Here is a 55514-nt window from a genome sequence, read left to right on the forward strand (position 1 = left end):
TCTCCGCCCCCGTCATTGGTGACCGCGCCACCCGCGATCACACACACCACGTCGTCCCCGTCCGCGACCGCGTCCACCAGCCGCTTCAGCACGACAAGACCGCCGCCCTCACCCCGCACATAACCATTCGCCCGCTCGTCGAACACATACGCCCGACCATCCGGCGACAGCCCACCGAACTTCGACACCGCCACCGACGACTCCGGCGCCAGCATCAGGTTCACACCACCCGCCAACGCGAGCGACACCTCACCCCTGCGCAGCGCCTGGCACGCCTGGTGGACCGCCACCAGCGAGGACGACTGACCCGAGTCCACCACCCATGACGGGCCGCGCAGGCCCAATGCGTACGACACCCGGTTGGCGATCACGCTCCGCGCCAGACCCGTCGAGGTGAACGCCCCGATCCCCTCCACACCGGCCCGCCGCGACAACGCCGCGTAGTCATCGGCCATCGCCCCCACGAACACACCGGCCGGGGTGCCGGAAAGCTTTCCCGGTACCAGCCCGGCGTTCTCGCACGCCTCCCAGGCCAGTTCGAGCACCAGCCGTTGCTGCGGATCCATCGCCGCCGCCTCGCGCGGCGAGATCCCGAAGAAACGCGCGTCGAACCCGTCAACCCGCGACAGGAACCCGGCACGCCGCGCCACCGCCTTCCCGACCGCCGCCGGATCCGTGTCGTGGAACGCCTCCACGTCCCAACGGTCGGCGGGCACCTCACCGATCGCGTCACCGCCCGCGACCAGGAGGTCCCAGAAGGCTTCCGGGCTTTCCCCGCCCGGAAAACGGCACGCCAGACCCACCACTGCGATCGGTTCGTTCTGCGGCATGTCAGATTCAGAAAGCACGATGCCCGGTCTCCGTTTCATCAACACGCAGAAATCACACGCTGGGTGGAGTTCCCGCGCCTACGCCCACCATCCGGTCGGCCACCCTCACAAGCAGGGCTAAAGCCCTTCTTGCGGGCTGCTGAGCCGGGTTCCGGTCACGACCGGAGGGGGGCGGATTCACAGGGGTCGAATTCGAGGTCCAACGGCAGGTCCCGCCGCCGGGTTATGTGCAACTTGCGGTAGATCCTGGTGAGATGTTGTTCGACGGTGCTGGTGGATATGAAGAGTTCGGCCGCGATCTCGCGGTTCGTGTATCCGGCCGAGGCCAGCGCGGCGACCTTCCGTTCCGATTCGCTCAGCCGGTCGGCCTTCTCCGCACCGACCGCGCCGACCGTGCCGCGTGCGGGGCCCGGTGCGCCGGGATCCTGGCCCGGCAGGATCTCCTCGCACAGCGGCGCCGCCCCGCAGTCGGCGGCCAGCCCCCAGGCGCGTCGCACCACGGAGCCGGCGCGCGTTCCCTCGCCCAGCGTCTGAAAGCCCCGGCCCAGGTCCGCCAGGGCCCGTGCCAGTTCCAACCGGTCGCCGCTGCCCCGGAGTTCGGCGACCGCACGGGTCAGCAGCCGGGTTCGTTCACGGGGCGCCTCGGTGGCCGCCCTGAGGCGCAGTGCGACACCACGCAGCCGTGGTCCCGTCGCGTCGGGCAGGGCCAGGTGCTCGGCGATCAGTTCCGCGGCCTCCTGGTGTCTGCCCAGTCGCAGCAGCGCCTCGGCGGCATCGGTGCGCCAGGGGTGTTGGCGCGGCCGGTCCAGGCCCCATCGCCGGGCGAGCCGGCCCAGGTCGAGGAATTCGCCCAGCGCCGCCTCCGTCCGCCGGGTGGCCAGGAAGTACTGTCCGCGGGCGCGCAGCAGGGGCAGTGCGTGGACCGTCGCCAGGGTCCGTTCCGGTATCAACGGTTCGAGGTGCCGTGCCGCTTCGTCGTACCGGCCCATGTCGGTGAGCGCCATGACGAGAACGGCGACCGGCGCGGACCGGAAGTGGCCGCCTCGGCCGGTGATCGCCCGAATCGCCGCGGTCGCCTCCCGTTCGGCGCCCGCGAGGTCGCCCAGGCGCAGCAGTGCCTCGCCGTGCAGGGTGCCGTACATGGCCTGGAGTCCGGGTGCCCGGTGCCGGGTGGTCCGTTCCTGGAGGCGTCGGCACCAGTCGGCGGCCCTGCGCGGCTGGTCGGCGTGGATGAGTGTCCGTACGGCCTGGGCCAGGGCTTCGTGGGTGCCCTGGGCGGCCGGGGCGCCTTCGAGGAAGTGCCCGGCGTCCTGCGCGTCGTCCTGGTGGCCGGGGTGGGTCCACAGCGCCGCGCAGGCGTTCAGGTGTTCTCCGCCGGGCGGAGCGGGGGAACTCCCGTCCGGCGGAAGCGCGAAGAGTTCCCGCAGCACATCGGCCCCTGTGGCGCGGCCCGTGGCGTCGATCCCTGCGGCACGGGCCGGGCCATCGGCGCCCGTCCTCGTACTGCTCGCAGCACTGCTCGGGGCATCGGCACCCGTCGCGCGGCGCAGGGCCTCGGCGCCCTCCTCGATGCGTCCCTGGGCGACGAGGAGTCTCGCGAGGTGCCCGGCGGTGGCGGTGCCGAGCCGTCCGGCGCGCAGCGCGGCGAGCGGTGCCGCCAGGTGCTGTTCCGCTGCTGCGGGGCTCAACCTCCATGTGATGGCAGCGAGTTGGAGCATGATCTCGCTGCGGGTGTGTTCGTCCGGGTCGGTCGCACAGGATGCGTGGGCGAGTTGCAGACAGGCGGCGGCCCGCTCGGGTTCGTCGACCGCCATGGCTTGTTGTGCCGCCTCGCGGAGTACGGGTACGACCCAGCCGCGGTCGGAACCGTCGAGGTCGTCGCAGCCTCCGGAACCATCTGAAGCCCCGGGCTCTCCTGAACCTCCGGACCCTCCTGTTCTCCCGGAGCCCCGGGAGCCGTCGATGCCGCCGCAGGCCCGCAGGCTGTCGGCGATGACGGCTGCTTCGGCCCGGGACTCGTGGAGGACGCGGGCCACCCGACGGTGCAGTGCTTCGCGTTCCCCCGGGTCCATGGCGTCCAGCACCGCCGCCGCTGTCGCGGCGTGCCGCAGCCGGTCGCCGAGGACGAGGCCCGCGGCCCGGAGCGCGGTCAGGGTGCGGTCGGTCTCGGTCGGTGTCGTGCGGAGCACGCGCGCGACGCGTGCCGTGGTCGCGCCGTCCCCGAGGGCCGCGAGCGCCCGGGCCAGGTGCGGGGCGGTCGCGCCGCAGCGTTCCAGGCAGGTGAGGACGGCGCGCGAGAAGGGGCCGCCCGGCTCGGGGACGTGTCCGGGCTCGGCGAGCAGGGCGCGCAGCAGCAGCGGGTTCCCGCCGCCGGCGAGGTACAGGCCGTCGGTCACGGCGGGGGCGGTCGGCTCGCCGGTGTGCCGACGTACCAGTGCCGCGGTCGCGGCACGGTCCAGGGGGCCGACGCGCATCCTCGTGCACGCGGGGTGTTTCAGCAGTTCGGTGGCGAGTCCGGCGTCGTGGTACGGCGCGTCGGTCGCGGCGAGCACGAGCAGCAGGCCGCCGTCCCGGGCCGTGTGGGAGGTGGTGCGCACCCATGCGGTCAGCCGGCCGAGGGACGCGGCGTCCGCGTGGTGGATGTCGTCGAGGCAGACGACCACGGGGGTCCGCTCGGGAACGTCGTCGAGCGCGGTGGTGAGGTCCGTGGGGCAGTCCGGGTACGCGGCGTGCACGGTCGTGACGCCGTGGCGGTGCGCGGTGTCGGCGCAGTACCGCAACAGGGCGGACTTGCCGCAGCCCACGGCGCCCTCCACCAGCACGATGCCGGTGCCGCCCCGCCCGCAGGCGGTCAGCGCGTCGTCGAGCTGCGTCCGTTCGGCGTCTCGGCTCAGCAGCGTCATGAGCAGCAGGCTATGTACGTTCCGGGCGGGTGGGGGCCGGGGAGCGGTGGCCACAACCTGCGGGGCAGCAAGTTCGCCCCGCGCCCCTCGCGGCCGGGAAAGGGTGCCCCTCGCGGCCGGGAAGGGCCGCCCCCTCAGCCGGGGAGGACGACGCGCGGGACGGTACGGGGGTGGCCCGGCGTGCGCCACTCCCGGGGGTAGCCGACCGACACCTCCTCGAAGCGCACGCCGTCGTACCAGCTGGTGCGGGGGATGTGCAGATGGCCGTAGACGACGGTCCGGGAGCGGAAGCGCAGGTGCCAGTCGGCGGTGCGCGCGGTGCCGCACCACTGGGCGAATTCGGGGTGGCGCAGGATCCTGGTCGGCTCGCGCACCAGCGGGAAGTGGTTGACCAGTACGGTCGGCAGCTCGGGGTCGACGGCCAGGAGCCGTTGCTCGGTGGCGGCGACCCGCTCGCGGCACCACGCCTCGCGGCTCGGGTGCGGGTCGGGGTGCAGGAGGAATTCGTCCGAGCAGACGACGCCGCTCCGGTACGCCTGGGCCAGCGACTCCTCCTTGTTCCGGGCCGTTCCGGTGCGGAAGGTGTAGTCGTACAGCAGGAACAGCGGGGCGACGAGCACGGGTCCGCCGGGGCCGTGCCACACGGGGTAGGGGTCCTCCGGGGTGACGACGCCCGCGGCCCGGCAGAGCGACACCAGGTGCCGGTACCGCTCCTCGCCCCGCAGCTGCACCGGGTCGTCGGGCGGGGTCCACAGTTCGTGGTTCCCCGGGGTCCAGAGCACTTTGGCGAAGCGTTCGCTCAGCAGCCGCACCGCCCATTCGATGTCCGCCACCAGCTCGCCGATGTCACCGGCGACGATCAGCCAGTCCTGATCGGTGGTGCTCCGCAGCCCTTCGACGAGAAGGCGGTTCTCGGGGTAACCGACGTGCAGGTCACTGATGGCCAACAGCTTCCCGTGCGCCACGGGTTCAGTGGGCGGCGGGCTGGACGAGCGGGGCCAGGTCCTGGGCGATCGCCGCGGTGACGGCATCCTGTTGCGGGGTCAGGAAGAAGTGGCCGCCCGGGAAGCTGCGGAAGGTGAAGGGGCCGTTGGTGAACTTCCGCCAGGCCCTGGCCTGTTCCAGGGTGACGCGCGGGTCGGAGACTCCGGTGAGCACGCTCAGCGGGCAGTCGAGGGCGGGACCCTCCCCGTCCGGCCGGTAGCGGTAGGTCTCGATCGCCTCGAAGTCGGCGCGCATGGCGGGCAGGACCATGCGCAGGATCTCCTCGTCGGCGAGGACCCCGGGGTCGGTGCCCGAGAGGGTGCTCATCTCCGCGATCAGCGCCTCGTCCCCGCGGGTGTGCACGTTGTCCGCGGCGTAGCTGTCGGGGGCGCGCCGCCCCGAGACGATGAGGCCGCTGGGCGGCCGGCCCTCGCGCTCCATCCTGCGGGCCAGTTCGAAGCCGAGGATGCCGCCCATGCTGTGGCCGAAGAGGACCAGCGGGCGGTCGTCGCGGTGGAGGGCGAGCACCCGGTGGATCCGGTCGACCAGGGCGCTCACCGTCGTCAGCGGCGGTTCGTGCCGTCGGTCCTGGCGCCCCGGGTACTGGATCGTGAGCACGTCCGCGGTCGCCGCGAGGATCTGCGAGTAGCGGAAGAAGTAGGAGGCGGTACCACCGGCGTGCGGCAGACAGACGAGCCTGATCGGCTTCTCGGGAGCCGGGTGGAAGCGCCGGATCCACAGCTCTGCTTCGGTTTCGTGGATGCTCATGTACCGGGAAGTTAGCCCCGGCCGGTTAAGCGGAGCTTGTGCGCGCGACCGGGGCGTCGGTTGTCGTCGCCGGAGTCACCGGAGTCGGCGGAGCCGACCGCCGCCGCCCCTTCGGTCAGCCCTGCTTGCGGGACCGGGCCTGCGGGGACAGATGGCGGGCCAGCACGTCCAGGGCCTCGGTGACTTCCTTGAGCCCCTCGGCGTCGTCGCCGAGCGCGTCGGCCAGCGCGCCCTCGATGGAAGTCGCCCTGACCTGGGCCATCCGGTCGGAGGGGCGGGAGGACTGCCGGACCAAGAGGCGGCGGCGGTCGGCGGGGTCGGGGTTGGTGACCACGGCGCCGGCCTCCTTCAGCCGGGCCACCGCAGTGGAGACCTGGCTCTGCGGAAGGCCGGTACGGGCCGCGATCTCGCCGACCGCGCTGTCGGGGTGGGTGGCCAGATCGCTCACCACGATGAGGACCGAACGCACACCGCCTCCGTAGCGGGCGGCACCGCCCTCGGGCTCGGGCATCGCGCCCTCCCCGATCTTCATGAGAGTGCGTCCCAGCAAGAACAGCTCGACTCCGTCCATGCCACCACGTTACATCGCGTTCGATGCATCTTCCAGAGATGCATCTGCCAAAGATGCATCCCCCGAAGATGCATCTTCTTCAATACATCTATCTTGATGCATCGAAGAAGATGGGTTACCTTCGGAGCAGACGCCGGGACACCGGCCATCGACGGACGAAGGAGACGGTCGTGCTCAAGTGGCGCGGGAACCCCTGGGCAGTCCTGGTGACGCTCTCGCTCGGGTTCTTCATGACCCTGCTGGACCTGACGATCGTGAACATCGCGATCCCCGACATGATCAACGGCCTGGGAGCCTCGCTCGACCAGACCCTGTGGGTGGTGAGCGCCTACGCGCTGGCGCTCTCCGTACTGCTGATCACCGCGAGCCGGCTCGGCGACATGCGCGGCCCGCGCAACCTGTTCGCCGCGGGCCTGGTCGTCTTCACCCTGGCCAGCATCGCCTGCGGATTCGCCCCGAACGCGGCGGCCCTGATCGCCGCCCGCGGAGTGCAGGGGCTGGGCGCCGCCCTCCTCGTACCCCAGACAATGACCCTGATCATTTCCGTCTTCCCGGCTTCACGACGCGGCTCCGCACTGGGCATCTGGGGCACGGTCGCGGGCCTGGCCACCCTGTCCGGGCCGACCCTCGGGGGCATGCTGGTCTCGGCCGTGGGCTGGCGCTGGATCTTCCTGGTGAACGTGCCGATCGGAATCGCCGCGCTCGTCCTCACCTTCCTGATCGTCCCCGACATCCGCCCCGCCCGTACCCACCGCTTCGACCTGATGGGCGTCCTCCTCGCCACCGCCACCCTGTTCTGCCTGGCGTTCGGTCTCCAGGAGGGCGAGCGCTACCACTGGGGTCCGGGCATCTGGGCGCTGCTCGCCGCGGCCGCGGCCCTGGCCGTCGGGTTCCTGCTGCACCAGCGCGGCCGGCAGGACCGTGAGCCGCTCGTGCCCTTCGCGCTCTTCAAGGACCGCAACTTCACCGTGATGACCGTGCTGGTCGGTCTCGTCTCGATCGCCATGCTGGGGCTGGTGCTGCCCTTCAACCTCTACCTCCAGTCCGTCCTGCACATGAGCGCGATGAAGGCGGGCCTGGTGCTGGCCCCCTCCTCCCTGGTGTCGATGGCCCTCGGCCCGTTCGCCGGGCGCATGTCCGACCGGATCGGCGGCAAGTACCTGCTGATCACCGGCCTGGCCCTGTACGCGTCCGGCATCCTCGCCATCGCCCTGATCGCGGGCCCCGCGACCTCCTGGTACGCCTTCGTCCCCGCCACCCTGCTCACCGGGCTCGGCGTCGGATGCATCGTCGCCCCGATGTCCACCGAGGCCATGCGCAACGTGCCGCCCCGGCTCGCCGGGGCCGCCTCCGGCGTCAACAACACCGTCCGCCAGATCGGTTCGGTCATCGGCGCCGCCGCGGTCGGCGCCCTCGTGCAGGGGCAGCTCTCCGCCGGGCTCTCGGCCGGCCAGAGCTACTCCACCGCCTTCCTCGCCACATTGCACAGCACGGTGGCCCTGCCCCTCGCGGTCCTGGTGGCCGGTCTGCTCGCCTGCCTCCTGATCCGCAACCACACCAAGTCCCGCACCCCCGCCACCGACACCGCCCCGACAACCGCCTCCGTCCCGGCCACGCCCGCCGCCACCGCCCCTCCGGTCGCCCCCGCCACCGCCCCTCCGGCCGGAGCCGATCTCCGCAGCGGCCAGACCGTCGGCGCCGCGGCGGCAGCGGGCCCGGCCGACCGGAAAACGCTCCGAACGTCCTGAACACTTTGAACGCTTTGAGCTCTTTAGACGGGCTTTAGAGCGACCACCGATCCTGCGCGCAGCGAAGCATCCCCTACTGCCAAGCCGAAGCACCGAGGACTTCCGAACAATCCGCACCTGCGCCGAAGGAGACGGCAGTCATGGAGAATCCCAACGTCATTCTCACCGGTGGCCCTACCTTCCTCATCCACGAGAAGGACCGCGTGCGCTACGTCGCGGACAGGGACTCCAAGGTGAAGGTACTTTCGGGCAACCGGTACGAGCACTTCGAGCCGACCGACGAGACCGTCGTCGAGGACGACCGGGAACTCCAGGTGTTCGCCTGGAGCGGCTGCACCTACGTCGCCGAGTAGACCGACGGAGAACGACCCACGAGGCAGGGGCCCGGCATCACGCCGGGCCGCTGCCTTTTCCGTCCTCGGCCCTTGCCTTTGGAGACCGCGCCCATCAACGGAACGGGGCCGCGGTGAAGTACTCCGGTCCAAGGGCGGGGAAGGCTAGCAAGGTCCATCGTCCCTCCGTAGCCCGTAGCCCGTAGCCCGTAGCCCGTAGCCCGTAGCCCGTAGGAGGCTCAACCGAGCGGACTGACAGATCGGACGTGCACCGAACGGCTCCCTGGAAGCTCCTCGATCGGAAGCCCGTCCGGTCGAACGAGCGCTCAGGGCCGACGGCTGAGGGCCGCGCCGAGTACAGCGATCCAGATCAGCAGCAAGGGCAGCGAAATGAATGCCACCGGGGTCAAGGCGGTGGACAGGAACAGGTAACCGATGCCGGAAACGGCGATCGTGACGGCGAGGGCCCAGCCGATGACGGCCTCCCCACGCCGCAACAGCGCGCTGTGCCCATGCCGCGAGGCCACGCAGGTGGCAGCGGCGAGCACCGCGAGGGCGAACATCTTGACACCGTCCGTCCGTTGGACCGCCTCGAAGAGTGCGCCGGTCCTGCCCGGTGATGCCGGATCGGCTCCCGATATCGCGATCAGTTCCAGGACGAGTTGCACACCTGCGAGCGCCCCCGCGCCCCATCCGGCCCATCCGGCCGCACGGGCTGTGGTGTCACCGGTGCGGCGGGCCCGGTCGCCCAGTCCCGATCCGACAACCAGCAGGCCGACGGCTGCCACGCCGTGGACGAGCAGCGCCTGGGCCATCGTCTGGACCGGTCGCTCGGCGTACATGGCCGTGATCCCGGCATCTGTGTCACCGACTTCGGGTGCGGCTCCCCACGCGACGGCGAGCCCGAGGACCCATGCGGCGGCGTGTACGTATCCGGCGGTGCGGGCGGCAGAACCGGGAACGGGTCCCTCGGCAATGGTGGTCATGCTGTGTCTCCTCGGGTCTTGTTCCGGATCGCCTGGGCGAACGCCTCGCAACCGGTGCGCCATGCGGAGTCCAGATCCGCCCCGGGCGGGAAACGGCCGTCGAGTTCGAGCACGACCATGCCGTGGGCGAAGGCCCAGAACGAGCGCGCGATGTCGATGTCGCCGTGCATCGCACGGGCCAGCGGCATTGCCGCGCGGTCCTCAAGTCCTTCGGGGAGCGCGGTGCGGGCGAGCGGCCGGCTGTGGGTGATGCGGTAGAGGTGCGGACCGGTGAGAGCGTGACGCCGGTAGGCGAGGGCGAGCACGAGCAGGGGCGGGTCGACGCCGATCCCGGCTTCGGCCGCCTCCAGGTCCTCCGCCAGGCGGATCATCCCCTGCGCCTGGAGCCCGGCCTCGACAGCGGCCTTGTCCGGGAAGTGCTTGTACAAGGAAGGCGCCCGGATGCCGACGCGCTCGGCGATGCGCCGCATCGACAACGCGTCCGGCCCCTCCGCGTCGAGCAGTTCCCGGGCGGCGACCATGATCTGCTGCGCGCGGTCAGCCACGGCGGGCCGTTCGCGCGATCGCGATGCGGCCGATCCGTCCGGCGCCGGAAGCCGCCGACGTCCCCGAGGAGATCACTGGTGCGCCCCACGCTCTTCGGAGGCACCGGGCAGGAGGCTGCCACGCGGGGTACTGGCTGCGGCAATGCTCACTGTGACCCTCTCGTATGACGACCGATCAACCCGGCTAACACCGTTAGCCTCGGACGCCAAATTATGACTGCCCGCGTCAGCCGTCAAGAAGGGGCGCCGGACTCCACCCCGTCGAGCCCGGGCGTTCACACGCCTTTCCGACTTGGCCTCAGCGGCCACGTGCCTTTCCCGCCTGGTCTCAGCGGCCGCAGCTGGACGGTTCGGCGAAGCCGGGGCCGGCCGTGAAGAGCGGTGGCCGCACGATCGGCCCAACGGTGCAGCCGGCCGGCACCACGAGCGGGATCCACCCACGGTTCACAGTCCGGTGGAGCATGCCGGGCGGGCGGATGCCGGCGAGCCGCGCCAGGTCCGGCAGCACGAAGAACACCAGCGCAGCGGCCGTGGTGGGCAAGCCGTACTTCTGGCTCTCGAAAACGGCGAACGCGGCCGGCAGTGACGCGAGAACGCCCCGGGCGATTCGCCGGGGCCGACTTCCGCCTCCCGTGCCGGTGTTGCGCAACGGAATTGCGGCATCCGGCAGTTCAGCGGTCACGCGCGGAGCGCACGCCGGGACGCGAAGCCGCCCGCCTCCCCCTTCCCCGTCACCGCGATCGGCACATCACCGCACGCAGATCCGAGCGGATCAGGACTTCAAGATCATCCCGCTGCCCTTTTGGCGGGTACTGGCGGGCGCCTCGGTCACGGCCCTGCTTCAGCACCGTCGCAGCAACGGCCCCGCTCAAACCCCGCTCAGCCCCTTCTCGAACCCCGGAAAAGGCCGGCAAAGGTCTGCAAGGTTCAGAAAGGGCCCGCTATCGCGTCTCGCGCAGCTTGAGGATGTACGTCGCGGTGAGCGCGACGGCATGGTCCTCGTCGTGCGACAGTTCCACGAGCGCACCTGCCGTCAGGTCCCCCGGGATGTCCGCGAGCGCCTGGGTCAGCCGTCGGCGTGCGGACGATCCCATGGTGTCGTGGGCGAGACGGCCGAGGAGCCCGGTGGCGATCCGGTCCGCCACCGCGGGGTCACCCGCCAGCGCGCCCAGCACGTCGGCCGCGTCGACGTCGTTCCGCTCCTCGACGATCATGTCGATGAGCGTCGGCACCACGTCGACCGCGCCGCGCGCCCCGAGCGCCAGGGCCGCGTACCCGCGGACCACGGCGTCGGAGTCCGTGAGGGCGTCGCGCAGCAGCACGGCCGTCCCCTCGTCCGGGAGTTCGGCGAGGGATTGGACGGCGCGCTTCCGCACCTCGGCCGAGGGTGAGCCGAGGCCCTCCGCCAGCAGCGCCGCCCCGTCCTCGCCCGACTGCGCCAGAGCCCAGCGGAGGGCTCCGGCGACGTTCGGGTCCGACTCGTCGAGCACGGCCTCGACCAGTGCCTCCACCGGTACGGGCACCTCATCGGCCGCGGACAGCGCCGCACGCTGCCGCGCCCCCGCGCTCTTCGACCCCAGCGCCTGGAGGAGGGCCACGGTCTGGAGGACGTCCTCCCAGCCGGCGGGTTCCGCGGCGTCGATCCGGCGCAGCCGCGTGAGCAGTTCCGTCTCCGCCGCGAGCCGTTCCCGCGTCTGCCGGATGAGGCCGTCGACCAGTTCCGCGGGGGCGAATCCGGGGTCGTCGAGCGCACGCCCGACCTCGCGCAGCGACAGCCCCAGCGACCGCAAGCTCTCGATGTGGAAGATCCGCCGGATGTCCTCGCCGGAGTACTCCCGGTAGCCGGAGTCGGTACGGCCCGTCGGCCGCACCAGGCCGAGCGATTCGTAATGCCTGAGCATGCGGGCGCTCACCCCGGCCCGTCGCGCGACGTCACCGATCAACACCGCCTACCGTTCCTCCTCCCGGCCGCCCCCGCCCAGGGCCACGACGCGCTTCGCCTCCTCGATCGCGAACTCGAATCCGGCGTCCGGGTCGCTCCACAGCCGTTCCGTGGCAATCGCGTGCGCGCGCACGCGGGGGCCGGGGTCCTCGGTCGCCGCGCCCAGGACCGGCAGCATCACTTCCCCGAGCGCGATCAGCGCCCGGCTGAGGCTCAGCTGCGTCTCGCGTTCGCCGCGCCCGAGCTGCGTCGCCAACACTACGGCCAGCTCGCGCTCCTCACCTTCGGGTACGAGCACGACCGCCGCCCGCCAGGCGGTCCGGGCCACCTCGTCGTCGGCGTCGGCCAGCAGCTCCGGCGTGATCACCGGCCACGCCTGCCGGTCCCCGATCTTGGACAGCGTGTGCAACGCCTGGCTCCGTGCCTGCGCGCCCCCCGCCCGGACTTCGTCGAGGAGCACCGGGACCGTCATCGACGCCGCGTGACGGGTGAGTGCCCACGTCAGCATCTCGCGTACGTAGAACTCGGGCTCGATCGCGCATCGCTCGACGAGCTTGCCGATGAACCCCGGGTCCGGGTGCGTGCCGACCGCCAGCGCCGCCTTCAGCCGGGTCGACGAGCTGTCGCTCTCCAGTCCCCGGAGCGCTCGCATCGTGTTCGTGTCCTCTTTCGGCATGATCATCGGGACCACCTCCTCGGCCACAGTGAAGACCTTGTCAACGTGTCAAGGTCAAGCCGGACCGGTCCGGAAGAAGACCCCGTACGGAACGAAGCGGACGAAAAATACGGGCTGGAGGCGGGTTCACAGCTCCGGGAGGGTGCGGTGGACGTGGACGACCGTGCGGGCCCGCGGGGATCCGGCCGCGACGGCGGCGGCGTGACCGGGGCCTGCGGGGAGGTCGGTGACGCACCAGCCGGGGAGGTCGCCCCGGACGTCGTCCGCCGCGATGTCACGGCCGAACCCCGTGCCCAGCCCCTTGAGGTACGCCTCCTTGCGGGCCCACAGCCTGGCGAAGGACGCCGGGCGCTCCCCCGGGGGCACGGCCAGGACCTCCGCGGACTCCGCCGGATGCAGCATCCTCGCGAGCCGCTCCGCCGCCCCGGCATCGGGCACGGGCTCCACGTCCACGCCCACCGGCACCGACGCGAGGCCGATCAGGACCAGGGACCTGCCGTAGGACAGCGAGAACTCCGCCGCCGCGGAGGCGAGTACGGGACGCCCGTGCGGCTCGTCGCAGCAGGGGCAGGGGTCACGGGCGAACCGGAGGGCGTCGGGGGCCGTACCGGTCCGCGCGGACAGGATCGTACGGAGCGCCGTACGGGCGAAGCCGTAGCGCACGCGGTCCTCGTCCCGGACGAAAGCGGCCATGCGCCGCCGCTCCTCCTCGTCCAGCACCGCCGCGTCGATCGCGGAGGACGGCCCGGCCACCGCCGGAACCCGCAGCGCCCAGACCCGCACCTCATCCGGGCCCCCCGCGCCGGTGCCCGCTCCCGAAGCCGTCGTCGTCCCCATCGAAGATCCGTGATCCCCCTCGGTGCCCCCGGCCCGACAGCTTCCATTCAACCAGCACGCGATCCGCCGCGACGCCGCCTGCGCCCTCCCCCGGCGTCCACCCGCCCTTCACCAGGACGAAGCAGGTCAGGGCCGGTCTGCGGCCGGACCTCGCCGACGGCGAACGCCGCTACGGCCATTACGAGAAGCAGCTCGCCGCGCGCCCGTTCGCCGAGGCGCCCACCACCACTCCCGACGCCGAGCACGGCCCCTTCACCGCGCCGGACGTCGACGCGGACCGCCTCCGAGACCGCCACCCCACGCGTCACCGGCTTGACAGGTGACGAACGGGGTGCGAGCCTCGTACTCACAAGCAGACGGCACGATCCGCCACCCATGGAGCGGAGGTTGACTGTGAACACCGACAGCACGACGACGGACCAGGCCGCGGCGGCGGCCCGGCACGAGAGGTTCGGCAAGCTGCCCGAGCGCGTCTCCTACGAGGACATGGTCGAGGTGAGGCCCGCTTCCCCGGAAAGGGCCACGAGGGACACGTACGACCCGGAGAGCTCGTGGATGTCCTTCTCCTGCTGGGCCGCGGACCTCGGCCTGTAGCCCCACCCCAAAGACGCCGGCTGTCCGCCCCGTGGCGGGCAGCCGATCGCCGTGTTCAGTCCGAGTTGGCCCACAGCAGCACTCCGGGGCCGTCCGGCGTGATCACCGGTACCCACGCCTCGTCGGCGTCGCGGAACCGGCCGCCGTCCAGTCCCAGGGTGTGCAGGTCCTCCGTGTGGCCGTCGGACGCCCAGTAGGGAATGCTCTCGACGATCCCGCGCAGCCCCATGACAGCCCTCGTCGCAAGCTCCATGACAGACCCCGTCACGGACGTCGTGACAGACCCCCGAATCCACGGGCCCATAAATCAGGAGCTTCTCCGAAGCCCTGCTGTTAGGCTCGACGGGCGTTGGTCGTGCAATGTGCGCAACGCGTACGACGAAGGAGAGCCGGACATGGTGGGTGAAGACGACATCTCGGGGTGATACCCCGACCCGACAGGCCATCGGCAGGTGCCCAGGAGCGCCGCCGTCGTGGCCCGTTTCGTCGTCTCCTCAGTCCGTTTCCGGGTACCGGCCCATGAGCCTGCCCGTTTCTTCACCCGAGGTCTCTCCATGTCCGACGCCTCCGTCATCTGCTCCAACCTCTCCTTCGCATGGCCCGACGACACCCCGGTGTTCGAAGAGCTGTCCTTCACCCTGGGCAGCGGCCGCACCGGCCTGGTGGCGCCCAACGGCTCCGGGAAGAGCACCCTGCTCAAACTGATCGCCGGTGAGCTGCGGCCCGGCACCGGGTCCGTGTCCGTGGACGGCACGCTCGGCTATCTCCCGCAGAACCTCCCCCTGACCGGCGACCTCACGGTGGCCGAGGTCCTGGGCATCGCCTCGGTGATCCGGGCCCTGGACGCCGTGGAGTCCGGGGACGTCTCCGAGGAACACTTCACGACCATCGGCGACGACTGGGACATCGAGGAGCGCACCCGCGCCCAGCTGGACCGGCTCGGTCTCGCCGGCCTCGCTCTCGACCGGAGCCTGAGCACGCTCAGCGGCGGTCAGATCGTCTCGCTCGGTCTGGCGGCCCAGCTGCTGAAGCGGCCCGACGTGCTGCTGCTCGACGAGCCGACGAACAACCTCGACCTCGACGCCCGCCACAAGCTCTACGACGTACTGGAGGACTTCGGCGGCTGTCTCCTGCTGGTCAGCCACGACCGGGCCCTGCTCGACCGGATGGAACGCATCGCGGAACTCGAACGCGGCGAACTCCGCTTCTACGGCGGCAACTTCACCGAGTACGAAGAGGCGGTACGGGCCGAGCAGGAGGTCGCCGAGAAGAACGTCCGCAACGCCGAGCAGGAGCTGAAGCGGGAGAAGCGGGAGATGCAGCAGGCCCGCGAACGCGCCGAGCGCCGGGCGAGCAACGCCGCCCGCAACCTCAAGAGCGCCGGGCTGCCGCGCATCTTCGCCGGAAACATGAAGCGCGGTGCCCAGGAGTCCGCGGGCCGGGCGGGTCAGATGCACGCCTCCCGGGTCGGCGAGGCCAAGGCCCGGCTGGACGAGGCGGGGCGGGCCCTGCGCGACGAACAGCGCATCACCCTGGACCTGCCGGACACCGGGGTGCCCGCCGGACGCACGCTCGTCCTCGGCGAACAGATGCAGGTCTGCCACGACGGACGGACCCTGTTCTCCGAGGCGGGCGTGGACCTCACGATCCGGGGCCCCGAGCGCATCGCGCTGACCGGGCCCAACGGGTCCGGGAAGACCACCCTGCTGCGGCTGCTCAACGGCGACCTCGACTTGGACGGCGGACAGATCAAGCGGGCCGACGGCCGGATCGCCTACCTCTCGCAGCGACTCGACCTGCTGGACCCCGACCGCACCGTCGCCGAGAACTTCACCGCGTTCGCCCCGGACAGGCCGGAGGCGGAGCGGATGAACCTGCTCGCCCGCTTCCTCTTCCGCGGTCCCCGGGCCCACCTCCCGGTGAGCGTGCTGTCCGGCGGCGAGCGGCTGCGCGCCACCCTGGCCTGCGTCCTGTGCGCCGAACCGGCCCCGCAGCTGCTGCTCCTCGACGAGCCGACGAACAACCTCGATCTGGTCAGCGCCGGTCAGCTGGAGGGGGCGCTCGGTTCCTACCGGGGGGCGTTCGTGGTGGTCAGCCACGACGAACGGTTCCTCTCCCGGATCGGGGTGAACCGGTGGCTCCGGCTGGCCGGCGGCGAGCTGACCGAGACGGGGGCGCCCGAGGTGTGACCTCCTGACGTGTCGACCGGGCCCGCGCCGAGGTGTGTCACCCCGCGGGCCGAACACCGCATCACGTCAGGTGGAACCACCATGCCCCGACCCGCCCTGCTCGCCCACGACGTCATCCGCACCCTCGGCACCCGGCGAGTGCTCGACGGCGTCTCCCTCACCGCCTCCCCCGGCCACCGCATCGGACTGATCGGGGAGAACGGCGTCGGCAAGTCGACCCTGCTGCGGCTGCTCGCCGGAGTGGACGAACCCGACGCCGGAAGCATCACGCGCCCGGCCGACCTGGGCTTCCTGCACCAGGAGATGCCGTTCGACGCCACGTCGACGATCGCCGACGTGCTGGACGACGCCCTGCGCGAGGCCCGCGACGACCTGGCCGAGCTCGACCGCCTCACCGGACAACTGGCCCGTGTCCCGCAGGACTCCCCCGACTGTGCCGAACTGCTCGACCTGTACGGCCGTCGGCTCGAACGGGCCCAGGAGCGGGAGTCCTGGGACGCCGACCGGCGTGCCGCGATCGTGCTCGACGGGCTGGGCCTCGGCGCGTTCCGGCACGACCGGGTGCTCGGTTCCCTGTCCGGCGGCCAGCGCGGGCGCCTCGCGCTGGCCGCCCTGCTGGTCCGCCGCCCGTCGGCGCTCCTGCTGGACGAGCCGACCAACCACCTCGACGACGGGGCCGCCGCGTTCCTGGAGGAGCAGGTGCGGGGCCTGCCCGGCGTCGTCGTGGTGGCCGCCCACGACCGGGCCTTCCTCGACGCCGTCTGTACGGATCTGATCGACCTCGATCCGGCCGTGGACGGTCCCGTTCGGTACGGCGGCAATTACAGCGCCTATCAGTCCGAGAAGCGGGCGGAACGGGAGCGCTGGGAACGGCGGTACGCCGAGGAGCAGGAGGAGTTGGCGGCGCTGCGCCGCTCGGTCGGCGTGACCGCGCGCCGGGTCGCTCCGGACCGGGGGCGCACGGACAACGAGAAGATGGGGTACGGCCACCGGGGCGGCCGGGTGCAGAGCCAGATCTCGCGGCGGGTGCGCAACGCCTCCCGCAGGCTGGACGGGCTGGAACGCACGCAGATCGGTGAGCCGCCGCAGCCACTGCGCTTCCACGTCTCCGCGCTCGCCGAGGGGCGGGAGCCGGAGACGTCCGAAGCGTCCGGGGCGCCGGTGGACGGCGCGCTCGTCTCCCTGCGCGGGGTGAGCGTGCCGGGCAGACTGTCCGTCGAGTGCCTGGACGTGCTCACCGCCGAACGCCTCCTCGTCACGGGAGACAACGGGACGGGCAAGTCGACGCTCCTGTCCGTGCTCGCCGGGCGGCTCGCGGCCGAGGGCGACGTACGGCGACGGCGGGGAGTGACGGTGGGGCTGCTGACCCAGGACACCGTGTTCGAGCGGCCCGACCGGACCGTGCGCGACACCTACGAGCTCTCGCTCGGCGCGGAACGGGCGGAGGCGGTTCCGCTGAGAACACTGGGGCTGATGCACCGGGCGGACCTGGACAAGCCGGTCGGCCTGCTGTCGGTGGGCCAGCGCCGCCGGCTCGCGCTGGCGCTCCTGGTGGCGCGCCCGCCGGAACTGCTGCTGCTCGACGAGCCCACGAACCACCTGTCCCCGCGGCTGTGCGACGAACTGGAGGCCGCTCTGGGCCCCGGGCCCGGGGCGATCGTCCTGGCCAGTCACGACCGCTGGCTGCGCAGGCGCTGGCAGGGCCGCGAACTCCGGCTCTCCGCGGCCCGGGGACGTGCGGACGACAACGCCGTGGTGCGGTGATCCGGCACGGGAGGCAACGGCACGGAACGGCCACCGGCCCGGCTGGTGACGAAGCCTTGCAGGCCCATTCGTCACCAGCCAAAATGGTGATGTGAACCTGGACCATGTCTTCGTATGCGGAAATCCGGCCCTCGACTTCGCCGCGACGCTCAGGGCGCGGCGCTCGACGCGGTTCGAGATGTTCGTGACGCCGGACAGGCTGGGGGCGTGGTATCTGGAGTCCGGCATCGTCGACTCGGTCTCCCCCTGCCGGGAGGCCGACGTCGAGCGCGCGAAGGCCGTGCGGGAGGCCCTCTACCAACTGGTCACGGCCCGTCGCCTCGGTGAGGAGTACCCGGACGAGGCGCTGGAGGTGCTGAACGGCGCGGCGCGCAAGCCGACGGCCGCCCCGCAGCTCACCCCGTCGGGACGCCGGACGGAGGCGACGCCGGACGAGGCCCTGGCCGCCGTGGCCCGTCTCGCGGTCGAGGTCCTGAGCGGTCCGGACGTCCCCCTGCTCAAGGAGTGCGGCAACCCCGAGTGCACCCGCATCTACATCGACCGCTCCCGGGGCATGCGGCGGCAGTGGTGCGGGATGGAGTCCTGCGGGAACAAGATCAAGGCCGCCGCCTACCGGGCCCGCAAGAAGACCGCGGCCGCCCACTGACCCGCTCCGGGGCCCGGCACCTCGTCCGCCCCATCTGTTTCGTCGCAGGGTCGCACGGAGCAACCGTCAGGTGCGGAAAGGTCGGCGCCACGGTCCTGAGTAGCATGCGCCGTAGCATTCTTGACGAGGGGGTGAACGGTTGTGACCAGCCGACCAACTGGCACCACACTCCGGTCGCGGTACATCGAGCAAGCCGCGTCGGACCTGCGGGAGAATCGCCGCCGCCAGCAGGAACTGGCAGAGAAGATCAAGGTGTTGCGGCAGGAGGAAGCCCTCCTGATGAACATCCTGAACCTCGCGGAGCGGTTCGAGCCGTCCGCCGGCACCGGGGCCCTGTCGGCGGGGACACAGGACGGGACCGCAGAAAAGGCGCCGCATCGCGCGACGACGGCCGACGCGGAGGGGAAACCGCGTCAGCCGCTGCTCGGGGACGTCCTCATGGACCTGCTGGCCGCGCACGGCGAGCCCCGGCTCGCGAAGGAGCTGCGCGACGAGCTGCTGGAGAAACATCCGCAGCGGATACCGACGCCCCAGGTCGTACGCAACACCCTGGAGTCCCTCGTCGCCAAGGGCCGCATCCAGCGCCACAAGCAGCAGCGCTCGGTGCTGTACTCCCCCACCGGCCCGGAACCGGAAAAGACCGCTCCGGAAAAGGCCACGCCCACGACGTGAACAGAGCCGCGGGCAGAGGCACTTCGCCCTCCCGCGCCGCCGCCCGGCCCTCAGGAACCCCGCGTCACCGCACGGCCCCGGGCGGGCGCCGGGACGCGGACGCCGCTTCCGGGGTCCGGGCAGTGGGTCACGGCGCGGACGTCGCTATGGCCCCGGAGCCGCACTGGGAACGGGGGGTCTTCGCCCCGGGCTTCTTCGGCGCGATGGTGCGGGGGTCCACGGCCTCCCCCGGCGCACCCTCGCGGTAGAGCCCGTCGGGGAGGCTGTCGCGGTCGTGCGGCAGGAGGAAGAAGACCCGGCGCTTGTACAGGCCGCTGTCCGGGTCCGGGGACGCCTGGTCGTCGAGGAGGGCGTAACCCACCATGCGGCCGTCCCTGGCGTAGGGCGGCTTGGTGTTGCGACGCCTGGTCTTGTCCAGTGCCTGGCGCACGTAGTCCAGCTCGTCGAGGTTCTCCAGCCACACCACCTCTGCCTCGTGGATGAGGTCGCTCTCGGTCAACAGCGAGCTCATGGCTGCAGCCCCTCCTTCGTCCGGGTGCCCCCTGGGGTGGGGGATGCGGCCCGGCATTGTGTGCGTGGTGCTCCGGCCCGCGCCTCGGGCAGTGGCGGACCGTCCTGTGGGAGCCACCGTGTACGGGTCCTGGCATGCATCGTAGAACGCTTACCCGGAACGGTGTAGGCCGCGTGGTGAGGACGGCGGCGGACCCGGCGGGGCGTCACGCGTGCTCCAGCAGCGCGATGCCCGGGTAGTACTTCCGCCCGTTGGACTTGATCATGTCGGCCGGCGAGGCCACACCGACCTCCTGACGGACCCGGTTGGCGAAGGCCCGGGGCGTCGCGGGCCTGATCCCCTCGCCCGCGTGGCACCAGGAGCTGTACTCGGTGTACAGCAGTCCCTGCTCCACCCGCAGGTCGCGCGCGCGGTCGCCGTCGCGCGTGCAGCACTCCGCGAGGAAACGCCCGATGTGGTCCTCGGTGGTGGCGTAGGCGGTCGTGGCGATGCGCACCCGGTCGGGGCCTTCGAGGGGGTCCCGGGTGGCGAGGTACCGCTGCGCCCCCTCGATCAGCCACTGGAGGATGCCCGGTCCCTCGTCCCGGACCAGCTCGAAGGCGAGGTTGTCGATCCTGCGTTCGGCGGGCACCGTCCTGGTGAAGGGCAGCAGGCGGATGCGACGCCAGAAGGCGAAGCCGCCCGTGGAGACCTCGGGACGGTGGTTGCCCAGCAGCCACAGGTGGTGGGTGGGCGTGAAGGAGAAGTAGTCCTGCCGCATGCGGCGGGCCTTGATCTTGTCGCCACCGGTCAGGAGGCGGACGCGGGCCTCGTCGAACTTGTCGTTCGGCTTCAGCTCGCTGCACACGATCAGCCGGCGGCCGTGCAGTTCGGTCAGCTCCGTGGAGTGTTCGGAGAAGGCCCCGCGGTCCATGAGGAAGCCCGGAGGGGCGGCGTCCGCGTAGTCGCCGAGGATCTGGATCATGATGTCGAGCAGGACGGACTTGCCGTTCTTGCCCTCGCCGTGGAGGAAGGGCAGCACCTGCGCGCCCACGTCGCCGGTGATGGAGTAGCCGAGCAGCAGGTGCAGGAAGTCGATCATTTCCCGGCCTTCGGCGTCGTCGCCGAAGGTGTCGGTGAGGAAGCGGTGCCAGCGGGGGGTCTCCATGCGCTGCGGGGCGACGCTGGTGGCCCGGGAGTGGAGATCCAGGGTCGGGTCGGCCTTGCGCAGGTGGCCGTTGTTCAGGTCGACCACGCCCGCGGGGGTGCACAGGGCGTAGGGGTCCCCGTCCAGGCAGTCCGGGTCCACGGAGAGGTCCGGCGACGCCTTGGCCTGGGTGAGAAGGGCCTTCATGCCGGTGGTGGACAGGGTGCGGCGCTTGTGCTGGGCGATCTCGCGGTTGCTGAACACGCCGCGCGCGTCGGTGTCGGGCATGTCCTCGGCCATCTCGCCCGCGGCCCACAGCGCGGCCTTCTCCCCTCCACCGCGCTTCCAGCGGTAGCCGTCCCAGACGAACCAGCCCAGTCCCTCCACGTGGCGGAACTGGTCTCGGTGCAGCTGCACGAAGAGCCGTGCGTTGCCCCGGTCCGACAGCGACGGAGGCAACGGGGCCCCGGCGTGGCCGGGAGTCGGCATGAGCTCCGGACCGGCGGCGGGGGCCGCGGTCATGGCCGCGTACTGGGCGGGCAGCAGGGAGGGAGCTGACTGCTCGCTGCCCAGAAGGTCGAGCATCTGCTGAGCTGCGGCCTGCGGGTCGAAGCGCGGCGAGCTCTCGGCGCTGCTCATGAACGTCCCCTGAGGTGGAGCGGGCGGGCGGACCCTACGGCGAGCGCGTCGTCGACGATCGTCTCGTTCCTGGCCTGCTGCCAGGGCCTGGCGTAGTGCGCGACCCGGACGAGCCGGTCCCGGACGTCGGGCAGTTCCAGGTGTCCGGCCGCGGCCAGACCACCGGCCGTGTAGGCGGCCCGGTTGAGCTTCTCGGAGAACGCGGTGCCTTCCGACGCCGCCGCGCATCCGGCGACCTCCGCGATCAACGGATCCAGGACGTGCTCGGCCGAAGCCGCTCGGCGACCGTGTGCGGGCCGCTCTGAGCTTTTCCGGAACGCGGGGGCAGATGACGGGTCCTGAGGCGTCTGAGGGGCCACGACGTGCCCTGTACGGGCGAGTTCGGCCCTGAGCCAGGCGGGGAGGTCCGCAGGGGTCCTGGTGGTCCCTTCGGCCCGGTAGGTGCCCTGGGGGATGCGGGTGCTCGGGGCGACGATGTAACCGCCGTCGGCCCGTACGTCGACCTGCCAGGCGAGCGCGGCGTTCCGGCCCGAGCCCGTCGAGCAACGGAAACGGGTCGAGGGGTCGGGGTTCCGGTACCAGATGTGCAGCCCCCCGGAAGGCGTACGCACCCGGAGCGTGGTGGTGTCCTCGGCCGGGTCGGGGGCGCCTCGGAGGGCGGCCAGCAGCGCCAGCGTGTCGAAGCCGGAGGCCAGCCCGTCGAGGCTCACCTGCCCGGGGATCGGGATGCCCGGCAGCAGCCGTGACCGGTCGGCGACCGGGGCCTGGTGGGCATCGATGTCGATCACGATCAGATCAGCGGGCCCGCAGGCCACGCCAACCCCGGCCGTAGGGGTGTCGATCCACCATCTGTCGATGCGCTCGGAGTCGGTCGTCGCCGCGTGGAAGCCGTGACAGGGCCGGCCTGCGGGCAGGCACGGGCAGGTGGCCGGCTCGTGCCGGTGGGTCCGGCAGTGGGGGCAGTTGCCCGCGGGGGTCTTCCGTCCCGGCGCGAGGGGATGGACCGGCCAGCCCTGCGCAGCGCACCAGCGGGCGACCGCATGCGGGGGCACGAACCTGCCTGGGGCTGCACGCTCCCGGTTTTCGCCTTCGCGCGGCACGCGGACCGTCCTCGTCACATCTCGGTTGCTCGATCGTTCCCGGGCCACCGGCTGTCTGGTGACCCACTGCCAGGGACCGAAGGGACTGTAGTGCAGAAGAGAGTCTAGGGCTCAGCATCCGAAAAACGAGTCCGCCTGGGACCGCGTGCCGTTTCTATCAGTTTCCTTGGTCCCTTGAGTCCCTGGGGGTCGGGACTCGCCCCTTTCGGCCAGCTCCCGGGGAAGCGGGCCAGGAGGGCTCCCCGACCCTGCCGGCCCATGGGGAGAAAACTGCCGGGGAAGACCTGAGGGGCTGGGGCACTCACCGGCTCGGCATCCTCAGCCTAGGGCCGCGGCCCAGGGACCGGCCGCACCAAGCACGCACGACACCAGAAGGTCTGTCCCGGGATCCCCGCGGGGCCGGACAGGGGCCAGGGACCAAACGCCAGGGGCTGACGAAACTGCGTCCCTGAGCTCGGTCCCTGCATGTTTTCGCAGGTCAGAGCCTTTCACCTCACCAGATCAGGGACTCTAGGGACTCAACTCGGCAATTATGAGCTACACCTGATGTATGTCTGACACGCGCCCGCGCGTATGAACCCCTATCTCTTGTCTACGTCATAATTGCGCTTTTTAGTCCCTACGGTCCCTGCCAGAACCAGCTACACCGCTCTGACCTGCGAGAACATGCAGGGACCGAAGGTTTTTCACCGAGGGACTCCAGACACTTCAGTCCCCCATGTTTGGTCCCTGGACCCTTTCGGTCCCTCGACAGAACCTGGCCGGAGGCTCGCGGGACTGCGCGCCGAACAGAGGCACCGAACCTTGCAGGACTTCGGGCCGAGGCCGACCGAACCTTCAGTCCCTGCTCCCCCGGCATGCTCCAGTCCCTGTCCCGGGAGAGGCATGACAGCCGCCACCTACCTCCCGTCAGGCCGCAGAGATCCGTGCCCTCGACCTATTACGCCGTAATAGGTACGACCGAAGTGGAAGCACCTGTCCCCACCCGACTCGACCGTCGCTCCACGTGAGCTTGAGGGAGAACTGGTATCGGGCAATCAAGTGCGTAGCCTCCGCACGTCCGCGCCCGGCATAGTGATCAACATGATCGGACGCCTGTTCTCTCTCGTTATCGACTGCCCGGACCCATCCGGGCTCGCGGACTTCTACGAGAGCTTGTTGTCATTGCCGAGAGTGGTGGAGACGACCGACTACGTCGTGCTCAAGAGCACGACGGGCACGGAGATGGTGGCCTTCCAACGCGTCGGCGATTTCCGACCGCCGCGGTGGCGAGACCCCGACCGTCCGGCACAGGCGCATGTCGATGTGCTGGTCGACGACCTGGACGTCGCCGAACCGAAGGTGCTTGCCCTGGGTGCGACCCTGCTCGAAGGGTCGGACAAGCCGATCGGCTATCGCGTATACGCAGACCCGGTTGGACCCCCCTTCTGTCTCGTCACACGTGAAAGCGTGATGCTCGGCGAGTAGAGGCCCATGGCACGGTCCGCGCTCCGCCCGGGGCAGGTCCTCACCGTACGAAGCCTCTCGGACTCCGGGAGTCCTGGAACAACTGTTTCCTTGTGAGGCTTGGCATACTTCACGGATGGGGACACGGGCCGCGGAAGCAGCGCGGCGTTGGCTGGCTGCTCAGGGGGTCAGCCAGGTACGCGACGGATGGATGAGCGATGCGCGTCCGGGCGAACTGCTGACGGCCAATCAAGTGGCGCATTCCTGGGCCGGTGATGTGTTCGCCGAAGACCTGGACGCAGCCGACCAGGTGCAGTTGGCCTTCGGGCTGTTGGATCTCCTCGACGAGTACTGGGTCACGTGTGAGATCCGTTTCGCGAACGAGAGCGCGGAAGGCCCCTTGCCGGCCGATGTGCTGTGGGACGGCTACCGGCAACGTCTGGAGGCGGACCGGGATGGCGAAGCCATCACGTACTCGCTGTGGGTGGACTGGTTCGAGGACCACACCACTGCCGCGACCGCCTTCGCCGAAGTACTCGGCAACGACATCGACCGAGTGGTTGCCGATCGCTCGGAAGCCCTGCTCCGCCGGGCCCGGCGGGTACTGGAATGCTCGGGCCCGGTTCCCTGGTCGGTGAAGGAACCGACATACCGCACCGCCGTGCGCCTACCCGTCCTGAACCCGGCGCTCTTCCGCGGCCTCCTGACGAGCTTCCACGACGTCTACGGCGACCTGGAGCCAACCGCTGCACTGGCGCTCCTGGACCGACTGGACCTTCCGGCGGACACCCACCACCTTGTGCAACTGCGGCATGTGCTCGGAGCGGGGCACAAGAACCACTACCGCAGTCCCGGTGCCTGGGACGACGCGGTTCGCTCCTGCTCCTGAACGTGTGAGCCCGCCCCGTCGGGTGGGGGCAGTGGCCCGACCACAGATGTGAGTGGTGTGCGAACCGGCTTGCCGGGAGACGGTGTGCCCTTGCCCGGCCGATCTCGGCGGTGCTTTCCAACGGTCGAGGGAACCGACGAAACGGTCCAGACGTGAGACGACTTGCCGCGATGCGTCGACGGACCCAGTGACATCGTCAGTGAGCTCCAGGAAGTGGTCTGCCGAGAAAACTCCCAGGACGTCGTGCTGGAGAGAATCGGCGATCCGCGAATCCCACAGTTTGTCGGCGCTCCCGCCGATGAGAACGAACGGTTCCCCGTGCCGACCGCAGGTCCGGTGGTCGAGCCCGATCCAGTAGTGCCCGTCACCCGAGACCAGCCCCCTGCTGCGGGCAGACCCCGTTCTTCGACCAGGTACGGGCTATCGAGCATGGACAGCATCTGCTCGCGGTGTCCGATGCCCATCACCCTGTCGAACGGGACATGGTCGGCACTCCAGAAGTCGGTCGGCCACAGGGAAGGCATTCCGGCTGTCGCTGACCTGACCGCCCGAACTCAAGCCGTGACCTACCGGGACCGGTCTCTCAGAATCCCGGGACGGGGATGAAGCCCGGCCACCACGGGGGCACGCCGCCGGGGCACGAAGGAGTGGCAGCGCCCTCCCAGAAGATCGAGATGACACACCAGACAACACCGAGGAGCGACACCGCGAGGGCAAAGGCATGGAGGAGGTGACGGTTCCCCAGAAGGGCGCCCACCGCGACCCAGACCAGCAGCAGAACCGTCCAGAGGCCCGGGATGAACAGCCACAGCAGGAAACCGCTGTTGGCCGCGTTGTTCACTCCCACATCGCAGGCGGTCCACGACCTGCCCAGAAGCATGGCAACGGATACCGCGAGAAGGAGAGCCACCGCCGTCCCGAGACACCCATGCAGCCGTCGACTCCCCACAAGCCCCCCGTTTGCCGTCCGCTGCGGGAAGCACCGGATCCGCACCGCTCATGACTGCCGCATCCCCCGGCACTGGCCAACAGGGACCGGATACCCCTGGATCCTAGTAATCACATGATCGGCGGGGCAGTGCCTGGCTGCTCCTGGTGTTCCAGAAAGGAGGCTGAAGATCCTCCAGGTGTGCCATGCCCGGCATGGCTGGAGGCCGGTCCAGGCAGTTCACCGTCCGGCCGAGACCGGACGGTCTCGGCCCGCTCAGCCTCCAGCCGTATCCCGGCCGGCAGTGGACCGAGCGGAGTTGCCAGACAGTTCCCTGCCTGCGTCGAGCTGGAGACCGAGATAGGTCCATGTCACTCCCGGGCGTCCATGCGGGTCCTCACGCCGAGTTTCGTGGATGACGTCCAGGCCGCGGCCCCGGGCGAGGCTGATGGTTTCCTCGGCGGAGACGGGGAACATACGACGCCCTGCCGGGACCGGGCCATGACGCAGAGAGAGGACCACCCGGCCTCCGGATCCGAGCAGACCGACCAGACGGGCCATGGACGAGGTGCGCTGTCGTTCGTCGAGATGCATCCAGACTGCGGTCAGCAGGATCAGATCGAAGCGGCGTGCCTGTGCGGTCAGTCCGGCAAGTTCGGGAAGTGCGTCGTCGACCCACTCGATCTCCTGGTCGGCATGAAGGCGCCGGCCCAGCGTGCGCAGCTCGGCGGTGGGCTCGGCGGCGACGACCCGGTGCCCCCTGGTGGCCAGCGCCGCCGCGTCACGCCCGCTGCCCGCCCCGATGTCCAGCACGGAGCCCGGTCGAGAGGGGAACAGGTGAAGCACCTCGCGGTGTACCTCGTTGAAGGTCACGCTCTCGTACTGCTCGGCAAGAGCCTCCGCTTCCTCACCGTATCCAGCGGTACTGGCCATGGCATGCAACTGGTCGCTGTCTGTCTCGCTGCTCATGGCGAGGCACTTTACGGCTGCTCCGGCGAGGTGACGAGGTGGGTGCGGTAACCGTCCCCCTGCACCTGGGACGAGGTTCTGAGGCGAGGAGCTATTACGGCGTAATAGGTCTGGTGACGTCGACATCGGCACTTTGCGAGCCCGGCCCCACGGACCGGGAGCCGGGCTCGACCTATTACGGCGTAATAGGTCGAGCCCCTCAAGAGACCCGAGTAACGGTCTGCACGCTCACTTGTCCCTGGTCTCGGGGCCCGTGGCGTAGGCCAGCGGTGGCGCGATTGCCCGTACGTCCGCCTGCTCCCCCACCCACAGCCCGATGTACAACGCGGCGGTCGCTTCCAGGAGTCCGGCTCGTTCCAGCCCTCCTCCGGCCACCGGCTCGCAGCCCGCGGCCCGGACCAGTTCGTACACCCGTGCAAGCGCTGCCCCGTCGTCCCCGCACACCGGAACGGCCAGGGGCCGGCCGCCGAAGACCGGCGGGGTCATCCGCCACACATCCTCGTGACAGAGATTGAACGCCTTGACGACATGCGCGTCCGGCACCGTCGAAGCCAGCCGACGAGCCGCCGAAGGACCGTTCTCCGTCAGCAGGCGAAAACCGGGCCCGACCGGATTGGCACAGTCGAGCAGGACTTTCCCCCTCAGCGCCGACCGAAGCTCCTCGACGACAGCCACCCCTGCCTTGTACGGCAACGCGGCCAGCACCACCTCGCCGAATTCGGCCGCCGCCCGCAGACTCCCGTGTCCCGTGCCGTTCCCCATGCGCGTCGCAAGTCGCTGGGCCTTCTGTTCGTCCCTGCCTCCGACAAGCACTTCATGCCCGGCCCTCCCCCAGTGCGTGGCCAGTGCGTCCGCCATGTTTCCGGTACCCAGCACACCGATCCTCATCGGTCCGGCCCTCTCCACAGCTGCCTCAATCGCTTTCGGGACGACACTAGAAATCCCGTCAGGCACCATGTGGTAAGTGACGACCGACGCCTACCTCGCCGACTGCCGCGCCCGCCTAGCCTTCGACCTCCTCGCCAACACCTGGAACGCCGTGCTCATCTGGGTGCTGCGGAACGGCCCCCAACGCCCGGGCGAACTGCGCGAACGCATCGGGGGCATCAGTCCCAAGGTCCTGACCGAGACGCTGCGGCGGCTGGAGTTCAACGGACTGGTCGTACGCCACGCCTACGCCGAGGCGCCGCCCCGTGTCGAGTACGAGCTGACCGCTCTGGGACGGACGTTGCTCGATCCGATCGATGCATTCGGCGCCTGGGCCTTCGAGTACGGCGACGAGGTCATGGCCGCCCAGGAACGCAACGAGCACGCTGCGACTTCGAGCGAGCCACCCCGCACATCCCGTTCGTCCCACCCGCCCCTCGGCTCCTCGGGTGCGGAGTGACGCGGTCCTTCCGAAGACCATTCCGCGAGAAGCTCCGGGCCGGATAAGCGCCGCCCCCTACTCCCCCGTCCCTGTTCTCCCACGGGGTGCTTCCTGTGCAGGCCGGTGTCGTCGAAGAGCTCCCTCCATCGTTCCGGCCAGTCGATGCATCCAGTTCAGGACACGATTCACATTCTGTGAATCCCTCTTCGGCAGGGCAGAATCCTCACATGGCGAAGCGCACACGAAGCTCGGCACAGCCCACAAAGCCCCTGGTCAAAGCGCCTGTGCGGATCGGTCCCCTGGACGCCCCGGCCATCGTCGGCGAGCTCCGCCGGATGCATGAGGAAGCGGAAGATCCGTTGGTGGAACGCATGCCTGCCGATGAGGAACTCTTCGGTGCGCTGCTCTACGCGGAGAAGCAGGCACATGCTCTGCAGGCTCGGCCGCTCGACGTCCGGAAAGCTGCGGCGCTGAAGCGGGTGCAGCTGTGGGAGTTCCTCCGGGAGCAGGCGGAGGTCCATCAGTCACGAGCTGTCGATGACGCGCGGAATGCGGGAGCGGAATGGGCACAGCTCGCCCCGGCTCTGGCAGTGGTGGCTCCCAGCGCCGCGTACAACAAGGCGAAGAGGCTGAAGGCCATCGAGCTCACCGATGAGACTCCTCAGGCCCGGCCGGTACGTCGTACCCCGGAGGCCGTTCTGAGAGCCGAACGCCGACTGATCCTGGAGCAGGCTGCGGAACGCCGTGCTCAGGCAGCGGCACAGAAGCGGCACCAACTGCTGGTGCCCGTCGCCGACCGGCTGCTGAACCAGCGCGACGGGCTGGCGTTGGACGAGGACGCGGAGTACTGGTTCGAGGAGATCGAGGCGGTGCTGCCCAACTGCCGTACGCCGCTCCAGATGGTGAGCCTTCACCGCTACCTCCAGGCAGCCGTACGGGCTCTGAACAAGGTGGAGCAGCGGACGGCGCGCCCCGCCCCACTCACCGAAGAGGCACGTCTCGCGCTGTCCGCCGCTGCGGAGTTCCTGAACGAGGAACAGGGCGACGAGGCCGGCTCCCTGACGGTGGGGCGTTGAGGACGACGGGTGCTGAGGTCCTATTACGGCGTAATAGGTTCCGCCCGTCTATTACGGCGTAATAGGTTCGACTCATCAGAGCGAGGGCCCGTTGGTGCCAGCTCGGAGAAGAACGGCTCCTGTGACAGGCCCCGTCCGCACGGGGGTTCAGGGCCGATCTGCCCGGCGCGCACTTCGGCCTGAGGGCCCGTCGTCGTGAGTGTGAGGGTGAGCCTGCTGGGGGAGCCCTCGTGGCTGGGGCCTTCGCTCCGTTGAAGCACAGCTCCGCGTGACCTTTCCCGCTGCGAAAGGGTCCGATCGATCCGGTTTTCCGTTCGCCGGGAAGGGGCGGTTCGGTGGGGCAGGAGGGGGGAGCTCAGCCCGGTTATTACGCCGTAATAGGGGAGGGCAGCCCGGCCGGGCTATTACGCCGTAATAGGGGAGCGGGCCCTGACGTCCCAACAAGTTGTGCAAACTAACGTGTCGATGCGGCAAACGATCTAGCGCGTTAGTAAGGTAGCGCCATGAGTATGCCATCCACCTCGAGCGACCGAGTGAAAGTCGTCTCCAAGCTGCCGGGATGGCTCCGGCAGAACCTGAAGGTCAGAACCGCGCAGCTCGGGATCGAGATCCAGACTGCGGTCGAGCAGGGAATCGCCGCCTGGCTCGGACTCGCGTCGGCGACGACCACGGTCGACACTGCGGGAGCCGAGTCCTACTCCACCTTCCTTCCCCCGGCGCAGTGGGAGGAGTTCAGGGGCATTGCCGAAGACCGTCGGGTTTCCTTGATTCAGGGGCTCGCCCAGTCCGTTCAGCTCTGGCTCGACACCAACCCGGCTCCCGATGTGAAGCGGCCCGACATCACCCGCCGCATCGTGGTGTGCAACCAGAAGGGTGGCGTCGGCAAGACGGCCATCACGGCAGGGGTGGGGGAGGCCCTGGCCGAGGACTCCAACACCCTGCACCCTGTCCGTGTCGCCAAGGCCCTGGCCACCGCTCTGCGCGCCGGTGAGGCGGACGGTGACACGGCAGGATCCGGCAGTGCCGACCCGCTCGACATCGAGAAGCTTCCCGGCCTCGGACTGCGCGTCCTCCTGGTGGACTTCGACCCCCAGTGCCACCTGACCAACCAGCTGGGGGCCGCGCCCCTGGCCATGCACGGGGACAGCCTCACCAACCACATGGCGGGTGACCCGAAGGGCGATCTGCGGGATCTGATCGTTTCCGTCGACGAGGAGCACTTCGGCGGTCGGCTGCATCTTCTGCCCGCCTGTCACGACGCCTTCCTCCTCGACGTCCGGCTGTCGGCGGTGCGAGCCCGTGAGGCGGCTCTGGAACGTGCCTTGCTTCCCCTGGAGGCCGATTACGACGTAATTCTCGTGGACTGCCCGCCGAGCCTCGGCCTCAGCATGGATGCCGCCGCCTACTACGGACGGCGTCGTGACGGCGAACGGCCCGGCCAGTCCGGGGCCCTCATCGTGGTCCAGGCAGAGGACAGCTCCGCCGACGCCTATGACCTGCTCACCAACCAGATCGAGGACCTTCGTGGAGACCTCGGCCTCGATATCGACTACTTGGGCATCGTGGTCAACCTGTACGACGGCCGCCGCGGATACATCGCGACCTCGTCCCTCCAGGGCTGGATCGACATAAAGGATCCACGGGTCGTCGGTCTCATCAACGACCTCAAGGAACAGAAGGAAGCCGTGCGGATGAAGCAGCCGCTGCTGAGTTACGCGCCGACTTCGCAGCAGGCCGTAGGCATGCGTGCGCTCACCCGGGAGATCTCATGAGCAAGGCGGATCAGCTCGGAGCCGGACGGTTCGGAGGCGGTGCCCGGCCGGTCAGCGCGCGCCGTGCCGCCATCGGTGCCGCCACCGGTGTACCGACCGACCGGGTCGCCCCGCCGACCCGGCTGCCGGTCACCCGCATCAACTCCAACCCCGACAACCCGCGCACCACGCTCGGAGACCTGTCCGAACTTGCGGGCAGCCTCGCGGAGCACGGCCAGAAGCAGGCCATCACGGTCATGAACCGCGATGCCTACATCAGGGCCAACCCCGAGCGCGAGCGCGATCTGGACCCTGACACGACCCATGTCGTGGTGGACGGCAGCAGCCGCCTGGCCGCTGCTCGCGAAGCCGGTCTCACCCATCTGAACGTGATGGTCGACGATGAGCAGGGGAGTGACGGCGACGCCATCCTGGAGTCCGCGCTGGTCGCGAACGTCCACCGCAACGACCTGGACCCGCTGGACGAGGCGCGGGCCCTCCAGCGGCTGCTGGCCATTCACGGATCGCAGGTCAAGCTCGCCAAGCGCCTTCGTAAGTCGCAGGGTTGGGTGTCGCAGCGGCTCGCCCTGCTCAATCTGACGCCCGAACTTCAGGCCGTCGTGGGTGAAGAGCCCGTCGAGTTGCTGCGGAGCGTCGCCAAGCAGCCGCACGACCGCCAGGAAGCCGCGCTTGAGGAGCTGAAGGCGGAACGGGCCCGCAAGGAAGCGGAACGGGCGGCGGCTGCCATGGTCCCGGCCCCCGCACCGGCCCCGGTCCTGCCTCCGGAGGAAGCTCCGGAACCTGTAGCTCAGGAACCCGTAGCTCAGGAAGCTGCTGCTCCGGTATCGGCATCGGTGGCGGCGGTACCGGCATCGGCTTCTGCTCCGTCTCCCGTTCCCGTACCGGCCCCCACGCCGGCAGTCGCCCCGGTCACACCTGCCTCCGCCTCCTCGGCTCCGGTTCCGGTTGCGGCTTCGACCGCGGCCAAGTCCGAAGCGGGGGAGGGGACTCGGGTTTCGCAGCCCGAGAGTGCGCCGGAGCGGGGGGAGTCCTCCGTACCGGAGCCGCGATCCGACAGCGCGTCCGTCGCCGAAGCGGGCTCGGGCGAGTCCACGTCTTCCGCGTCCCGGCCGCTGCCGTATGACGACGGGGCTTTCATCGCCCGGCATTTGATCCACAAGATGGGCGAGGCCGAGTTCGACCGGATGTTGGACATCCTCAACACCCACAGGCGCGAGCGAACGACCTCGTAACGGAAGAAGCATCCGACGGCCCCGGCCGGCTCGGAACGTCCTGCGGGGCGTACCTCGTCGACACGATGTGTGCGAGATACGCCCCGTGGGACGTTTTTCATGCTTTATTCGAACAGTTCGATTCTTCGCTCAGAACGATTCTCCGGAGAAAGGGTGATCGGAGGCGGCGGGCTCTTCCGGGGAAAAAGAGGCTCCTGGAACACCGATCGAGGTGTTCCGATCCCGGTTCCGCTCTCTCGGCCCGATCGGCGCTTCCTGTCGCCGTCACCGATTTGAATGGTGATGGTTCGCGTTATGATGAACGCATCACTGCTTTAAGGGGTGACATGTTGGATGCTCGCGCGGACGGGGACGTGGAGCGCTGCAGTCCGGGCGGGAGCGGCTTTCCTGTCCGCATCGCTCGTGCGAGTCTGTGGGAACGACGATGGAGGGTGATGTGTGATGAGCGGGACCGAGGAAAGGGCGCTGCTGGCCGGCGGCTGCTTCTGGGGCATGCAGGAGCTGATCCGGACGTTCCCGGGCGTCCTGACCACTCGGGTGGGATACAGCGGCGGTGACGTGGAGAATCCGACGTACCGCAACCACGGCAGCCACGCCGAGTCGATAGAGATCACCTTCGACCCGACCCGGACCGACTACCGGACCGTTCTGGAGTACTTCTTCCAGATCCACGACCCCACCACGAAGAACCGGCAGGGCAACGACGTGGGGCTCAGCTACCGATCCGCCATCTTCTACCTCGACGACGAGCAGAAGCGCGTGGCGGAGGAGACCATCGCGGACGTCGACGCGTCCGGGCTGTGGCCGGGCCCCGTGGTGACCGAGGTCGTTCCGGCAGGGGCCTTCTGGGACGCCGAGCCCGAGCACCAGGACTACCTCCAGCGTTACCCGGACGGCTACACCTGCCACTTCGTGCGCCCCGGCTGGCGGCTTCCCAGGCGCGCGCAGTCCTGATCCCCGGCACGGCTCTCCGAAGCAGGGCAGGGCCTCTCGGTAGCGGGAGGCCCTGCCGGGCTTCGGAGAGTCTGCGCGGTGTCCCGGAGTCTCTCCCGGTTCGTCGAGAGCGGCCGACCGGATGCCCTCCGCTGCTGTGCGGCAACTGCTGTACGACGATCTCCCGTCCCATCCTGATGGTCGACGGTGCAAAACGAAGTTTGTCAGGGTCAGTCGCGGAGCGCCCGCCGTGAGGTCAGGCAGAGTCCGACGAGCAGTTGGAAGGCGGCGAGCACGAGCAGCAGGACGAGCGGGACGTCCCAGGCCCCGGTGGCCGAGCGCACCAGTCCGATGCCGAAGGGACCGACCGAGGCCAGCAGGTAACCCGTGCTCTGGGAGAAGGTCGAGAGCGCCGCGGTCTCCTGCGGGCTGCGGCCACTGGTGCCGATGATGGCCAGGACCAGGGGGAAGGCCCCCAGCCCCAGACCGGTCAGCACGGCCCAGAGCGCGGGCAGGGCCAGGGGCGCCCCCAGCAGGCCCAGATATCCCGCCATCAGCGAGACGCCGACCACGCAGAAGGCCAGCCGCAGGCGCGGCGCGGTCCGGGTGAGCGGCATCAGGGCGAACGTGGAGGGCACTCCGACGAGCAGGGCCAGCCCCAGCATCGCCCCGGCCCGGTCGGAGCTCATGCCGTGGTCGGTCAGGACGGTCGGAAGCCATCCCATGACCGCGTAGCTGCTGAGCGACTGCAGGGCGAAGAACGCGGTCACGAGCAACCCGAACCGGGTGCGCCCGACGGCCAGGGCCGAGACCGGGGCGGCGGCGCTGTCGGCGCGCCGCGCCGAGGTCCGCCAGGAACCCGGCCGCAACGCCCATACCGCGAGGGTCAGCAGGGCCGGCAGGGCCCAGGCGGCCAGTCCCAGGGAGGGCCGGCCCGCGAGGTCCGCGACCGGTACCGCCACCGCCGCGGCAAGGGCCGAGCCCAGTGCCATCGCGGTCGTGTAGACCCCGGTCAGCAGTGCGACGCGGCCGGGGAAGTGCGTCTTGACCACGGCGGGCAGCAGGACGTTGCACAGGGCCAGTCCGGCGGAGCCCAGCAACGTGCCGGCCAGGAGCGCCCACGTCTGGGGGACGGCGCGGACGGCGAGTCCGGCACAGAGCGCCGCCAGGGCCAGGAGAACGGCCGGTTCGGTGCCCATCCGGCGGGCCAGCACGGCGCCGGTCGCGCCCACGGCCGCGAAACACAGGGTCGGCAGGGTCGGTACGAGGGACGTGACGAGCGGGCCGAAGCCCAGTTGGTCCCGGAGCTGTTCCAGCAGCGCGGAGGAACTGCTGATGGCCTGCCGCAGGTTGAAGGCGATCAGCATGATCCCGACGGCGGTCAGCCAGGCGGCCCGGGCTCGGGAGGCGGTGGGGTGGACAGGGGCGGTGGGGGAGTGGGGGCGGGAGGGAAGACGAAGGCAGCGAGTCGGCAGCATGCAGAAAACATAAAACGTCTGACCTTTAACGTCCAATCTTTAGCGGTAGGATCGATGGTGAACACCCGCGTTTGTCTCCGTCAGGAAGGACTTCCGTGACTCTCGCCTCAGCCCGTCGCTCGGTACTGGTCGACGACGTCATCCAGCGGCTGCGCGCCGAGATCACCTCCGGGAGGTGGCCGGTGGGGCACCGCATCCCGACCGAGACGGCACTCATCGAGCAGCTCGGCATCGCCCGCGGCACTCTGCGCGAGGCGACCCGCGCCCTCATCCACGCCGGGCTCCTCCAGGCACGACAGGGCGACGGCACCTATGTGCGGGCCACCAACGAGCTGTCCGGTGCCATCCAGCGCCTCGACAGCGAACTGGGCGACGTACTCGAAGTCCGCCAGGCCCTGGACGCACAGGCCGCCCGGCTGGCCGCCGCCCGCATCACCCCCGACGAACTCGCCCACCTCGACGAACTGCTCGCCCGACGGGCCGCCGCCTGGCGGGACCGCGACCGCGACGCCTGGGTCGAGGCCGACTACGCCTTCCACCAGGGCGTCGCCACCGGCAGCGGGAACACCCTGCTGGACAACCTCTACACCGCGCTCGGCCCGGCCCTGCGCCGCTCGACCTCCGCCCACTGGGACTCGGACGGGTTCGACGGCGCGGACCACCGGGGACACGAGGAACTCCTCGCCGCGCTGCGCACGGGCGACGCCACCGTGGCCGCCCGCAGCGCCACCGCCAACATCGACGCCACCGAGGACTGGCGCGGGGCCGCCCCGCCGCCTCCGGTCGAAGACTGAGGCTGCGGTCTGCCGGCGCCACGGCATCACGGATACTCGCCGAGCGGGATGCACCCGCCGTCCGGAAATCCACTGAAGGAGCGAGGGCATGCGCGCACGGGGCATCAACTACGACACCGGGTTCCTCCCGGGCCAGGACCTTTCCCGCAAGGTCTTCGACCCCGAGACGGTCCGGCGCGACATGGCGGTGATCTCCGACGAGCTGCACTGCGATGCCGTACGGGTATCCGGCCGCGACCCCGAACGGCTCGACATCGCCGCCCGCTGCGCGGCGGACCTCGGCCTGGAGGTCTGGTTCGCCCCGTTCCCCGTGGACCTTCCCGCCGACCGGCTGCTGCCGTTCTTCGCCGACTGCGCCCGCCGGGCCGAGGCCGTACGGCTGAGCGGTGCCGAAGTGGTGTTCGTCGCGGGCTGCGAGATGAGCGCGTTCTGCGGCGGTTTCATCCCGGGGGAGACCTACGGTGACCGCCTGCGGGCCATGGCCGAAGCCGACATGGAGTGGTGGAGCGGCCTCGGCCCGGTGCAGGAACGGCTCAGTGCCTTCCTCGTCCAGGTTGCCGGGACGACGCGTGCCCACTTCGGCGGGCGCGTCACGTATGCCGCGGCCCCCTGGGAGTTCGTCGACTGGAGCCCGTTCGACCTCGTCGGCATCGACGCCTACCGCTCCACCCACAACGCCGACACCTTCCGGTCCGAGCTGCGGGGCCACCTCGCCCACGGCAAGCCCGTCGCGGTGACCGAGTACGGAACCTGCGCCTACCGGGGTGCTGGCGAGCGCGGCGGCGCGGCCTGGCAGGTCCCGCAGGACGCGGTACCGGACGAGGACGAGCAGGTACGCCACCTCACCGAGATGCTGGACATCTTCGAGGAGGAGGGCGTGGACACCGCGCTCTGGTTCACCTTCGCCGGTTACAGCAGGCCGGGCGAGGCAGATCTCGGTTCCTACGGCGTGGTCCGCATGCTCGACGGGACCCGCTGGGAGCCGAAGAAGGTGTTCCACACGATGTCGGCCAGGTACCGCCGCGGCTGAGTCCCCCCGACGGAGAGAAACGAACAGCCCCGAGAGACCTATGGGGTCAGTGGGGTTCATCGGCTGATTCCACCGGCACTTCCCCGGGCCTCTCCCACGTCGACCGCCCCAGCGGCATCAGTGAGGCCGCCGCGTCCGCGCGGGCGTCGAACGCGCCCCGGGGACAGGTCGTCGGGCCGGTCGTGCCCGACGATGCCGTCGACCGTGCGGGGGTGTGCCCGGCACGGTCGACGGAGGTGATCGGGCGGAGCGTCAGCAGGGTGCCGACGCCCTCGTCGGCGCGGGCGAGGACGCGCAGGGCGCGCCGATGACGACGGGTGCGGTGCTCCTCGGGTCGGCGCAGGCCCTGAGGGTGCTTTCGGGGCCGATTCCGCGGGGATCGCCCCTGGTGACGGCCGACGGGGTCATGCGTGGTCCCCTCGGGCGAGGGGCTGCCGGACGAGGTCGCACAGGCGCAGGAGCAGGCCGTCGTCGCCGAAGCCGCCCGCCTTGATCAGTACGGGGACGCGGGGGCCTTCGAGCGGGGTGCCGCGGGCGACGCCGGGCTCGGGTTCGTCGAGCAGATCGACGCCGGTCACGCCGAGGGACCGGAGCACGGTCGCGGCCGTCTCTCCTCCGGTGACCACGAGCGCGTCGACGAGGCCCTCCCCGGTCAGGGTCCGTACGACCGCAGCCAGGGAACGGGCGAGCATCCGCGCGGTCGTCGGCGTATGGCGTTCGTCTGGCGTCCGCAGGGTGAGGACCGGGGCCGTCAGGCCACGCAGCGTCTGTGCCGTCGCCTCCGGGTCGTCGCCGACGGGGACCCCTTGGACGTCCGTCCGGTCGTGGAGTGCGGCCAGCTGCCGCCGGGTCGCCGGGTTGGCGCTGCCGACGACGACGAGCGGTCTGCGGACCGGGGCGGGTACGGGAACGGCGGCGCCGGTATCGGGCAGGCGGGCGCACCTGCGGGCCAGGGCCGCCGCCAGCCCGGGGGAGCCGACCCACAGCACGTCGTCGAGGTGCGGCACCGCCGCCACCAGGCGGTCGAGATCGGCGTCCGAGGCGGCGGAACAGACGATCAGGCCGCCGTCACCGACCCGTGCGGGCAGCTCGGCCACCCGGTCCGGGCCGACCTCGACGGCCTCCGGGAAAACCTCCGTCAGGTCCGAACACCGCACCGGGTGCACGGGGTCGCGGGCGAAGTCGCTCTCGTGGACCGGCACTCCCCGCACGTACTGGACGGCATCCACCGTCACCCGGCCCTCTGCGGGGAACGCGGGGGCGATGACGACGGCCCGCCGCCCCGAGCCCACCCACGCGGCCCGGACCTCCGCGGCGAGATGGCCGCGCAGGGTGGAGTCCACCGTCTTGAGGAGCAGGGCGGCATCGGCAGCCAGGCGCGCGGCCCGTTCCGTGCACGTGGCGGCTGCTTTCTCGTCCAGCAGCCGGCTGCCGAGGTCGATCGCCCGCACACCCGGGGCAGGGACTGTTCGCCCGCCCGGGGCGGCCCGGGGAGCCGTCGCCGGGGCGGAGGGGGAGAGCAGGATCCGCGCCTCGTGGCCGGTGCGACGGAACGGCGCAGCACCGTCCCCGGCGCTGGTGAGGTCATCCGCCAGGATGACGATGTCCGGCCCGGTGCCATTGCGGGATGCCATGCCCCACCTCTCCGTCGATCGGCTCTGTCGAATCCGGCCGCTCCGTGGCCCCGGCAGAAAAAGCCTGGGCTGTCGGTCCTGCCAGTCCTGTCAGCTCTGTCCGTGACCGGATCAATGGTCGTGCAGCCGGAAGCGCAGGCCAAACGATTCGTTCTCACATGGCACCTGAGCAGAATTCACCGATGCTGTGGTCGGCCCTCCCTCCTCCCCGCACTCTGCTGCCCTTCGAGGCGACCGTCCGGCATCCGCTTGTTCGCCGAGCGGATGCCGGACCGGGCCGGTCCGCCGGCTGCCGGTTGGTGTGAGGGCAGCCGTTCTCCTGCACACGGGCACACGGACACCCAGCCGCGGGCCCGGGACGACTGGCGCCACATCACCGGCCTGAGGGCGGAGGCGGCCGCGCAGCAGCCCCTGGAGCACTTTTATCTGGCCCTCCGGGTCGTCTCGGCCGGCGTCGGGGGCGCGATCGCCCCGTACGCCGTCGTCCGCGACGACCCGGAGCGGGGGCGGCTCGCCGCCCCCTTCGGGTTCGTCCCCGACGGCACCAGTTACGCCTGCTCAGCCGCCGACCGCCCGAACAGGGCGCCCGTGTTCGCGATCTGACCTCATGGCTGCGGACGCGAACGGCCCGGCTGGAAGCCGGTCCCGATCAGCTGTGACCCCGAAGGTCCCCTGTGTGCCAGGGCCGGAAGGGCCGGAGCCGTTCCCGATGGAAAGCCGCCCTTCGCCTTCTCAGCGGTCCTGGGCCAGGGCGAGGAGCTCCGCGAACAGGCCGCCCGCACCGGCCAGTTCCTCGTACCGGCCCTGTTCGATCACGCGGCCGTCGCGCATGACGACGATCCGGTCGGCCAGCCGCGTGTTCTCCAGCTGGTGCGTGACGACGACGGTCATGCGCTCGGCGGCGATGCGTCTGATCTCCAGGAAGATCTGATGCTCTCCTCGGGGGTCCATCTGCGAGGTCGGTTCGTCGAGGATCAGCAGCGGTGTCCGCCGGTACAGCGCCCGGCCGCACACCAGCCGCTGCCACTGGCCGCCGGACAGCTCGACCCCGCCGAACAGTTCGCGCGCCAGGAGCGTGTCGAGGCGGTGGGGCAGCTTCTCGATCGCGTCGCGCATCCCGACGGCGTCGACGGCCTCCCACACCGGCACGTCGTCGGACGTCCGGGGCTGGCCGAGGGTGATGTTCTCCCTGGCGCGCAGGGGCCAGCAGGCGAAGTTCTGCGGGACGAGCGCGGTGCGCTTCCACACGGATTCGGGATCGGCCCCGGCGAGGTCGGTGCCGTCCCACAGGACGCGTCCCTCGTCGGCGAGCAGAATGCCGGTGAGGAGCCTGGCCAGGGTGGACTTGCCCGAGCCGTTCTCGCCGACGACGGCCAGGATCTCGCCGCGGCGCAGGGTCAGCGAGACCCCGTCGACGGCGGGTTCTTTCTTGCCGGGGTACCGGTACACGACTTCGTCGAACCGGATCTCGTCGACGCGGTCGGGGATGGCGAGTCCGCCGCGTTTCGGGGCGCGTTCGGCGGCCAGGTCGAGGAAGGACCGCATGTCGGCCAGGTACAGCGAGGTGTGGAACATCGCCGCGCCGTGCAGCACGAACTGCGAGAGGGCGGCCAGCGTCGTCTGGACGGCGATCACCGCGGTGGCGGCCACCGGAAGCGCGACGCGGCCGGTGCCGGCCAGCCACGCGAGGGTGGCCCAGGTGCCCAGCAGGAACACGCCGCCCAGGGCGCTGCTCGCCAGGACGATGCGGAGCATCCGGGGCGCGGCGGTGAGGGTCCGCCGGTCGATGCGGTCGGACAGGGAGCGGTACCAGTGGACGAGGTAGCCGGTCATCCCGTTGGCGCGGACCTCGTCGCCGTGCCGGGAGTGGGTGGCCCACCAGCGCATCATGCCGCGGACGCTGCGGTCGCCCACGTTGGCGTAGTGGATCTCGTAGTCGACCCGTGCGCAGAGCACGGCACCGATGCCGGCCGGTACGACGGCGAGCAGGAGCAGCGGCAGCATCGTCCAGTGCAGCGCCGTGACGACTCCACTCGCGGCGATCATGCGGATCAGCGCGGCCATGAACCGCTGGGCGTCCTGCACCATCATCCGGGTGCGGATGACGCCGACTTCAGCGGCCTCCTGACGGTCGGCGAACCCGTCCTCGCCGTACGCGGATGCCTCGACGCGGCAGACCGCGGAGACCAGTGCGACATCCGCCTCGGTCAGCAGCAACGGCGCGATGCGCCCGTCGGCGTACGCGGCCAGGGCGCCGCTGGTACGGCTGACGGCCGCGGCGGCCGTCACCACGATCAGGGCGGGCAGCGCGGCGTGCAGGCGTTCGGACACGGTGCCGGTGCCGAGGACGTGCGTCATGGCCCGCGCGGTGAACGTGAGGACGACGGCGGCGGCGACGCCGGTGAGGAGCTGGCAGGCCAGGAGCAGGACGACGCCGGTCCTGTCGACGGCCCAGGCCATGCGGGCGGTGTGCCCGAGCACGGAGGGCAGCCGACTGCACATGGTCCCGAAACTCACGTCCGCCAGCGGGTTCTCGCCCTGTTTGCCCCCGTAGGTGATGGAGGCGGGCGGCGGTGGGGGAGGGATCTTCACGTTCTCGGTCGAGGTGTCGGTCACGGTCACCCGCATCCCTCCAAAAGGTCGATGCCGCACCTGGGTGGTCCGGCGACGCACGGCTCAACGACGCGAGGGAGGAATCGAACGCGCTCGATTTCGGACGCGTCGGATCCCTTGAATCCCATGGGTTCGAACGTGCAATCGCCGTACTGGAGCCGTCGTACGACACCTCCGGATGGCCGAAACGCCGAACGCGAGACGCATGTGACGTACGGGATTGGGCGTGCCGGGTCGGCCTGCGGCGACGGCGTACGGGGTTCTGGCGGCGGAAGGACCCGAGCGACTGAAGCGACCGAAGCGACTCTGAAACCGGAATACCGGAAGCCGGATCGCGATCGGTGCCGCCGATCGCGATCCGGCTTCCGGGGCCTCTCCTCGGGCCCGGCCGCGGGACTTCGTGGCTCTCAGGTGAAAGCGATGGCCGCCCCGGTCGAGACAGAGAGCTTCGCGGCTTCGAGGAGTCGCAGACAGTCATGGGATTCGACGCCGTAACGCCGCCATCCCTCGGCGGCCGGATCCTCGTCATCGGCGGCGTCGACGACCTCCTCGGAGTCCGGATCGAGGTCCTCGGGAAGGCCCAGGGCTTCCGCGATCCGACGGACTTCCGCCAGCAGCCGCACCGAGGAACCGAGGTGGCCGCCCGGTGCCTTCTCGTCGACGACGACGCGGGCGAAGTCCACGGGGACGTAGTAGCCCTCGCAGTCCGAATGATGGATCAGGTGGTCGAACGGGCCCGGGGGATCACCGGGGAGCGACCGGTAGCCCTCGGTCAGGAGCGGATCGTCGGCCGCACGTCGGCTCCCGTGCAGCGGCTCGGGCAGCCGTCCGTCCGCCGCGAGGTGCACGGCGAGCCGACGCACGGCGTGCAGGCCCGAGTAACCCCACATCTCGAACTCCGCGCCCCGTCCCTCGGCCGGGTCGGGGCCAATCCACTGGTGTGCCCCCGCCCGTTCCAGCAGTTCCCCGATCACGACGAGGTCGGCGTGGGCGGGTACACCGACGATCATGTTCAGTCCCATGCCCCGATCCTGCCAGTACCGGTCGAACGGCCCTCCGGGCGGCCAGGCCGCGGCTCGCTCCGTCCGGATGTCCGTCGGCACGTGCTTGCGCAATTCGGCCGGCATGGCCGCGTCGGGATCCGTGGCGGTGACCACGATGCCCACCGGTCACCTGCTCAAACTCCGCTGCCGGGACGGGGGTGTTGGGAGGAATTCCAGCCGGCCGTGGGGGATGTGCCCGAGGAGTTCGACGCCGGTGGGCCGATTTCCGGTCGTGACATGATCGGCGCCATGGAGCACTTCATACGCCCCAAGGGGGCCCCGCCCGTCAACAACTACAGCCACGCGGTCTCCTTCACCGGACCGATGGTCGTCGTCTCGGGGCAGGTCCCGGTGGACGGTGACGGCAACCTGGTCGGCAAGGAGGACGCCGAGGCCCAGGTCCGGCAGGTCTATGCGAACCTGGCCACCGCGCTGGAGGCGGCGGGCTCCGGCCTGGAACACGTGGTCAAACTGACGGTCTACCTGACCGATCTGGACGACCTGGACTCGTTCCGCAAAGTGCGGGACGAACACCAGGACGCGGAACGTCCGCCCGCCTGCTCCTTGGTGCGGGTCGCGGGCCTGGTTCACCCGGACTTCCGGGTCGAGATCGACGCGCTGGCCGTGGCTCCGAGCGCCGGATAACGGCCGAAGCAGGCCCCGGCGGAACCTGAGGAACATCCCGGGCAGCCGGCGCGGCCTCGCACCGCTGCCCGGGGCCGGCGGCGCACGGTGGTTCGTTGCTCCGGTCACGTCGAAGAGCGAGCCGAAGCCCCGTTCCTGTCACCCCATCCCTGCCGCACCGCGCCGACAGCACGTCGGGACCGCCCGGCCCGCCGACGCGCGGACCGGCCGACGGGCGGGAAGCGACCCGGCGCAGTGGGACTTCCGGGCGGAGCGACTGAAGCTACCGAAGCGACTGAAGCGACTCTGAACCCGGAATGCCAAATTCCTGCGGAGCGGCCCGCGGGCGGCCGGGGTTCGGTCGCTGGGTCGCTGGGGGTCTCCGGGGCAGCGACTGAAAACAAGCGACCGAAGAACTTCTCAGTCGCTTCCTCAGTTTTTTCAAAAGCCCAGGTCAGGGCAGGTTTTCAGGTGGGATAGCGACTGGAGCGACTGAAGTATCGGGTATATGAGGACATTCGCGCGTGCGTGTGTGCGTCATATATAGACGCCTTGAGTCGCTTCAGTCGCTGTTTTGGGTTTCGTAAGTCTCTGACCTGGGCTTTTGTGCAGCTACTGAGAGAGCGACCGAAACATTCCGAGTCGCTGGTGCGTCGATGCTTCAGTCGCTGATGACCGTTTCGTCAGGCTGGAGATGTCTCTCGCCGACACGATGAAGCGGTTTCTCGCCCAGAGCCCCCCTCGGCCACCCGGGCTTCGATAATCTATGTTCGTCGTTGAGTCGCTTTGGTCGCTGATGGGGGGTGCGCATGGCGCATGAGCTGGATGTTTCACCCAGCGACCGGGAGCGACCCGGGTCTCCGCCGGTAGTCGCTCCGCGCAGTGTGGATCTTGCCAGGTGGTGTGCCAGCCGTGGTTGGCCGGTCCATCCCCTGGCTCCGGGACGCAAGACTCCGACGGCGAACTGCGAGAAGTGCCGACAGCCCGGCCACACCCACAAGGGATGCGCCTGCATCCAGGCCGGTCGCTGGTGCCACGGCTTCCACTCCGCCACCCTGGACTTCGCCCGCATCGAGCAGTGGTGGTTCAACCACCCCGGGCTCGGGGTCGGCGTCGCCTGCGGTCCCGCCCACCTGGTGGTCATCGACATCGACGCGCACCGGCAGCAGCCCCCGGACCGGGACCGCCTGCTGCCGGGCATCCCGATCCCCCGCAGCGTGGACCTGGGCGGCCTCGCCAACGGATTCCACACCCTGGGCGTGCTGGCCGCCCTGCGGGGCGCCGTCAGCCCGGCGGACGACGAAACGACCTTGCGTGTACGCACGCCCTCCGGAGGACTTCACGTGTGGTACCGCGCCCATGGCGGCCACCGCTGGCAGTGCTCCGCGGGTTCGAGCGGCACCCGCGCCCTGGCCTGGCAGGTCGACGTCCGGGCCAACGGCGGCTACATCGTCGCGCCCGGCACCACCACCGTCGCGGGCACCTACACGGCCGTCGGCCCGGCCCGTGAACCCGCGGCGCTTCCCGACTGGCTGGCCCGCGAGCTCGCCCGTACCGGGCACCTCCCGCCCGCCCACGTCCCCGCCCCGCGCCCCGTGCCCCCCAGGGCCCGGCAGGCGGTGCTGGCGGCCGGTGGCGGCCGGGACGCGGCGGGCAGAGCCCTGGCGAAGGTCCTCGGGGAGGTCGCGGCCTGTGCGGGCGTCCCCGAGGGGGCGGCCTTCTCCGCGAAGCTGAACCGGGCCGCGTACACCGTCGGGGGACTGGTCGCCGGCGGCCATCTCTCGGCGGACGCCGCTGAGCAGGCCCTGCGGGACGCCGCCGAACAGGCCCGCCCCGGCCAGGAGCGACGCTACGGAGCCATCATCCGCAGCGGCCTGAACGCGGGCCTGTTGCGCCCACTGTCCCCGGGAGGCCGCGCGTGATCTCCCGGGACGACAACGCACTCTTCGACCCGCAGGCCGTCGCCGCACAGATCCTCGCGCAGGTCCCCTCGCCCCTGCCCGCGCAGGGCGGTGACCCCGGCACGGGCCAGTCGCCGGAGGGCGAGGCGACCGCAGCGGGCCTGCTGCCCGACACCCTCACCGACCGGGGCAACGCCAAACTGTTCGTCAAGCTGTACGCCAACGACTACCGGCACGTTCCGGGACTCGGCTGGTACCGCTGGGACAGCACCCGGTGGCAGATCGACGAGGACGACACGGTGATCTGGGCCGCCGGGGACCTGGCCGAGAGCATCGCCTCGGCGGACCCGCGCGGCGTGTTCACCGGCGCGGCGCTCCAGCGGCACCGCAGTCGCGCGCTGAGCACCAGCGGCATGAACGCGATGCTCACCCAGGCCAAGGCCGCCCCCGGCATGGTGCTCAACGCGGCCCGACTGGACGCCGACCCGTACGCGCTGTGCACGCCCTCGGGGATCGTCGACCTGCACACGGGACTCATCAGGAAGCCCGACCCGAACAAGGACTTCCACTCTCGTTCCACCAGCGCGGCACCGCAGCCCGTGGCCACCCCGCGCTGGCACCGGTTCCTCACCGACACGTTCGGCGCGGACGCCGACGGCGAGGAGATGGTCGACTTCCTGCACCTGCTGCTCGGCTACTCCATCACCGGGGACGTGGGCGGGCAGGTCATGCCCTTTCTGTTCGGCTCCGGCAAGAACGGCAAGTCGGTACTGCTGGACGTCCTGATGAAGCTGCTCGGCGACTACGCGGACGCCGCCCCGCCCGGCTTCCTGATGTCCCGCCCCTACGAGGGACACCCCACCGACCTGGCCGAACTGCACGGCCGCAGGGTCATCGTGTGCAGCGAGGTCAAGCCCGGCGACAAGTTCGACGAGGCCCGGGTCAAGCTCCTCACCGGCGGCGACCGCATCAAGGCCCGCCGCATGCGGCAGGACTTCTTCAGCTTCGAGCCGACCCACAAGCTGTGGCTGCTGGGCAACCACCGCCCGGAGGTCGGCACCGGTGGCTTCGCGTTCTGGCGCCGGATGCGGCTCATCCCGTTCGAACGTGTGGTCTCCGACGACCGCAAGATCGACAACCTGGCGGACATCCTGGTCACCGAGGAGGGCCCGGGAATCCTCAACTGGCTCATCGAGGGCGCCCGTCGCTACCTGGCCGGGGAGAAGGTCCTCACCGGCCCCGAACGGGTCCGCATCGCCACGACCGCCTACGCCGAGACCGAGGACCACACCGGCCGCTTCATCAGCGAATCCTGTCGGGTCGACCCCGAGCTGAGGGCGGAACAAGCGGCGCTCTACGCGGCGTACAAGTCCTGGTGTCACAATGAGGGTGCCCCGGCCGTTTCGTCGCGAGCCTTCGCGGCCAGGGTCCGCGAGACGGTTGGACTGGCATCGCCCAAGGAAATGATCCTGTCCAACCAGCGGAAGTACTACCCGGGCATTGGACTGCTCGCTGATCAGGAGACAACATGAGCGCCCTCATCGCAGAGGACGAGATCAATCATGAAGTCGACCTCGTCTGGCTGGAGGACATCGCCGATCTCGACTACGTACGACAGAGCCTCGACCGGCTGCCGACCCGCAGGGGCAAGCCCGCCTACCACCGTGACGGTCGCATGGTCGGGTACACCCTGCTGGGGCCCAAGGCGAAGGCGTCACGCTCGTCCGGTACGTTCCGTCGCCGGGTCTTCTGGCTGCTTCCGCACGACCGCGACAGCGAACCGGAGGGGCTGTACGCCATCGGGGCCCCCGCGGAGGCCGTGGACCCCCGCACGCTGGAGCCGGGCCGCAAGGGCCGCAAGACCGCCCGCTCCGAGGGCGGTCCGCCGTCCCGGGCGATGCAGGAAATGGGCATAACCCTCCCGCTGTAGCTGGCGTGCGGGGACGCACGCCGGCCACGGGCGTTCCACGGACCGTCGGGTGAGGAAACCTCAGCCGGCGTTCAGGGCGCGGTCGAGGAGGGGCAGCAGCCGGTCCCAGTGCCGTTGCAGCGCGGCGGCGTCGAAGGCATCGGTGTCGGACATGGTGAAGCCGTGGACGGTGCCGGGGTAGACCTCGCAGGAGTACTCGACGCCCGTTGCGTCCAGGGCCTGTTCGAGCTCACGGGCGGCCTCGGGCGTCATGTCGTTCTCCGAGAGCCCGAGGTGGACCCGGGCGGTGAGCCCGGCCAGGACCCGGTGCGGGCTGTCGGGTGCGTCGGTCACCAGGAAGCCGGGATGGAACCCGGCGACGGCGGCCACCCGGTCGGGGTGGGCCGCCGCGGTGCGCAGCGCCAGGGCGGCGCCCATGCAGTAGCCGATCGCGGCGACCGGCCCCGGACCGACCTCGGGCCGGGTGGTGAGGAACCGGACGTAGGCGTCGGCGTCGCGCAGGACGCGTTCGGTGGTGTGCTCCTCGATGAGGGGCATCAGTCGTTCGATGACCTCGGGCCGGATCTCTTCCCCGAGGTGCTCGGGAAGCTCGGTCACCGGTGCCGGGCCGTGCCGGTGGTAGACGTTGGGCAGGAGCACGTAGTAGCCGTGCCCGGCCAGTTCTCGGGCCTTCTCCTCCAACTCGGGCCGTACGCCGAAGGCATCGGAGTACAGGAGCACCCCCGGATGCCGCTCGCCGTCGCCGGGAAAGGCGGCGAAGGCGTCGGCCGGGCCGTCCGGGGTGGGAATCTGCAGGGTCGTGGTGGGAATGGCGGGTCTTCCTTCCTGGAGTCCGCTCGATCGGCATCGGCCGCACCGATGCCGTCGGCGGAAGTGAACGTATCCGGACCCGGCCGGACACGACCAGGGCGGCCGGGTGTCCGCACGTGCGCCGACCCGTTCGCCGGGCCGGCGAACGTGAGCCCGCCGCCGTGTGCCGGGGGACCGCGCCCCATCGGCCAGGCCGTGCGGCAGGACGGCGGGTGTTCCCGCCCCGCCCCAGTCGCGACAGGAGACGCGTACGCCCTCGCGCACGAAGGTGCGTTCGGACGCGGCGGGGCGGTGCGGTCAGCGGTGGGCGGCGAGGAAGGCCCGGACGCCGGCGGTGGCGTAGTGCTCCAACTCGGCCTCGGTGTGCTGGGGGCTGCCGTGGAACATGGCCTTGTTCACGGGGATCCACAGCAGCAGGCCGGAGAAGTGGTGGGCGGCCAGGAGCGGTTCACCGATCCGGAGCAGTCCGCGGTCGGCGAGGTGCTGGAGGCTGGAGGCCAGGGTGGCCAGCACCCGTTCGAAGCCCTGCTCGTACCAGTTGGCGCCCAGTTCGGGGAAGGTGTCCGCGTTGGCGATGACCAGGCGCCGCAGCTGGAGGACCTGGGGCTGGGTGAGCGTGGTCAGGAACCGGTGGGCCAGACGGGTCAGATTCTCCTCCAGGGTGTCGGCGTCGGCCGGGATGTCGGCCACCGTGTCGATCATGCCGTCGATGCGGTCGGTGGTGGCCAGGACGATCTCGGAGAACAGCTTCTCCTTGTCGGAGAAGTGCTTGTAGACGGTCTGCTTGGACACCGCGGCCAGCTTCGCGATGTCGTCCATGCTGGTGCCGGAGTAGCCCTTGCTCAGGAACATGCTGGTCGCGGCTTCCATGATCGCCCGGTGCTTGAGCGCCGACCGGCTCTGCTCACTCGTTTCCATGCCGTCTCCCGATTTTTAGTACTGGACAGTCCAGTTCCTGTATGGGTACTGTACCGTCCAGTTCCACCATTGGCTCTTGCGTCGAGGAAGACATCACATGACCCAGACCCTCAGTGCCCCGATCACCGTGTCCGCCCCGGCCCGGCCGACCACGCGGGCCCTGCTGGCCGGCGCCGCCGCGGCGGGCCCGCTGTTCCTGGGCGCGGGGCTGATGCAGGGCCTCACCCGCGAGGGCTTCGACTTCACCCGCAACGCCCTCAGCCAACTGAGCCTCGGCGACCTCGGCTGGATCCAGGTCACCGTTTTCCTGCTCACGGGCGTTCTGGTCATCGCCGGAGCGGTCGGGACGCACCGGGTGCTCCGCGATGCGCCCGGCGGCACCTGGGCGCCGCGACTGATCGGAGTGTTCGGCGTCTCGTTCCTGCTCGCCGGGGTCTTCGCGGCCGACCCGGGTGCCGGATTTCCCGCCGGTACTCCCGAGACCCGTGTCGCCTCCCTGAGCGCACACGGTGCCGTCCACATGTTCAGCGGCACGGTGGGCTACCTGGCGCTCTGCGCCGCGTTCTTCGTCCTGGCCCGCCACTTCGCCGCCCGGAACCGACGCGGGTGGGCCGTCGCCTCTCGCGTCGTGTCCGTCGTGGTGCTCGTCGGCTTCGCCGGCTCGTCCGCCTCCGTCCTGGCGTTCACCGCCGGAGCCGGGCTCGGCCTGCTCTGGCTCACCGCGGTCACCACCCGGCTGCTGACCGCGACGCCCCCGGCGCGGCGATGACCACCCTCTCCCCGCCCGCTGCCCTCCCGGCGGGGTGACGGACAATCCAAGATCACCGAATGCGAACGGATGGGATTTCAGCATGACCGAAGCAGTGAAGGGCCCCGCCAGCTACTTCCCCTCGATCGAGAAGAAGTACGGCCGCCCGATCGCGGAGTGGAAGGACCTGATCCGCTCCTCGCCCCTGGCCAAGCACATGGAGCTCGTCTCCTGGCTCAAGACCGAGCATGGTCTGGGCCACGGCCACGCCAACGCGCTCGTCGCGCACACCCTCGCGGAGGACAGCGGAAAGTGAACCGTGCCCGGCCCCGCCGGAGCAGGGCGGGCCGGATGCCTCCCACGCGATCGTGCGCGGGAGGCCACGGTGTTCTCCGCGTTCCTCCGTCGTCCCCGTGACCGGGCCCGGCCACGGGGACGGGGTTCCTTCCACGCGACATGACGCCGCGTGGGGGCCAAGGGGGGGCAATCACCCCGGAGGCGGCAGGGCGCCCCGACCGCCCGGCGGGTCCATCTCGCGCCACTCCGGCCGCAGCCCCGCCAGGTTCGTGGTGAGGAAGTACGCGATCCCGCAGACGAGCAGCACCGGCGTGAGCCCGGCCGCGGTCACCGCGGCCCCGGCGAGCAGCCCGCCGAGGGGGATCCCGGCCCAGGACAGCGAGTCGCCGAGCGCGTTGACCCGGCCTCGCATCCGGCGCGGCACCCGTTCGAAGAGGACGGCCCCCAGCACCGGGTTGATGAAACCGGCGCCGAACCCGCTGACGGCGAAGACGGCCAGTACCGCCCCCAGCGGGGCATCGAGGGCGAGGACCAGGAATCTCGGGGCCCCGGCCAGCAGGAATCCGACGAGAACGATCATCCTGCGCCGCAGCCGGTGCGCGGCCATCGCGGCGATGAGGCTCCCGGCGACCGCCGCGGCTCCCATCGCACTGCCCAGCAGACCGATCGCGGCCGGCCCGTTGCCGGACTCCTTGGCCCAGACGGGAACGAGGACCGTGGAGATCGCCGCGTCCAGCAGGTTGGTGATCCCCACCATGACGATGACGGCGAGCAGCAACGGCTCGCCCCGCAGGAAGGTGAAGCCCTCGCCGAAGCGGCGCCAGTAGCCCGGTTCCTCCTCGCCGGTCCCCGACGGGTCCTCCGCGGTTCCGTGTCCCATGCCGCGGGGCAGCGCCAGCGCGACGACCACCGAGCCGAGGGCGAAGCAGCCCGCGTTGATGACGAGCCCTGCCATGGGACCGAGCAGCGCCACCAGGGAGCCCCCGGCCGCCGGGCCGATGGTGGAGGCGAGCCGCTCGATCACGCCGGACAGGCCGGTGGCCCGTTCCAGCGGCACCCTGCTGTGCTCCGCGGCCTCCGGAACCATGACCTCCTTGGCCAGGTCGCCCGGCCCACGGGCCGCGCCGATCACCGCGACCAGTGCCAGCAGGAGCGGGAAGGACAGGAGGTGCAGGGTGTGGAGCAGGGGGACGACGGCCGCGGCGACCGCGCTCGCCAGGTCCGTGGTCCAGGAGACGGCCCGCGGGCCGATCCGGTCCACGAGCGGTCCGGTGAACGCCTTGACCAGCACGTAGGGCGTCATCTCGCAGAAGGCGACCAGCCCGGTCATGGTGGCGCTGCCGGTCGTGACGAGCACGAACCAGGGCAGCGCCACCACGGAGATCCGGGTACCGGTCAGCGACACGGCCATGGCCGTCAGCACCCCGCCCAGCGGCCTCAAGGACCGCCTGCCGGATATCTCGTCGACGCCCGGGGCATCCGCCGTCATGGCGTCTCGGTTCCTGTGGCCGCCCCGGGGTCGGAGGTGTCCGGCTCGGGCAGGATGTGCGTGATGACGCCGACGCGCTCGGCCCCCTCGGGGGCGGTCGCCGCCGATTCCGGCGTGTCCCACCGGTAACGGGCGAGCACGCCCCACAACTCCTGGCGCAGGGCGACGGTTTCCTCGGGCGTGAGCCGCAGGGCCCAGTCGCTCATGTCGAAGGTGCCCCGCCACGGCCGGGGCATCGTCTGCAGCTCGTTCAGCGCCTGCTGGGTGCGAAGGGTGTAGGTGGCGGAGACGGACTGCAGATACGCCAGCGTGGCCTCGGGCTCCTGTTCGGTCAGGTTCCGGTCGCTGAGCTCCGTCGTCCGGTGCACCGAACGCCACCAGCGCTCACGCGCGTTGCCGCGTTCCGTGTCCTCCTCGACGAAACCGGCCGCGCCGAGCTGGCGCAGGTGGTAGCTGGCGGTCCCGGAATTCACGCCCAGTCGTTCCGCGAGACGCGTTGCCGTGGACGGCCCGTACTTCCGCAGGTGTCCGACCAGCTGTACGCGTACCGGATGCGCCAGGGCGCGCAGCCCCTTGGCATCCAGAACGACCGAGTTCTCTTCGAAGGCCGGGGTGTCCGGCCCCTTCGCCGCGTCTGTCATACGACTCACCCTAGACCGCAAAGAGTTCTTCGCAAAGAGTTCTTCGCGAAGAACTCTTTGCGGTTTTCTGCGCGGCTGTTCCGGATGGGTGGCTTCCGGTAAGCGAACCGGCTCGGATGTTCCTCATGGGCATGGCAGGATCGCGGCCATGCCCCTCAGCGCCCCCCGCCTCCGGATCGGCTCGACCGAGATCATCGCCCTCGACGACGGCGAGGGCCCGTTCTTCTCCCCGCGCGCCGACGCCTTCCCCGGGGCGACGGCCGTCCAGTGGGCCGAGGCCGACCGTTACGATCCCGGCGCGGTCGACGCCGAGGGACGCTGGTGGCTCCGGTTTCGCGCCTACGCGATCCGCAGCGACAGGGGCCTCACCGTCGTGGACGCCGGGATCGGTCCGGCGGACGGCCCGGCCCGCGAGTGGGCGCCCGTGCCCGGCGTGCTCCCCGAGTCGCTCGCCGCCGCGGGCATCGACCCGGCCGAAGTCGACACCGTGGTGCTCACGCATCTGCACACCGACCACGTCGGATGGGCGGTCGTGACCGAGGAGGCCGTCCCGTCGGCGGGCGGTGGCGCGGCGGACGGCGGCCGTCGCCCTTATTTCCCGAACGCCGAATACCTGCTTCAGCAGGCCGAGTTCGACGCCCTCGACGCGCTCAACCCGGAGCTCCGCGAGACCCTCGTCGACCCGCTCGCGGCCGCCGGCCGGCTCCGGCTCCTCGACGGGGACACGCCGCTGCGCACCGGGCGCGCGGTCGCCACGCCCGGTCATACGCCCGGACACCAGAGCGTGCTGGTCGCCGACGGGCGCGAGCGGGTGCTCGTCACCGGCGACCTTCTGGTGCACGCGCTCCAACTGCTCCACCCCGGGCTCGCCTACGCGCACGAGGTCGACCCCGAGGCGGCCCGGCGATCGAGGCGGCGCATGCTCCACCACGGAACCGACACCACCCTGCACCTGGCGACGTCGCACTTCACGGAACCGTTCCTCCCGGTGTGAGCGCGGCGGCGAGGGCGAGCCGGGGAACCGGGCGGACCTGCCGGACGGACCACGGGCCCCGGACCTGTTCCGGCCCCGTCCTCCGCAGCCCCGACCTGCACATCGCGGCATGGCGCCGCCGGTTGACGCGCCCGGCGGACGCCGATCTGCTGCTCCGATGATCGAGCTCCGGCTCCGAGCGGTGAACGGCGACGCCTCGATGCACGACTGGCGGTACGCCCACAACCTGATCGTCCCCGGCGACGTGCTGTCGCTCGACGACGTCCGTGCCCGCACCGGCCGCAACCTCATGGAGGTTGCCTGCCTCGGGGACGTCCTGATCGGCTGCACCACCGTGCGCCCGCCCACCGAGGACAACGGCGCCACCTCGACGGTCATCGCCCGCGTACTGCCCGAGCACCGCCGCCGCGGACTCGGCACCCGACTCCACGAACGCGCCCTGGACCGGGCCCGCGCGCTGGATGCCCGGACAGGCCCCGGGCGGTCCTGTCCGGATCGCAGTACCGGCCCGGCGGTCTCCCGGGCCCTCAGGTCCCCTTCGGGGCGGCGTCCAGCCGGCTGACGACCCGTCGGAGCTGCCGGGCGTTCCGGGGCGACATGGCCTGCATCACGGTGTCGAGGAGGGCCCGGGCCTCGAAGGGGTCGCCACAGCAGTACCAGTGCGTGTTGCTCTGCTCGTGGTCGTCCCACAGTTGGCGTTCGGGGCGGTGGACATGGTCCTTCCACCGGCGCACGGCCGCGCCGACGTCTCCCGGGCGCAGGTAGTTGCGGGAGTGTTCGAGGCGGAAGATCTCGGACAGCGCGCGTGAGGACAGGCCGTCGATGGCGGGCCCGGGCCCTTCTTCCGCCGTCCGGCGACGAGGAGCCCCCGCCCGGATGTGCCCTGGGCGGTTACGCGGCATGGGCCTTTCGGTTCGTCTGCATGCGCCCCATCGTGTCACGGCCCCGAAGGCAATGACGTTGTAAGGAGAGCCTGATGGTGTCATGACTGTCGTCAGAGTGGTGTCACCATGGCGCCTTCATGGCGTCTCGGTGAGTCATTCCGTCATCGATGTGGTGCTGCGACACGGTAATTCAGGAAAGAAGTACCAGCTCAGCGCCTTGTTCGCCTCCATGATGGCGATATGGCTCGCCATGGCGCCACTGATGTGCCATGATGGCGCCATGGACCTCACGCCCTACGTCGACAACCTTCGGCAAGAACTGGCCGTCGCTGCGGAAGCGGGCGGCGACGACGCCCGCGCCCTCGCCGAGCGGCTCACCGCCCCCCTGGAGTCGGCCGCCCGGCTGACCCTCCTCAACGCACTGTCCGCTGCCATGGGCGAGGTCACCCGGGAGTTGGCGCCGGGCTCCGTCGATGTACGGCTGCGCGGACTCGACCCGGAGTTCGTGGTGACGGCGCCGCCGGCTCCCGAGCCGTTCCGGGAAGCGCGGGAACCGGTCGATCTCCCCGCCACGCCCGTGCCGCCCCCGCCGCCGGCGGACGCCGACGACGGCGCCATGGCGCGGATCAACTTCCGTCTCCCCGCCCACCTCAAGGCCCGTGCCGAGGCCGCCGCGGCGGCGGAGGGGCTGTCGGTCAACGCCTGGCTGGTACGGGCCGTCTCCGTCGCCCTCGACGGAGGGGGACGCACCAGCCCGCCGGGCCGTGGCAAGGAATCGAGCGGCCGGGGCTTCACCGGCTGGGTCCGCTAGAACCCCGTCCTCGAACCGCCGTCCACCGGACGACGGGGACCAGCGGTTCGAGGACACGCCCCTGTTCCACCGGCGGACCGCCGATCCGCCGACGTCATTCATCACCCGCCCCACCGGCGGGATCACCCACGCGAGCCAAGAGGACGGAACAGCCATGCCTTCTTTCGAGACCCCCGAACCGATCTCCGTAGCCCTCGAACTGGAGGTCGGTACCGTCCGCATCACCGCGGGCAAGCGCACCGACACGGTCGTGGAGGTACTGCCGCGCGACGGATCCGACAACAACGACGTACGCGCCGTGCAGCAGACCCAGGTCACCTGCTCGGGCGGCCGGCTCACGATCAGGACCCCCAAGAAGCGGAGTCCGTTCGGCAAGCCCGGCTCCATCGAGGTGAGTATCGAATTGCCCGCGGGGTCGGACCTCCGAGGGAGGTCGAGCATGGGCAACTTCCTCTGCGAGGGCGGCTTCGGGGAGGTCGTGCTCAAGACCTCGCTCGGCGACATCCAGGTCGACGAGGCGGTCGACGCCGACCTCAGGACCGACCACGGCGACATCCACCTGGCCCGCTCGACCGGGGACGCCGAAGTCGTCGGCGGGGGCCGGATCGAGATCGGCACGGTCGCCGGCACGGCGACCGTCAAGAACAGCAACGGCACCACCGAGGTCGGCGAGGTCACCGGCAGCCTGAAGACCAACGCGGCCAACGGCGACATCACCATCGGCGTGGCGCGCGGCACCGTCGACGCCAAGTCCGCCAACGGCCGGATCGAGATTGGCGTCGTCCACGCCGGGGTCGAGGCGGTGTGCTCCAACGGCGGCATCCGCGTCGGCGACGTCATCCGCGGCCGGACCGACCTGCGCACCTCCGTCGGCAACCTCGAAGTGGGCATCCACCGGGGCACCGCCGCCTGGCTCGACCTGAACACCAAGTACGGCATGGTGCGCAACCTGCTCGACTCCTCCGCGGGCCCCGCGGACTCCGACGAGACCGCCGAGGTGTACGCCCGGACCGCGACCGGCGACATCATCGTCCGCCGCGCCTGATCCCGCGCCCCCGACACCCCGTCAATCTGCCAACTCTCCACCTCCGAAGGGAAAGCGGCATGACCACCATCCAGGCATCCGCGCCGACCGCCGCGAGCGCGACGGCACGGGCGATCACCGCCACCGGACTGCGCAAGTCCTACGGCGACAAGCTCGTGCTCGATGGCATCGACCTGAACATCGCCGAAGGCACCGTCTTCGCCCTGCTCGGCCCCAACGGCGCCGGCAAGACCACCACGGTGGAGATCCTCTCCACACTCATCGGCGCCGACGCCGGCGAGGCCCGGGTCGCAGGTCACCACCTGGTCCGGGACGCCGACGCGGTCCGCTCCGTGATCGGCGTCACCGGCCAGTTCTCGGCCGTCGACAACCTGCTGACCGCCGAGGAGAACCTGCTCCTCATGGCGGACCTGCACCACCTCGACCGGCGCGAGGGCAAGCGACGGGCCGAGGACCTGCTGCGCCGCTTCGACCTGTCGGAGGTGGCCGGCAAGACCGCCGTCACCTTCTCCGGCGGCATGCGGCGCAAGCTGGACCTGGCGATGACCCTGGTCGGCGACCCCCGGGTCATCTTCCTCGACGAACCCACCACCGGACTCGACCCGCGCAGCCGGCGCACCATGTGGGAGATCATCCGCGGCCTCGTCGCCGATGACGGCGTGACCATCTTCCTGACCACCCAGTATCTCGAAGAGGCCGACCAACTCGCCGACCGGATAGCCGTGTTGGACCACGGCAGGCTGATCGCCGAGGGCACCGCCGACGAGCTGAAGCAGCGCATCCCCGGCGGCCACGTCCGGGTGCGGTTCGCCGACCCCCGGAGCCTGGACGACGCCGCGGGAATCTTCGGCAT

Annotated in this window: 55 protein-coding genes (1 of these 55 running past the window's edge); 28 read left to right on the forward strand and 27 right to left on the reverse strand. The window is 70.6% G+C overall.

Translation table 11 applies throughout. The features are described from left to right. The 5 genes from ACFYW1_RS35010 to ACFYW1_RS35030 form a co-directional block, all read right to left on the reverse strand. Positions 1-830 (reverse strand): polyketide synthase (locus ACFYW1_RS35010; RefSeq protein ID WP_389002739.1); only part of this gene is annotated, 830 nt, incomplete at its 3' end. A 155-nt stretch (positions 831-985) separates the two neighbouring features. Further along, positions 986-3733, reverse strand: a complete 2748-nt coding sequence (locus tag ACFYW1_RS35015; RefSeq protein ID WP_389002742.1) for a LuxR C-terminal-related transcriptional regulator — start codon at positions 3731-3733, stop codon at positions 986-988. Between the two features lie 134 nt (positions 3734-3867). Further along, a complete protein-coding gene (locus ACFYW1_RS35020) occupies positions 3868-4680 on the reverse strand; it encodes a metallophosphoesterase family protein (RefSeq protein WP_389002906.1) in 813 nt (270 codons plus the stop codon). A 22-nt stretch (positions 4681-4702) separates the two neighbouring features. Next, entirely contained in the window at positions 4703-5485 is a 783-nt protein-coding gene (locus tag ACFYW1_RS35025; protein WP_389002745.1) for a thioesterase II family protein, read from the reverse strand. Positions 5486-5600: 115 nt separating this feature from the next. Further along, positions 5601-6056, reverse strand: coding sequence for a MarR family transcriptional regulator (locus ACFYW1_RS35030; protein WP_283856462.1), 456 nt, complete (start codon positions 6054-6056; stop codon positions 5601-5603). A gap of 170 nt (positions 6057-6226) precedes the next feature. Between ACFYW1_RS35030 and ACFYW1_RS35035 the strand changes: the two genes are divergently transcribed. Both ACFYW1_RS35035 and ACFYW1_RS35040 read left to right on the forward strand, forming a co-directional pair. Then, on the forward strand, positions 6227-7804 hold the full coding sequence (locus ACFYW1_RS35035) for a DHA2 family efflux MFS transporter permease subunit (protein ID WP_389002749.1): 1578 nt from the start codon (positions 6227-6229) through the stop codon (positions 7802-7804). A 140-nt stretch (positions 7805-7944) separates the two neighbouring features. Then, positions 7945-8157, forward strand: coding sequence for a DUF5988 family protein (locus ACFYW1_RS35040; RefSeq protein ID WP_389002753.1), 213 nt, complete (start codon positions 7945-7947; stop codon positions 8155-8157). 305 nt (positions 8158-8462) lie between these two features. Here ACFYW1_RS35040 and ACFYW1_RS35045 read toward each other — a convergent pair whose 3' ends face one another. The 6 genes from ACFYW1_RS35045 to ACFYW1_RS35070 form a co-directional block, all read right to left on the reverse strand. Further along, complete coding sequence (locus tag ACFYW1_RS35045; protein ID WP_389002756.1) at positions 8463-9122, reverse strand: hypothetical protein; 660 nt, start codon at positions 9120-9122, stop codon at positions 8463-8465. Beyond that, on the reverse strand, positions 9119-9643 hold the full coding sequence (locus tag ACFYW1_RS35050) for a TetR/AcrR family transcriptional regulator (RefSeq protein WP_389002909.1): 525 nt from the start codon (positions 9641-9643) through the stop codon (positions 9119-9121). The genes ACFYW1_RS35045 and ACFYW1_RS35050 overlap by 4 nt, the downstream gene beginning before the upstream one ends. A gap of 352 nt (positions 9644-9995) precedes the next feature. Next, entirely contained in the window at positions 9996-10349 is a 354-nt protein-coding gene (locus ACFYW1_RS35055; protein ID WP_389002759.1) for a hypothetical protein, read from the reverse strand. 259 nt (positions 10350-10608) lie between these two features. Continuing rightward, positions 10609-11613 carry a HEAT repeat domain-containing protein gene (locus tag ACFYW1_RS35060; protein ID WP_389002762.1) on the reverse strand — a complete coding sequence of 335 codons (1005 nt, stop codon included), beginning with the start codon at positions 11611-11613 and terminating at the stop codon, positions 10609-10611. 3 nt (positions 11614-11616) lie between these two features. Next, entirely contained in the window at positions 11617-12291 is a 675-nt protein-coding gene (locus ACFYW1_RS35065; RefSeq protein ID WP_389002765.1) for a HEAT repeat domain-containing protein, read from the reverse strand. 120 nt (positions 12292-12411) lie between these two features. Next, positions 12412-13122 carry a 4'-phosphopantetheinyl transferase family protein gene (locus ACFYW1_RS35070; protein WP_389002768.1) on the reverse strand — a complete coding sequence of 237 codons (711 nt, stop codon included), beginning with the start codon at positions 13120-13122 and terminating at the stop codon, positions 12412-12414. 393 nt (positions 13123-13515) lie between these two features. On the opposite strand from ACFYW1_RS35070, the gene ACFYW1_RS35075 reads away from it, so the two are divergent. Continuing rightward, the gene (locus tag ACFYW1_RS35075) at positions 13516-13716 is read left to right on the forward strand and encodes a hypothetical protein (RefSeq protein WP_389002912.1); all 201 of its coding nucleotides are present in this window, start codon (positions 13516-13518) and stop codon (positions 13714-13716) included. Between the two features lie 55 nt (positions 13717-13771). On the opposite strand, the gene ACFYW1_RS35080 is transcribed toward ACFYW1_RS35075, so the two are convergent. Further along, a complete protein-coding gene (locus ACFYW1_RS35080; RefSeq protein ID WP_389002771.1) occupies positions 13772-13969 on the reverse strand; it encodes a DUF6210 family protein in 198 nt (65 codons plus the stop codon). Positions 13970-14270: 301 nt separating this feature from the next. On the opposite strand from ACFYW1_RS35080, the gene abc-f reads away from it, so the two are divergent. The 4 genes from abc-f to ACFYW1_RS35100 all read left to right on the forward strand — a co-directional run bounded on the left by abc-f (position 14271) and on the right by ACFYW1_RS35100 (position 18987). Beyond that, positions 14271-15905: a ribosomal protection-like ABC-F family protein gene (gene abc-f, locus ACFYW1_RS35085; protein ID WP_389002774.1), complete on the forward strand. Its 1635-nt coding sequence runs from the start codon at positions 14271-14273 to the stop codon at positions 15903-15905. A gap of 81 nt (positions 15906-15986) precedes the next feature. Then, positions 15987-17669 (forward strand): ABC-F family ATP-binding cassette domain-containing protein, encoded by a 1683-nt coding sequence (locus ACFYW1_RS35090; RefSeq protein WP_389002777.1) that lies wholly within the window; start codon positions 15987-15989, stop codon positions 17667-17669. A gap of 91 nt (positions 17670-17760) precedes the next feature. Continuing rightward, complete coding sequence (locus ACFYW1_RS35095; RefSeq protein ID WP_389002780.1) at positions 17761-18315, forward strand: CGNR zinc finger domain-containing protein; 555 nt, start codon at positions 17761-17763, stop codon at positions 18313-18315. A gap of 183 nt (positions 18316-18498) precedes the next feature. Then, complete coding sequence (locus ACFYW1_RS35100) at positions 18499-18987, forward strand: BlaI/MecI/CopY family transcriptional regulator (protein ID WP_389002915.1); 489 nt, start codon at positions 18499-18501, stop codon at positions 18985-18987. 127 nt (positions 18988-19114) lie between these two features. Here the strand turns inward: ACFYW1_RS35100 and ACFYW1_RS35105 are convergent, their stop codons facing one another. From ACFYW1_RS35105 to ACFYW1_RS35115, 3 genes are all read right to left on the reverse strand, one after another. Further along, positions 19115-19498 carry a DUF6009 family protein gene (locus tag ACFYW1_RS35105; RefSeq protein ID WP_148841051.1) on the reverse strand — a complete coding sequence of 128 codons (384 nt, stop codon included), beginning with the start codon at positions 19496-19498 and terminating at the stop codon, positions 19115-19117. A 205-nt stretch (positions 19499-19703) separates the two neighbouring features. After that, positions 19704-21263, reverse strand: a complete 1560-nt coding sequence (locus ACFYW1_RS35110) for a phage/plasmid primase, P4 family (RefSeq protein WP_389002783.1) — start codon at positions 21261-21263, stop codon at positions 19704-19706. After that, positions 21260-22315 carry a bifunctional DNA primase/polymerase gene (locus ACFYW1_RS35115; protein ID WP_389002786.1) on the reverse strand — a complete coding sequence of 352 codons (1056 nt, stop codon included), beginning with the start codon at positions 22313-22315 and terminating at the stop codon, positions 21260-21262. The genes ACFYW1_RS35110 and ACFYW1_RS35115 overlap by 4 nt, the downstream gene beginning before the upstream one ends. A 1131-nt stretch (positions 22316-23446) precedes the next feature. Between ACFYW1_RS35115 and ACFYW1_RS35120 the strand changes: the two genes are divergently transcribed. Together ACFYW1_RS35120 and ACFYW1_RS35125 are read left to right on the forward strand one after the other, a co-directional pair. Then, positions 23447-23830 (forward strand): VOC family protein, encoded by a 384-nt coding sequence (locus ACFYW1_RS35120; RefSeq protein WP_389002789.1) that lies wholly within the window; start codon positions 23447-23449, stop codon positions 23828-23830. Positions 23831-24020: 190 nt separating this feature from the next. Further along, a complete protein-coding gene (locus ACFYW1_RS35125) occupies positions 24021-24698 on the forward strand; it encodes a hypothetical protein (protein ID WP_389002792.1) in 678 nt (225 codons plus the stop codon). A 583-nt stretch (positions 24699-25281) separates the two neighbouring features. On the opposite strand, the gene ACFYW1_RS35130 is transcribed toward ACFYW1_RS35125, so the two are convergent. The 3 genes from ACFYW1_RS35130 to ACFYW1_RS35140 all read right to left on the reverse strand — a co-directional run bounded on the left by ACFYW1_RS35130 (position 25282) and on the right by ACFYW1_RS35140 (position 27483). Further along, positions 25282-25539 carry a hypothetical protein gene (locus ACFYW1_RS35130; protein WP_389002794.1) on the reverse strand — a complete coding sequence of 86 codons (258 nt, stop codon included), beginning with the start codon at positions 25537-25539 and terminating at the stop codon, positions 25282-25284. A 363-nt stretch (positions 25540-25902) separates the two neighbouring features. Continuing rightward, the gene (locus ACFYW1_RS35135) at positions 25903-26595 is read right to left on the reverse strand and encodes a class I SAM-dependent methyltransferase (protein ID WP_389002797.1); all 693 of its coding nucleotides are present in this window, start codon (positions 26593-26595) and stop codon (positions 25903-25905) included. A gap of 228 nt (positions 26596-26823) precedes the next feature. Beyond that, complete coding sequence (locus tag ACFYW1_RS35140; RefSeq protein ID WP_389002918.1) at positions 26824-27483, reverse strand: NADPH-dependent F420 reductase; 660 nt, start codon at positions 27481-27483, stop codon at positions 26824-26826. Between the two features lie 76 nt (positions 27484-27559). On the opposite strand from ACFYW1_RS35140, the gene ACFYW1_RS35145 reads away from it, so the two are divergent. From ACFYW1_RS35145 to msrA, 5 genes are all read left to right on the forward strand, one after another. After that, positions 27560-27982, forward strand: a complete 423-nt coding sequence (locus ACFYW1_RS35145) for a winged helix-turn-helix transcriptional regulator (protein WP_389002800.1) — start codon at positions 27560-27562, stop codon at positions 27980-27982. Between the two features lie 353 nt (positions 27983-28335). Then, positions 28336-29040 carry a hypothetical protein gene (locus ACFYW1_RS35150; RefSeq protein WP_389002921.1) on the forward strand — a complete coding sequence of 235 codons (705 nt, stop codon included), beginning with the start codon at positions 28336-28338 and terminating at the stop codon, positions 29038-29040. A 503-nt stretch (positions 29041-29543) separates the two neighbouring features. After that, positions 29544-30812 carry a ParA family protein gene (locus ACFYW1_RS35155; RefSeq protein ID WP_389002803.1) on the forward strand — a complete coding sequence of 423 codons (1269 nt, stop codon included), beginning with the start codon at positions 29544-29546 and terminating at the stop codon, positions 30810-30812. Further along, positions 30809-32044 carry a ParB/RepB/Spo0J family partition protein gene (locus ACFYW1_RS35160; protein ID WP_389002806.1) on the forward strand — a complete coding sequence of 412 codons (1236 nt, stop codon included), beginning with the start codon at positions 30809-30811 and terminating at the stop codon, positions 32042-32044. The genes ACFYW1_RS35155 and ACFYW1_RS35160 overlap by 4 nt, the downstream gene beginning before the upstream one ends. 441 nt (positions 32045-32485) lie before the next feature. Continuing rightward, positions 32486-32998, forward strand: coding sequence for a peptide-methionine (S)-S-oxide reductase MsrA (gene msrA, locus ACFYW1_RS35165; RefSeq protein ID WP_389002809.1), 513 nt, complete (start codon positions 32486-32488; stop codon positions 32996-32998). A 209-nt stretch (positions 32999-33207) separates the two neighbouring features. On the opposite strand, the gene ACFYW1_RS35170 is transcribed toward msrA, so the two are convergent. Then, complete coding sequence (locus ACFYW1_RS35170) at positions 33208-34455, reverse strand: CynX/NimT family MFS transporter (RefSeq protein WP_389002812.1); 1248 nt, start codon at positions 34453-34455, stop codon at positions 33208-33210. A 95-nt stretch (positions 34456-34550) separates the two neighbouring features. Here ACFYW1_RS35170 and ACFYW1_RS35175 point away from each other — a divergent pair, with 95 nt between their 5' ends. Both ACFYW1_RS35175 and ACFYW1_RS35180 read left to right on the forward strand, forming a co-directional pair. Further along, positions 34551-35249 (forward strand): FadR/GntR family transcriptional regulator, encoded by a 699-nt coding sequence (locus tag ACFYW1_RS35175; protein WP_389002815.1) that lies wholly within the window; start codon positions 34551-34553, stop codon positions 35247-35249. Between the two features lie 88 nt (positions 35250-35337). Next, positions 35338-36279: a hypothetical protein gene (locus tag ACFYW1_RS35180; protein ID WP_389002818.1), complete on the forward strand. Its 942-nt coding sequence runs from the start codon at positions 35338-35340 to the stop codon at positions 36277-36279. A 404-nt stretch (positions 36280-36683) separates the two neighbouring features. On the opposite strand, the gene ACFYW1_RS35185 is transcribed toward ACFYW1_RS35180, so the two are convergent. Continuing rightward, positions 36684-37913, reverse strand: a complete 1230-nt coding sequence (locus ACFYW1_RS35185) for a four-carbon acid sugar kinase family protein (RefSeq protein ID WP_389002821.1) — start codon at positions 37911-37913, stop codon at positions 36684-36686. A gap of 249 nt (positions 37914-38162) precedes the next feature. Between ACFYW1_RS35185 and ACFYW1_RS35190 the strand changes: the two genes are divergently transcribed. Next, the gene (locus ACFYW1_RS35190; RefSeq protein ID WP_389002824.1) at positions 38163-38516 is read left to right on the forward strand and encodes a hypothetical protein; all 354 of its coding nucleotides are present in this window, start codon (positions 38163-38165) and stop codon (positions 38514-38516) included. Positions 38517-38645: 129 nt separating this feature from the next. Here ACFYW1_RS35190 and ACFYW1_RS35195 read toward each other — a convergent pair whose 3' ends face one another. Continuing rightward, positions 38646-40541: an ABC transporter ATP-binding protein gene (locus ACFYW1_RS35195; RefSeq protein ID WP_389002827.1), complete on the reverse strand. Its 1896-nt coding sequence runs from the start codon at positions 40539-40541 to the stop codon at positions 38646-38648. Between the two features lie 392 nt (positions 40542-40933). Next, positions 40934-41548 (reverse strand): hypothetical protein, encoded by a 615-nt coding sequence (locus tag ACFYW1_RS35200; protein ID WP_389002830.1) that lies wholly within the window; start codon positions 41546-41548, stop codon positions 40934-40936. A 270-nt stretch (positions 41549-41818) separates the two neighbouring features. Between ACFYW1_RS35200 and ACFYW1_RS35205 the strand changes: the two genes are divergently transcribed. From ACFYW1_RS35205 to ACFYW1_RS35220, 4 genes are all read left to right on the forward strand, one after another. Then, a complete protein-coding gene (locus tag ACFYW1_RS35205; RefSeq protein WP_389002833.1) occupies positions 41819-42214 on the forward strand; it encodes a RidA family protein in 396 nt (131 codons plus the stop codon). Between the two features lie 788 nt (positions 42215-43002). After that, positions 43003-44115 (forward strand): bifunctional DNA primase/polymerase, encoded by a 1113-nt coding sequence (locus ACFYW1_RS35210; RefSeq protein ID WP_389002836.1) that lies wholly within the window; start codon positions 43003-43005, stop codon positions 44113-44115. Next, positions 44112-45626 (forward strand): phage/plasmid primase, P4 family, encoded by a 1515-nt coding sequence (locus tag ACFYW1_RS35215; protein WP_389002839.1) that lies wholly within the window; start codon positions 44112-44114, stop codon positions 45624-45626. Before ACFYW1_RS35210 ends, ACFYW1_RS35215 begins: the two co-directional genes overlap by 4 nt. Beyond that, positions 45623-46024, forward strand: coding sequence for a DUF6009 family protein (locus ACFYW1_RS35220; RefSeq protein ID WP_389002842.1), 402 nt, complete (start codon positions 45623-45625; stop codon positions 46022-46024). Before ACFYW1_RS35215 ends, ACFYW1_RS35220 begins: the two co-directional genes overlap by 4 nt. Positions 46025-46084: 60 nt before the next feature. On the opposite strand, the gene ACFYW1_RS35225 is transcribed toward ACFYW1_RS35220, so the two are convergent. After that, a complete protein-coding gene (locus ACFYW1_RS35225; protein WP_389002924.1) occupies positions 46085-46834 on the reverse strand; it encodes a dienelactone hydrolase family protein in 750 nt (249 codons plus the stop codon). A 297-nt stretch (positions 46835-47131) separates the two neighbouring features. Next, positions 47132-47752, reverse strand: coding sequence for a TetR/AcrR family transcriptional regulator (locus ACFYW1_RS35230; RefSeq protein ID WP_389002845.1), 621 nt, complete (start codon positions 47750-47752; stop codon positions 47132-47134). 97 nt (positions 47753-47849) lie between these two features. On the opposite strand from ACFYW1_RS35230, the gene ACFYW1_RS35235 reads away from it, so the two are divergent. Together ACFYW1_RS35235 and ACFYW1_RS35240 are read left to right on the forward strand one after the other, a co-directional pair. Beyond that, positions 47850-48521 (forward strand): DUF998 domain-containing protein, encoded by a 672-nt coding sequence (locus ACFYW1_RS35235; protein WP_389002848.1) that lies wholly within the window; start codon positions 47850-47852, stop codon positions 48519-48521. 82 nt (positions 48522-48603) lie between these two features. Continuing rightward, complete coding sequence (locus tag ACFYW1_RS35240; protein ID WP_283856511.1) at positions 48604-48816, forward strand: DUF4287 domain-containing protein; 213 nt, start codon at positions 48604-48606, stop codon at positions 48814-48816. 171 nt (positions 48817-48987) lie between these two features. On the opposite strand, the gene ACFYW1_RS35245 is transcribed toward ACFYW1_RS35240, so the two are convergent. Then, positions 48988-50286 carry an MFS transporter gene (locus ACFYW1_RS35245; protein WP_389002852.1) on the reverse strand — a complete coding sequence of 433 codons (1299 nt, stop codon included), beginning with the start codon at positions 50284-50286 and terminating at the stop codon, positions 48988-48990. Then, positions 50283-50927, reverse strand: a complete 645-nt coding sequence (locus ACFYW1_RS35250; RefSeq protein WP_389002855.1) for an ArsR/SmtB family transcription factor — start codon at positions 50925-50927, stop codon at positions 50283-50285. Before ACFYW1_RS35250 ends, ACFYW1_RS35245 begins: the two co-directional genes overlap by 4 nt. A gap of 148 nt (positions 50928-51075) precedes the next feature. Here ACFYW1_RS35250 and ACFYW1_RS35255 point away from each other — a divergent pair, with 148 nt between their 5' ends. Then, positions 51076-51921, forward strand: a complete 846-nt coding sequence (locus tag ACFYW1_RS35255) for an MBL fold metallo-hydrolase (protein WP_389002858.1) — start codon at positions 51076-51078, stop codon at positions 51919-51921. A 157-nt stretch (positions 51922-52078) separates the two neighbouring features. Then, positions 52079-52483 (forward strand): GNAT family N-acetyltransferase, encoded by a 405-nt coding sequence (locus ACFYW1_RS35260; RefSeq protein ID WP_389002861.1) that lies wholly within the window; start codon positions 52079-52081, stop codon positions 52481-52483. Here the strand turns inward: ACFYW1_RS35260 and ACFYW1_RS35265 are convergent. Next, complete coding sequence (locus tag ACFYW1_RS35265) at positions 52449-52823, reverse strand: hypothetical protein (RefSeq protein ID WP_389002864.1); 375 nt, start codon at positions 52821-52823, stop codon at positions 52449-52451. The genes ACFYW1_RS35260 and ACFYW1_RS35265 overlap by 35 nt on opposite strands. A gap of 262 nt (positions 52824-53085) precedes the next feature. On the opposite strand from ACFYW1_RS35265, the gene ACFYW1_RS35270 reads away from it, so the two are divergent. From ACFYW1_RS35270 to ACFYW1_RS35280, 3 genes are all read left to right on the forward strand, one after another. Then, a complete protein-coding gene (locus ACFYW1_RS35270; protein WP_389002927.1) occupies positions 53086-53616 on the forward strand; it encodes a toxin-antitoxin system HicB family antitoxin in 531 nt (176 codons plus the stop codon). A 154-nt stretch (positions 53617-53770) separates the two neighbouring features. Continuing rightward, complete coding sequence (locus tag ACFYW1_RS35275; RefSeq protein WP_389002867.1) at positions 53771-54661, forward strand: DUF4097 domain-containing protein; 891 nt, start codon at positions 53771-53773, stop codon at positions 54659-54661. Between the two features lie 59 nt (positions 54662-54720). Next, positions 54721-55514, forward strand: partial view of an ATP-binding cassette domain-containing protein gene (locus tag ACFYW1_RS35280; RefSeq protein ID WP_389002870.1) — the 5' portion only. The gene runs 211 nt beyond the window's last position; the window shows 794 of its 1005 coding nt (coding positions 1-794); it begins with the start codon at positions 54721-54723; its stop codon lies beyond the right edge, outside the window.

The organism is Streptomyces sp. NPDC002669, assembly GCF_042889165.1.
Lineage (GTDB): Bacteria > Actinomycetota > Actinomycetes > Streptomycetales > Streptomycetaceae > Streptomyces.

Bases quoted from the DNA above. Each gene is read 5' to 3' on its own strand.
- ACFYW1_RS35105 (WP_148841051.1), bottom strand. From the start codon at position 19,498: ATGAGCTCGCTGTTGACCGAGAGCGACCTCATCCACGAGGCAGAGGTG.
- ACFYW1_RS35235 (WP_389002848.1), top strand. From the start codon at position 47,850: ATGACCCAGACCCTCAGTGCCCCGATCACCGTGTCCGCCCCGGCCCGG.
- ACFYW1_RS35220 (WP_389002842.1), top strand. From the start codon at position 45,623: ATGAGCGCCCTCATCGCAGAGGACGAGATCAATCATGAAGTCGACCTC.
- ACFYW1_RS35070 (WP_389002768.1), bottom strand. From the start codon at position 13,122: ATGGGGACGACGACGGCTTCGGGAGCGGGCACCGGCGCGGGGGGCCCG.
- ACFYW1_RS35170 (WP_389002812.1), bottom strand. From the start codon at position 34,455: ATGCTGCCGACTCGCTGCCTTCGTCTTCCCTCCCGCCCCCACTCCCCC.
- ACFYW1_RS35015 (WP_389002742.1), bottom strand. From the start codon at position 3,733: ATGACGCTGCTGAGCCGAGACGCCGAACGGACGCAGCTCGACGACGCG.
- ACFYW1_RS35065 (WP_389002765.1), bottom strand. From the start codon at position 12,291: ATGATCATGCCGAAAGAGGACACGAACACGATGCGAGCGCTCCGGGGA.
- ACFYW1_RS35245 (WP_389002852.1), bottom strand. From the start codon at position 50,286: ATGACGGCGGATGCCCCGGGCGTCGACGAGATATCCGGCAGGCGGTCC.
- ACFYW1_RS35040 (WP_389002753.1), top strand. From the start codon at position 7,945: ATGGAGAATCCCAACGTCATTCTCACCGGTGGCCCTACCTTCCTCATC.
- ACFYW1_RS35090 (WP_389002777.1), top strand. From the start codon at position 15,987: ATGCCCCGACCCGCCCTGCTCGCCCACGACGTCATCCGCACCCTCGGC.
- ACFYW1_RS35255 (WP_389002858.1), top strand. From the start codon at position 51,076: ATGCCCCTCAGCGCCCCCCGCCTCCGGATCGGCTCGACCGAGATCATC.
- ACFYW1_RS35275 (WP_389002867.1), top strand. From the start codon at position 53,771: ATGCCTTCTTTCGAGACCCCCGAACCGATCTCCGTAGCCCTCGAACTG.
- ACFYW1_RS35230 (WP_389002845.1), bottom strand. From the start codon at position 47,752: ATGGAAACGAGTGAGCAGAGCCGGTCGGCGCTCAAGCACCGGGCGATC.
- ACFYW1_RS35260 (WP_389002861.1), top strand. From the start codon at position 52,079: ATGATCGAGCTCCGGCTCCGAGCGGTGAACGGCGACGCCTCGATGCAC.
- ACFYW1_RS35050 (WP_389002909.1), bottom strand. From the start codon at position 9,643: ATGGTCGCCGCCCGGGAACTGCTCGACGCGGAGGGGCCGGACGCGTTG.
- ACFYW1_RS35240 (WP_283856511.1), top strand. From the start codon at position 48,604: ATGACCGAAGCAGTGAAGGGCCCCGCCAGCTACTTCCCCTCGATCGAG.
- ACFYW1_RS35140 (WP_389002918.1), bottom strand. From the start codon at position 27,483: ATGAGGATCGGTGTGCTGGGTACCGGAAACATGGCGGACGCACTGGCC.
- ACFYW1_RS35195 (WP_389002827.1), bottom strand. From the start codon at position 40,541: ATGCGGGTGACCGTGACCGACACCTCGACCGAGAACGTGAAGATCCCT.
- msrA (WP_389002809.1), top strand. From the start codon at position 32,486: ATGAGCGGGACCGAGGAAAGGGCGCTGCTGGCCGGCGGCTGCTTCTGG.
- ACFYW1_RS35250 (WP_389002855.1), bottom strand. From the start codon at position 50,927: ATGACAGACGCGGCGAAGGGGCCGGACACCCCGGCCTTCGAAGAGAAC.
- abc-f (WP_389002774.1), top strand. From the start codon at position 14,271: ATGTCCGACGCCTCCGTCATCTGCTCCAACCTCTCCTTCGCATGGCCC.
- ACFYW1_RS35160 (WP_389002806.1), top strand. From the start codon at position 30,809: ATGAGCAAGGCGGATCAGCTCGGAGCCGGACGGTTCGGAGGCGGTGCC.
- ACFYW1_RS35185 (WP_389002821.1), bottom strand. From the start codon at position 37,913: ATGGCATCCCGCAATGGCACCGGGCCGGACATCGTCATCCTGGCGGAT.
- ACFYW1_RS35200 (WP_389002830.1), bottom strand. From the start codon at position 41,548: ATGGGACTGAACATGATCGTCGGTGTACCCGCCCACGCCGACCTCGTC.
- ACFYW1_RS35080 (WP_389002771.1), bottom strand. From the start codon at position 13,969: ATGGAGCTTGCGACGAGGGCTGTCATGGGGCTGCGCGGGATCGTCGAG.
- ACFYW1_RS35205 (WP_389002833.1), top strand. From the start codon at position 41,819: ATGGAGCACTTCATACGCCCCAAGGGGGCCCCGCCCGTCAACAACTAC.
- ACFYW1_RS35125 (WP_389002792.1), top strand. From the start codon at position 24,021: ATGAGCGATGCGCGTCCGGGCGAACTGCTGACGGCCAATCAAGTGGCG.
- ACFYW1_RS35270 (WP_389002927.1), top strand. From the start codon at position 53,086: ATGGACCTCACGCCCTACGTCGACAACCTTCGGCAAGAACTGGCCGTC.
- ACFYW1_RS35025 (WP_389002745.1), bottom strand. From the start codon at position 5,485: ATGAGCATCCACGAAACCGAAGCAGAGCTGTGGATCCGGCGCTTCCAC.
- ACFYW1_RS35180 (WP_389002818.1), top strand. From the start codon at position 35,338: ATGCGCGCACGGGGCATCAACTACGACACCGGGTTCCTCCCGGGCCAG.
- ACFYW1_RS35135 (WP_389002797.1), bottom strand. From the start codon at position 26,595: ATGAGCAGCGAGACAGACAGCGACCAGTTGCATGCCATGGCCAGTACC.
- ACFYW1_RS35265 (WP_389002864.1), bottom strand. From the start codon at position 52,823: ATGCCGCGTAACCGCCCAGGGCACATCCGGGCGGGGGCTCCTCGTCGC.
- ACFYW1_RS35120 (WP_389002789.1), top strand. From the start codon at position 23,447: ATGATCGGACGCCTGTTCTCTCTCGTTATCGACTGCCCGGACCCATCC.
- ACFYW1_RS35210 (WP_389002836.1), top strand. From the start codon at position 43,003: ATGGCGCATGAGCTGGATGTTTCACCCAGCGACCGGGAGCGACCCGGG.
- ACFYW1_RS35155 (WP_389002803.1), top strand. From the start codon at position 29,544: ATGAGTATGCCATCCACCTCGAGCGACCGAGTGAAAGTCGTCTCCAAG.
- ACFYW1_RS35045 (WP_389002756.1), bottom strand. From the start codon at position 9,122: ATGACCACCATTGCCGAGGGACCCGTTCCCGGTTCTGCCGCCCGCACC.
- ACFYW1_RS35150 (WP_389002921.1), top strand. From the start codon at position 28,336: ATGCCTGCCGATGAGGAACTCTTCGGTGCGCTGCTCTACGCGGAGAAG.
- ACFYW1_RS35110 (WP_389002783.1), bottom strand. From the start codon at position 21,263: ATGAGCAGCGCCGAGAGCTCGCCGCGCTTCGACCCGCAGGCCGCAGCT.
- ACFYW1_RS35030 (WP_283856462.1), bottom strand. From the start codon at position 6,056: ATGGACGGAGTCGAGCTGTTCTTGCTGGGACGCACTCTCATGAAGATC.